Source organism: Streptomyces sp. NPDC054866 (assembly GCF_053610745.1).
In genome coordinates this window covers 54514-111169 of sequence record NZ_JBSGZA010000002.1, presented here as the reverse complement: position 1 = coordinate 111169, position 56656 = coordinate 54514, and the positions used below count along the sequence as shown (strand labels likewise).

At 71.6% G+C, this 56656-nt stretch carries 53 protein-coding genes and 1 riboswitch (2 of these 54 running past the window's edge); of the genes, 17 read left to right on the top strand and 36 right to left on the bottom strand.

Features of this window, described 5'->3' with window-relative positions:
- From ACWGI2_RS09190 to ACWGI2_RS09170, 5 genes are all read right to left on the bottom strand, one after another.
- On the bottom strand, positions 1–562 hold the 5' portion of the coding sequence (locus tag ACWGI2_RS09190) for a response regulator transcription factor (protein WP_453694765.1). Its footprint begins 107 nt before the window's first position; 562 of the gene's 669 nt are visible here — the first part of the coding sequence; the start codon lies at positions 560–562; its stop codon lies beyond the left edge, outside the window.
- A 31-nt stretch (positions 563–593) separates the two neighbouring features.
- The gene (locus tag ACWGI2_RS09185; protein ID WP_453694764.1) at positions 594–1883 is read right to left on the bottom strand and encodes a sensor histidine kinase; all 1290 of its coding nucleotides are present in this window, start codon (positions 1881–1883) and stop codon (positions 594–596) included.
- Positions 1880–2881, bottom strand: a complete 1002-nt coding sequence (locus ACWGI2_RS09180; RefSeq protein WP_453694763.1) for a hypothetical protein — start codon at positions 2879–2881, stop codon at positions 1880–1882. The genes ACWGI2_RS09185 and ACWGI2_RS09180 overlap by 4 nt, the downstream gene beginning before the upstream one ends.
- 79 nt (positions 2882–2960) lie before the next feature.
- On the bottom strand, positions 2961–3452 hold the full coding sequence (locus tag ACWGI2_RS09175; protein ID WP_453695694.1) for a GNAT family N-acetyltransferase: 492 nt from the start codon (positions 3450–3452) through the stop codon (positions 2961–2963).
- Positions 3453–3473: 21 nt separating this feature from the next.
- Positions 3474–4244, bottom strand: a complete 771-nt coding sequence (locus ACWGI2_RS09170) for an IclR family transcriptional regulator (protein WP_361188251.1) — start codon at positions 4242–4244, stop codon at positions 3474–3476.
- 148 nt (positions 4245–4392) lie between these two features.
- Here ACWGI2_RS09170 and ACWGI2_RS09165 point away from each other — a divergent pair, with 148 nt between their 5' ends.
- The gene (locus ACWGI2_RS09165) at positions 4393–5922 is read left to right on the top strand and encodes an aldehyde dehydrogenase (NADP(+)) (protein WP_453694762.1); all 1530 of its coding nucleotides are present in this window, start codon (positions 4393–4395) and stop codon (positions 5920–5922) included.
- Between the two features lie 5 nt (positions 5923–5927).
- Positions 5928–6536 carry a DUF1349 domain-containing protein gene (locus tag ACWGI2_RS09160; protein ID WP_453401260.1) on the top strand — a complete coding sequence of 203 codons (609 nt, stop codon included), beginning with the start codon at positions 5928–5930 and terminating at the stop codon, positions 6534–6536.
- On the opposite strand, the gene ACWGI2_RS09155 is transcribed toward ACWGI2_RS09160, so the two are convergent.
- The 7 genes from ACWGI2_RS09155 to ACWGI2_RS09125 all read right to left on the bottom strand — a co-directional run bounded on the left by ACWGI2_RS09155 (position 6533) and on the right by ACWGI2_RS09125 (position 13997).
- A complete protein-coding gene (locus ACWGI2_RS09155) occupies positions 6533–7165 on the bottom strand; it encodes a hypothetical protein (RefSeq protein WP_453694761.1) in 633 nt (210 codons plus the stop codon). The genes ACWGI2_RS09160 and ACWGI2_RS09155 overlap by 4 nt on opposite strands.
- Positions 7162–7698 (bottom strand): hypothetical protein, encoded by a 537-nt coding sequence (locus ACWGI2_RS09150; protein WP_453694760.1) that lies wholly within the window; start codon positions 7696–7698, stop codon positions 7162–7164. The genes ACWGI2_RS09155 and ACWGI2_RS09150 overlap by 4 nt, the downstream gene beginning before the upstream one ends.
- 3 nt (positions 7699–7701) lie before the next feature.
- Entirely contained in the window at positions 7702–10125 is a 2424-nt protein-coding gene (locus tag ACWGI2_RS09145) for a glycoside hydrolase domain-containing protein (protein ID WP_453694759.1), read from the bottom strand.
- 12 nt (positions 10126–10137) lie between these two features.
- Positions 10138–11232, bottom strand: coding sequence for a hypothetical protein (locus tag ACWGI2_RS09140; protein WP_453694758.1), 1095 nt, complete (start codon positions 11230–11232; stop codon positions 10138–10140).
- Positions 11233–11240: 8 nt separating this feature from the next.
- A complete protein-coding gene (locus ACWGI2_RS09135; RefSeq protein WP_453694757.1) occupies positions 11241–11906 on the bottom strand; it encodes a peptidase inhibitor family I36 protein in 666 nt (221 codons plus the stop codon).
- Positions 11903–12313: a hypothetical protein gene (locus tag ACWGI2_RS09130; RefSeq protein ID WP_453694756.1), complete on the bottom strand. Its 411-nt coding sequence runs from the start codon at positions 12311–12313 to the stop codon at positions 11903–11905. The genes ACWGI2_RS09135 and ACWGI2_RS09130 overlap by 4 nt, the downstream gene beginning before the upstream one ends.
- Before the next feature lie 280 nt (positions 12314–12593).
- The gene (locus ACWGI2_RS09125; RefSeq protein WP_453694755.1) at positions 12594–13997 is read right to left on the bottom strand and encodes an MFS transporter; all 1404 of its coding nucleotides are present in this window, start codon (positions 13995–13997) and stop codon (positions 12594–12596) included.
- Between the two features lie 71 nt (positions 13998–14068).
- Here ACWGI2_RS09125 and ACWGI2_RS09120 point away from each other — a divergent pair, with 71 nt between their 5' ends.
- The 6 genes from ACWGI2_RS09120 to ACWGI2_RS09095 all read left to right on the top strand — a co-directional run bounded on the left by ACWGI2_RS09120 (position 14069) and on the right by ACWGI2_RS09095 (position 19255).
- Positions 14069–15082, top strand: a complete 1014-nt coding sequence (locus ACWGI2_RS09120; RefSeq protein WP_453694754.1) for a GlxA family transcriptional regulator — start codon at positions 14069–14071, stop codon at positions 15080–15082.
- 35 nt (positions 15083–15117) lie between these two features.
- The gene (locus tag ACWGI2_RS09115; protein WP_453695693.1) at positions 15118–15606 is read left to right on the top strand and encodes an N-acetyltransferase family protein; all 489 of its coding nucleotides are present in this window, start codon (positions 15118–15120) and stop codon (positions 15604–15606) included.
- A 77-nt stretch (positions 15607–15683) separates the two neighbouring features.
- Entirely contained in the window at positions 15684–16397 is a 714-nt protein-coding gene (locus ACWGI2_RS09110) for a DsbA family oxidoreductase (protein ID WP_453694753.1), read from the top strand.
- Between the two features lie 111 nt (positions 16398–16508).
- Complete coding sequence (locus ACWGI2_RS09105) at positions 16509–17555, top strand: aminotransferase class V-fold PLP-dependent enzyme (protein ID WP_453694752.1); 1047 nt, start codon at positions 16509–16511, stop codon at positions 17553–17555.
- 69 nt (positions 17556–17624) lie between these two features.
- Entirely contained in the window at positions 17625–18236 is a 612-nt protein-coding gene (locus tag ACWGI2_RS09100; RefSeq protein ID WP_453401248.1) for a sigma-70 family RNA polymerase sigma factor, read from the top strand.
- Positions 18236–19255 carry a maleylpyruvate isomerase family mycothiol-dependent enzyme gene (locus ACWGI2_RS09095; protein ID WP_453694751.1) on the top strand — a complete coding sequence of 340 codons (1020 nt, stop codon included), beginning with the start codon at positions 18236–18238 and terminating at the stop codon, positions 19253–19255. The genes ACWGI2_RS09100 and ACWGI2_RS09095 overlap by 1 nt, the downstream gene beginning before the upstream one ends.
- Before the next feature lie 245 nt (positions 19256–19500).
- Here the strand turns inward: ACWGI2_RS09095 and ACWGI2_RS09090 are convergent, their stop codons facing one another.
- Positions 19501–20013: a MarR family winged helix-turn-helix transcriptional regulator gene (locus tag ACWGI2_RS09090; protein ID WP_453694750.1), complete on the bottom strand. Its 513-nt coding sequence runs from the start codon at positions 20011–20013 to the stop codon at positions 19501–19503.
- Between the two features lie 124 nt (positions 20014–20137).
- Here ACWGI2_RS09090 and ACWGI2_RS09085 point away from each other — a divergent pair, with 124 nt between their 5' ends.
- Complete coding sequence (locus ACWGI2_RS09085) at positions 20138–21205, top strand: alkene reductase (protein WP_453694749.1); 1068 nt, start codon at positions 20138–20140, stop codon at positions 21203–21205.
- A gap of 92 nt (positions 21206–21297) precedes the next feature.
- On the opposite strand, the gene thpD is transcribed toward ACWGI2_RS09085, so the two are convergent.
- The 6 genes from thpD to ACWGI2_RS09055 form a co-directional block, all read right to left on the bottom strand.
- The gene (thpD, locus tag ACWGI2_RS09080) at positions 21298–22197 is read right to left on the bottom strand and encodes an ectoine hydroxylase (RefSeq protein ID WP_453694748.1); all 900 of its coding nucleotides are present in this window, start codon (positions 22195–22197) and stop codon (positions 21298–21300) included.
- A gap of 101 nt (positions 22198–22298) precedes the next feature.
- Complete coding sequence (locus tag ACWGI2_RS09075) at positions 22299–22703, bottom strand: ectoine synthase (RefSeq protein WP_160504296.1); 405 nt, start codon at positions 22701–22703, stop codon at positions 22299–22301.
- Between the two features lie 84 nt (positions 22704–22787).
- Positions 22788–24059, bottom strand: a complete 1272-nt coding sequence (ectB, locus tag ACWGI2_RS09070) for a diaminobutyrate--2-oxoglutarate transaminase (RefSeq protein ID WP_453401243.1) — start codon at positions 24057–24059, stop codon at positions 22788–22790.
- A 77-nt stretch (positions 24060–24136) separates the two neighbouring features.
- Positions 24137–24730: a diaminobutyrate acetyltransferase gene (gene ectA / locus ACWGI2_RS09065; protein WP_363312988.1), complete on the bottom strand. Its 594-nt coding sequence runs from the start codon at positions 24728–24730 to the stop codon at positions 24137–24139.
- A gap of 332 nt (positions 24731–25062) precedes the next feature.
- Positions 25063–25587, bottom strand: coding sequence for a DinB family protein (locus ACWGI2_RS09060; protein ID WP_453401242.1), 525 nt, complete (start codon positions 25585–25587; stop codon positions 25063–25065).
- Between the two features lie 104 nt (positions 25588–25691).
- Positions 25692–26795, bottom strand: coding sequence for a pyridoxal-phosphate-dependent aminotransferase family protein (locus ACWGI2_RS09055; RefSeq protein WP_453694747.1), 1104 nt, complete (start codon positions 26793–26795; stop codon positions 25692–25694).
- Positions 26796–26895: 100 nt separating this feature from the next.
- On the opposite strand from ACWGI2_RS09055, the gene ACWGI2_RS09050 reads away from it, so the two are divergent.
- On the top strand, positions 26896–27987 hold the full coding sequence (locus tag ACWGI2_RS09050) for an amidohydrolase family protein (protein WP_453694746.1): 1092 nt from the start codon (positions 26896–26898) through the stop codon (positions 27985–27987).
- 104 nt (positions 27988–28091) lie between these two features.
- On the opposite strand, the gene ACWGI2_RS09045 is transcribed toward ACWGI2_RS09050, so the two are convergent.
- Complete coding sequence (locus tag ACWGI2_RS09045) at positions 28092–28919, bottom strand: 2-phosphosulfolactate phosphatase (RefSeq protein WP_453694745.1); 828 nt, start codon at positions 28917–28919, stop codon at positions 28092–28094.
- 319 nt (positions 28920–29238) lie between these two features.
- Between ACWGI2_RS09045 and ACWGI2_RS09040 the strand changes: the two genes are divergently transcribed.
- Entirely contained in the window at positions 29239–30159 is a 921-nt protein-coding gene (locus tag ACWGI2_RS09040; protein ID WP_453694744.1) for an SCO1860 family LAETG-anchored protein, read from the top strand.
- A gap of 252 nt (positions 30160–30411) precedes the next feature.
- On the opposite strand, the gene cobC is transcribed toward ACWGI2_RS09040, so the two are convergent.
- Genes cobC through cobM form a run of 6 tightly spaced genes read right to left on the bottom strand, consistent with a single transcriptional unit; the run spans position 30412 to position 36870 of the window.
- Positions 30412–31494 (bottom strand): Rv2231c family pyridoxal phosphate-dependent protein CobC, encoded by a 1083-nt coding sequence (gene cobC / locus ACWGI2_RS09035; RefSeq protein WP_453694743.1) that lies wholly within the window; start codon positions 31492–31494, stop codon positions 30412–30414.
- Positions 31478–32428 (bottom strand): sirohydrochlorin chelatase, encoded by a 951-nt coding sequence (locus ACWGI2_RS09030; protein ID WP_453694742.1) that lies wholly within the window; start codon positions 32426–32428, stop codon positions 31478–31480. Before ACWGI2_RS09030 ends, cobC begins: the two co-directional genes overlap by 17 nt.
- Entirely contained in the window at positions 32425–33051 is a 627-nt protein-coding gene (locus ACWGI2_RS09025) for a precorrin-8X methylmutase (RefSeq protein WP_453401235.1), read from the bottom strand. The genes ACWGI2_RS09030 and ACWGI2_RS09025 overlap by 4 nt, the downstream gene beginning before the upstream one ends.
- The gene (gene cobJ, locus ACWGI2_RS09020) at positions 33048–34781 is read right to left on the bottom strand and encodes a precorrin-3B C(17)-methyltransferase (RefSeq protein WP_453694741.1); all 1734 of its coding nucleotides are present in this window, start codon (positions 34779–34781) and stop codon (positions 33048–33050) included. The genes ACWGI2_RS09025 and cobJ overlap by 4 nt, the downstream gene beginning before the upstream one ends.
- Complete coding sequence (gene cbiE, locus ACWGI2_RS09015; RefSeq protein ID WP_453694740.1) at positions 34778–36049, bottom strand: precorrin-6y C5,15-methyltransferase (decarboxylating) subunit CbiE; 1272 nt, start codon at positions 36047–36049, stop codon at positions 34778–34780. Before cbiE ends, cobJ begins: the two co-directional genes overlap by 4 nt.
- Complete coding sequence (gene cobM, locus ACWGI2_RS09010; RefSeq protein ID WP_453401232.1) at positions 36046–36870, bottom strand: precorrin-4 C(11)-methyltransferase; 825 nt, start codon at positions 36868–36870, stop codon at positions 36046–36048. The genes cbiE and cobM overlap by 4 nt, the downstream gene beginning before the upstream one ends.
- A 92-nt stretch (positions 36871–36962) precedes the next feature.
- Here cobM and ACWGI2_RS09005 point away from each other — a divergent pair, with 92 nt between their 5' ends.
- Positions 36963–37694: a ZIP family metal transporter gene (locus ACWGI2_RS09005; RefSeq protein ID WP_453694739.1), complete on the top strand. Its 732-nt coding sequence runs from the start codon at positions 36963–36965 to the stop codon at positions 37692–37694.
- 17 nt (positions 37695–37711) lie between these two features.
- Here ACWGI2_RS09005 and cobI read toward each other — a convergent pair whose 3' ends face one another.
- The 9 genes from cobI to ACWGI2_RS08960 all read right to left on the bottom strand — a co-directional run bounded on the left by cobI (position 37712) and on the right by ACWGI2_RS08960 (position 50577).
- Entirely contained in the window at positions 37712–38461 is a 750-nt protein-coding gene (cobI, locus tag ACWGI2_RS09000; protein WP_160504285.1) for a precorrin-2 C(20)-methyltransferase, read from the bottom strand.
- Positions 38458–39897 carry a cobyrinate a,c-diamide synthase gene (locus tag ACWGI2_RS08995; RefSeq protein ID WP_453694738.1) on the bottom strand — a complete coding sequence of 480 codons (1440 nt, stop codon included), beginning with the start codon at positions 39895–39897 and terminating at the stop codon, positions 38458–38460. The genes cobI and ACWGI2_RS08995 overlap by 4 nt, the downstream gene beginning before the upstream one ends.
- On the bottom strand, positions 39891–40499 hold the full coding sequence (cobO, locus tag ACWGI2_RS08990; RefSeq protein ID WP_160504283.1) for a cob(I)yrinic acid a,c-diamide adenosyltransferase: 609 nt from the start codon (positions 40497–40499) through the stop codon (positions 39891–39893). The genes ACWGI2_RS08995 and cobO overlap by 7 nt, the downstream gene beginning before the upstream one ends.
- Positions 40499–42517, bottom strand: a complete 2019-nt coding sequence (locus ACWGI2_RS08985) for a putative cobaltochelatase (protein ID WP_453694737.1) — start codon at positions 42515–42517, stop codon at positions 40499–40501. The genes cobO and ACWGI2_RS08985 overlap by 1 nt, the downstream gene beginning before the upstream one ends.
- Positions 42518–42563: 46 nt before the next feature.
- On the bottom strand, positions 42564–46238 hold the full coding sequence (gene cobN / locus ACWGI2_RS08980; RefSeq protein ID WP_453694736.1) for a cobaltochelatase subunit CobN: 3675 nt from the start codon (positions 46236–46238) through the stop codon (positions 42564–42566).
- On the bottom strand, positions 46235–47743 hold the full coding sequence (locus ACWGI2_RS08975) for a cobyric acid synthase (RefSeq protein ID WP_453694735.1): 1509 nt from the start codon (positions 47741–47743) through the stop codon (positions 46235–46237). The genes cobN and ACWGI2_RS08975 overlap by 4 nt, the downstream gene beginning before the upstream one ends.
- Entirely contained in the window at positions 47740–48681 is a 942-nt protein-coding gene (locus ACWGI2_RS08970) for a cobalamin biosynthesis protein (RefSeq protein WP_453694734.1), read from the bottom strand. The genes ACWGI2_RS08975 and ACWGI2_RS08970 overlap by 4 nt, the downstream gene beginning before the upstream one ends.
- Before the next feature lie 107 nt (positions 48682–48788).
- A riboswitch (cobalamin riboswitch) is annotated at positions 48789–48934 on the bottom strand.
- 104 nt (positions 48935–49038) lie between these two features.
- Positions 49039–49290 (bottom strand): hypothetical protein, encoded by a 252-nt coding sequence (locus ACWGI2_RS08965; protein ID WP_453401225.1) that lies wholly within the window; start codon positions 49288–49290, stop codon positions 49039–49041.
- Between the two features lie 12 nt (positions 49291–49302).
- The gene (locus ACWGI2_RS08960) at positions 49303–50577 is read right to left on the bottom strand and encodes an anion permease (protein WP_453401224.1); all 1275 of its coding nucleotides are present in this window, start codon (positions 50575–50577) and stop codon (positions 49303–49305) included.
- Positions 50578–50891: 314 nt separating this feature from the next.
- Between ACWGI2_RS08960 and ACWGI2_RS08955 the strand changes: the two genes are divergently transcribed.
- From ACWGI2_RS08955 to ACWGI2_RS08945, 3 genes are all read left to right on the top strand, one after another.
- Positions 50892–51566 (top strand): class II aldolase/adducin family protein, encoded by a 675-nt coding sequence (locus ACWGI2_RS08955; RefSeq protein WP_453401223.1) that lies wholly within the window; start codon positions 50892–50894, stop codon positions 51564–51566.
- 104 nt (positions 51567–51670) lie between these two features.
- Positions 51671–52807 (top strand): alpha/beta hydrolase, encoded by a 1137-nt coding sequence (locus ACWGI2_RS08950; RefSeq protein ID WP_453401222.1) that lies wholly within the window; start codon positions 51671–51673, stop codon positions 52805–52807.
- An 88-nt stretch (positions 52808–52895) separates the two neighbouring features.
- Complete coding sequence (locus ACWGI2_RS08945; RefSeq protein WP_453694733.1) at positions 52896–54368, top strand: hypothetical protein; 1473 nt, start codon at positions 52896–52898, stop codon at positions 54366–54368.
- A 7-nt stretch (positions 54369–54375) separates the two neighbouring features.
- Here ACWGI2_RS08945 and ypfJ read toward each other — a convergent pair whose 3' ends face one another.
- Positions 54376–55266 (bottom strand): KPN_02809 family neutral zinc metallopeptidase, encoded by an 891-nt coding sequence (gene ypfJ, locus ACWGI2_RS08940; RefSeq protein ID WP_453694732.1) that lies wholly within the window; start codon positions 55264–55266, stop codon positions 54376–54378.
- Between the two features lie 345 nt (positions 55267–55611).
- On the opposite strand from ypfJ, the gene ACWGI2_RS08935 reads away from it, so the two are divergent.
- Together ACWGI2_RS08935 and ACWGI2_RS08930 are read left to right on the top strand one after the other, a co-directional pair.
- Complete coding sequence (locus ACWGI2_RS08935; protein ID WP_453694731.1) at positions 55612–56352, top strand: hypothetical protein; 741 nt, start codon at positions 55612–55614, stop codon at positions 56350–56352.
- A 95-nt stretch (positions 56353–56447) separates the two neighbouring features.
- Positions 56448–56656, top strand: the start of a protein-coding gene (locus ACWGI2_RS08930) for an ABC-F family ATP-binding cassette domain-containing protein (RefSeq protein ID WP_453694730.1). The gene runs 1390 nt beyond the window's last position; 209 of the gene's 1599 nt are visible here — the first part of the coding sequence; its start codon is at positions 56448–56450; its stop codon lies beyond the right edge, outside the window.

Below are 56656 nucleotides of genomic sequence, written 5' to 3'. Positions count from 1 at the left end.
CCGGGCCCACGCCCATCCGGCCCGCGATCTCCGCGTTGGTCAGGCCCGCCGCCATCAGCCGCAGCACCTCGCTCTCGCGCCCCGTCAGCCTCGCCACCCAGGCCGGCGGCGCGGGCTTCGCGCGCGCGTGCTCGGCGGCCAGGGCGCGCACCGCCGCGGGGAAGAGCAGCGAGTCGCTGCGCGCCACGAGCCGCACCGCCTGCACGAGCGAGTCCGCGTCGGCCCGCTTGAGCAGGAACCCGGAGGCCCCGGCGCGCAGCGCCTCGTACACGTAGGAGTCGTTCTCGAAGGTCGTCACGACCACGATGCGCGGCGGGTCGGCCTGCGTCCGCAGGATCTGCTCCGTGGCCCTGATGCCGTCGATCTCCGGCATGCGTACGTCCATGAGCACGACGTCGGGCTTCGTCTCGCGCACGACGGACACCGCCTCCGCGCCGCTCGCCGCCTCGCCGACGACATCCAGGTCGGGCTCGGCGGAGAGGATCACGCGCAGGGCGGTGCGCACCATGCGCTCGTCGTCGGCGAGCACGATGCGGATGGGGGCCTCGGCTGTCCCGGTCATGTGTGCGGGGGTCCCTTCGGGAGGTCGGTCGTCATGCGGGTCCCCCCAGGGGGAGTCTTACGTCCACGCGCCACACCCCGTCGGCGGGACCCGCCCGCACGGTGCCGCCGAGGAGCCTGGCCCGGTCGGTGATGCCGCGCAGGCCGTGGCCGCCGCCGGGGCGGGACGCGGGGGTGCCGTGGGGCAGCGGGTTCTCCGCGATGATCTCCAGGTCGGTGTCGGCCAGGGCGATCCTCAAGGTCACCGGGGCGTTGGGGCCCGCGTGCCGCAGCGCGTTGCTCAGGCTCTCCTGGACGATGCGGTAGGCCTCGCGGGACACCATCGGGGGCAGGGCGTCCGGGCCCTCGGGGCCGAGCTCGACCGTGGCCCGCACCCGCAGACCGCCCGCGCGGGTGCGCTTGAGGAGCCCGTCGAGATCGGCGGCGAGGGTGGGGGCGGGAGCGGTCGGACCTGCCTGGTCGCCGCCGCCCTCCCGCAACACCCCGAGGACCGCGTCGAGTTCACCCACCGTGCGCCGGGTCGTCTCCTCGATGGCGGCAAGGGCGTCGCGGACGAACTCCGGGTCGCGGTCCAGAACCCTGCGGGCTGCGCTCGCCTGGAGCGTGACCGCGCTCAACGCGTGGCCCACCGAGTCGTGCAGCTCCCGCGCGAGCCGGTTGCGTACGGCGAGGTCCGCGGCGCGCTGCTCGGCCGCCGCGAGCCGGTCGGCGGGCGACGGCCCGAGGAGTTCGGGCGCCCAGCGGGCGAGCAGGCCCCCGGCCGCCGCCGCGCACGCCGCGAGCGCGACGAGGGAGAGGATCCCGATGACCGGGGAGAGCGCCAGCATCCAGCTCTCGCCGAAGACTTCGGGCATCCCCATCCGGCTGTCCCACAGCACTGCCGCGAACGGCACCGCGACAAGCACCGCGGCGAACGGCGGCAGCGCGAGGGACATCCCGCTGATGATCCCGCCGAACCCGAGGTGCAGCGTGAACCACCCGACGGTGCGCCCGCGCGCCTGCCGGGACCGCGCGGGCCCGTCGGCGAGCGCGTCCCCCGGCACGTCGCACAGCGCGCGCACGGCGGCCACCGACATGGGCCGCGTGAGCGGGAACAGCGCGGTGATCGCGGCGAGCGGCAACCCCACGACGAACGCGCCGAGTTGAGCGGTCAGCGAGCCGAGGAGGATGTCGTCGCCGAGCAGCGGCCCGACGATGACCGAGCCCACGAAGACGTACGGCATGGCGAGGGCGCCGCCGAGGATCAGATGGATCCACCGGCGCCGCGCCCGCCGCCCGAACAGGACCGACAGAGCCGTCAGGACTGCCGCGGAAGCCTTCACGCGGAGACCCGCGGTTCCGAAGTGGCCGCGCCCGCACGCTCCTTGAAGAACCGCACGCCGAGAATGACCACAAGGGCCCCGATGATCATCCGCACAGCGTAAGTCAGGATCATGGGCGCCGTCGGCTGCTCGGCGATGTCGTCGACGCCGCCGAGCGAGGCGAGCAGCAGCCAGCCGCCCCAGCAGGTGACCGCACCGGAGCCGAGCCAGGCGAGGGCGAGCGGCACCTTGACGGGCAGCTTGAGGGGGAGCTTGACGGGCAGCGCGGACCCTGGTCGGAACGCGAGGAGGAGGCCGCCGCCCACGGCGGCACAGAGGTAGAGGAGGTCGAGACCCTCCAGGACGTAGAAGTCGGTCGTACGCTCGTCGATCCGCGCCTCGTTGAGGGCGAAGGTGGAGCCGGTGGCCCAGAGGATGCCGAGGGTGGCGGGGGCGAGGGCCAGGAGGGCGGCGGCGAGGGCGAGGCGGCGGGTGCCGTTCGGGACGGTGCGGGGGAGATCCTGGAGACGGCCCTGCCACACATGGCCCCAGCGGTCCCGTGCGTAGAGGACGAACAGGGCGCCGAGGGTGAGGCCTTGGAGGATGAAGCCGCCGTAGACGACGCCGAAGACCCACTCGTGGAGGTACGCGTTCTCGCCGCCGCCGTCACTCGATTCGCTGTTGACGCTGCCGCCGAGCGCCTTGACCAGGAGCTGGAGCGGGAACCCGGCCATGATCGGCGTCAGGAGCCCGGTGGCCGCCCACATGGGGAACGCGAGCAGCCAGGCGGGGGTTCGCAGGCCCCAGGGGCGGGTCAGGAGGAGGGCGAGGACGATGACGCTCGCGTCCATCAGCAGGGTGAGGGTGTTGGCGAAGATCATGGCGGTGCGGTGGTCGAGGAGGCTGCTGTCCTCGGGGATGCCGATGTGGCTTCCGGCGATCCAGGCGATCTTGAGGGTGAGGTAGGGGAGGGCGGCGAGGATGGCGGCGGTGCGGAGGGCACGGCGGGTCTGGCTCATGCCCTCTACGCTTCCGGCGCGGGGCGCGGGGCACGTCCTGCGCGGCGATGATCCGGGTCCGCCGTGCGGGGGAGGGGCCTCAAACGCCGGCCGGGCTGGAATCTCCCAGCACCAGCACGTCCTCCGCTATCTCCTCGCCGCGCGCATGCGCGAAACCGCTGGCCCGGGCGGTCACCCGGAACCCGCACTTCTCAAGCACCCGCAGGGACCCCGCATTGTCCGCCGCCGCCCGGGCGTAGAGCGGCCGTTCCGGTACCTCCACCAGCAGCGCCCGCAAGGCAGCCGTGGCAAGGCCCCGGCCCCAGTAATAGCGGTCGATCCAGTACGTGACCTCCCGCTCGCCCGGCTCCCCGTACACCGCCGCGCTGCCCACCACGTCGCCGTCCGCGAGGACCGTGCGCGCGACGACGTCGGCCGACTCCCGGAGCCCCTTCCAATGGGCTTCAAAGAGCGCCCAGTCCGCGGTCTTCGGTGAAGTGAACGCGGCGAGGTGGTTCGACTCGGGATCGTTCATCTGCCGGTAGAAGACCGGGAGATCGCTGTCATGCACCGGGCGCAGACTGACATCCATGTTCTCTGTGCTCACCATGGATCACAGCCTACGAGTCGCCAGTGTCAGTCGGTCCCGCGCGTCGAACAACGCGTCCTTCACCATCTGTTCGTGCGCGGGCGTCAGTCGCGCCACCGGTACGGAGCAGCTGATCGCGTCCCGCGCGGGCGTGCGGTACGGGATCGCGACGCCGAAGCAGCGCAGCCCGAGCGTGTTCTCCTCGCGGTCCACGGCGAAGCCCTGCTCGCGGACCGTGCGCAGCTCATCGATCAGCTTCTCGCGGTCGGTGATCGTGTGCTCGGTCAGCGCGGGCAGCGTCTCCGGGAGCATCTTGCGGACCTGCTCGTCGGTGTGGGTGGCGAGCAGCGCCTTGCCCAGGGACGTCGAGTGCGCCGGGAGGCGGCGGCCCACTCGCGTGAAGGGCCGCAGGTAGTGCTGCGACTGGCGCGTGGCCAGGTACACGACGTTCGTGCCGTCGAGGCGCGCCAGGTGGATCGTCTCCGTGGTGTCGTCCGAGAGGCGGTCGAGCGTCGGGCGGGCCGCCGCGACCACCTCGTCACCGTCGATGTACGAGGTGCCGACCAGCAGGGCCCGCACCCCGATCCCGTACCGCGTGCCCGTCGCGTCCGTCTCGACCCAGCCCAGCTCCACCAGCGTACGAAGGAGCATGTAGAGGCTGGACTTGGGATACCCGACGGCTTCCTGGACGGCGGCCAAAGAGTGCATTCCGGGACGTCCCGCGAAATATTCGAGCAACTCCACCGTCCGCACAGCGGACTTGACCTGTGCCCCGCCAGTCTCGCCAGCCGACATCGCCCTTGACCCCTTAGTTCGACGAGAAATAGTCTCCGAAGCCTCCGCTATTCATCATCGGAGACAGTGTTCAGCATATCGAACAGCCCAGGTGGGTGGCAGCACATCTGTGAGCACATCTGTGGCATCACCTCTGGAGGAGCCCGCGGTGGCAGCAGCACCAGTCTGGAGTGTCGACCCCCGAACCGGGAAGCAGCGCGAACAGGTTGCGGTCGAAGCCACAGCCCAGGAGGTGGATCAGGCGGTACGCGCCGCGCTGGCCGCCAAGGACGCCCTGGCCGACCGCGCCGTACGCGCCGCCTTCCTGCGCTCCGCGGCCGAACTGCTCGACGCGGCCAAGGATCACCTGGTGGAGGCCGCGGACGCGGAGACCGCGCTCGGTCCCGTCCGGCTCACCGGTGAACTCGCCCGCACCTGCTTCCAGTTGCGGGCCTTCGCCGACGTCGTCGACGAGGGCGGCTTCCTCGGCGTCGTCATCGACCACCCCGACAGCAGCGCTACGCCCCCCATCCCGGACCTGCGGCGCTACAAGATCCCGCTGGGCGTCGTGGCCGTCTACTCCGCGTCCAACTTCCCCTTCGCCTTCTCCGTCCCCGGCGGCGACACCGCGAGCGCGCTCGCCGCGGGCTGCCCCGTGGTCGTCAAGGCGCACCCGGATCACCCGGCCACCTCCGAGCTGGTGGCCGCGACGCTGCGGCGGGCCGCGGCCAGGCACGACATCCCCGAGGGCGTCGTCGGCCTCGTGCACGGCTTCGACGCGGGAGTCGAGCTCGTCAAGCACCCGCTCGTGTCCGGCGCGGGCTTCACGGGTTCGATCCGCGGCGGCCGCGCCCTCTTCGACGCGGCGGCGGCCCGCCCTGTGCCGATCCCCTTCCACGGCGAGCTCGGCTCCCTCAACCCGGTGGTCGTGACCGAGGCCGCGGCGGTCGAGCGTGCGGAGGAGATCGGTGCGGGCCTCGCGGGCTCGATGACGCTCGGCGTCGGCCAGTTCTGCGTCAAGCCCGGCCTGGTCTTCGCGCCCGCCGGCGCGGGCGGCGACCGGCTCCTCAAGTCCCTGACGGAGGCGGTCAGCGACACCGAGGCCGGGGTGCTCCTCGACCACCGGATGCGGGACAACTTCGTGGCGGGCGTGCGCGAGCGCGGCGAACTGCCGGACGTGGACGCGCCGGTGACGCCGGGCGCGGGCGGCGAGCACACGGTGAGCGCGGGCTTCTTGACCGTCCCCGCGGCGAAGCTCGCCACCGAGGGGGAGCACGATCTGCTCCTGGAGGAGTGCTTCGGCCCCGTGACGGTCGTCGCGCGCTACGAGGACGAGGCGGAGATCACCTCCGTGCTCACCCGGCTTCCCGGCAACCTCACGGCGACGGTGCAGCTGTCCGCCGACGAGGCCGCGGGCGAGGGGCGCGGCGCGGCGCTGGTCGCCGAACTGACGCCGCTGGCCGGCCGTGTGCTGGTCAACGGCTGGCCGACCGGGGTCGCGGTGGCGCCCGCGCAGCACCACGGCGGGCCGTACCCCGCGACGACGTCCACCTCAACCTCCGTCGGCGGTACGGCGATCGAGCGCTGGCTGCGCCCTGTCGCGTACCAGAACACGCCCGCCGCGCTGCTCCCGCCCGAGCTGCGGGACGAGAACCCGCTGGGGCTCCCGCGTCGCTACGACGGGCGCCTGGAACACTGACGTCCATGGACGTCAGCATCCCCGAACTGCCCTTCTCCCTGCGCTCGTACGGCCCCGACGGCAACTGGTCGTACGAGGACGGGGTGCTCACCGGCTGGGCGGGCTCCCGGCAGGACCGCTTCGTGCCGCCGACGGGGGAGGCGCTCGACCCCGCGTCGGACGCGCCTCGCCTCCTCGGCGCGCCCGAGGGCGACTTCCAGCTGATCGCCCGGGTGACGGTCGGTTTCGCGGCGGCGTTCGACGCGGGCGTGCTGTACCTGCACGTGGGCGACCGGGAGTGGGCCAAGCTCTGCCTGGAGCGGTCGCCGGACGAGGCGACGGTCTGCACGGTCGTCACCCGCGGCCGCTCCGACGACGCGAACGCGTTCGTGGTGGACGGCAGCAGCGTCTGGCTCCGGATCAGCCGCACGGGCTCGGCGTTCGCCTTCCACGCCTCGCTGGACGGGAAGCGGTGGACGTTCGTCCGGATCTTCTCGCTGGGCGATGAGAAGACGGCGGGGGCGGCGCTGGTGGGCTTCATGGCGCAGTCCCCGGTGGGGGAGGGCTGCGTGGTGACGTACGAGTCCGTCGAGTTCCGCCCGAACTGGCCCCGGGGCCTGAGGGACGGGTCCTAACTGCGCCCGGGAGTGAAAGCGTCTGTCGCGCCCGCGCCTTCGTTGCCCGGACCGGCGTTCCACCGGCGGATCTTGCGGGCCACGCCCTTCAGCTTCGGATGGCCGGGCGTCACCGCGACCTCGAAGTGGGACTCCTTGGGCGTCTTGAAGTCACCGCCCCAGGCCACCGCGCCGTCCAACTCGGCGAGGATGTCTCTGACGACGACCAGTTCGTTCGGGTAGAGGTTGCCCCTGGATCCGGCCGGGTAGCACAGCGGGCGCACGGCGAGGGCGCTGCCGGAGAGGTAGTTCGACTCGTAGGCCTGGGTCACGGCGTGGTCCTTGGTCCAGCCATGGACGTCGCCGTCACGCAGAGAGTCGATCTCGTAGTGGAACCGGCGCGCGACATGCGTCAGGACGGCTGCCGCGTCTCCGTCGGCGAGCAGGACCTTCTGGTCACTGCCCTCGATGTCGAAGGAGTGCGCTGTGCCCAGTACCGGCCAGCCGTTCTTGGAGTGCTTGCCCGACCATTCGTCCGCCTCGGCGGCCGCTGCCGCCGGCCGGGTTGTTCCTGCGACGTCAAGCGTGACGACGCCGGTGGCGGCGGCCGAGACGGTCATGAAGCGACGCCGCGAGAAGCCGCGAGTCATGTGTTTCTCCTCGTTCTGGTCGTTCTGGTCGTTATGAGACGTGCCACCGTGGCGACGGCGACCGTGCCGATGCCGGCCACCAGGAGCACGGCGAAGATCACGACGGCGGGGTTCACCCAGCCGGGGACGAGATCGAAGCCGGCGTTGCACTTGTTGTGCAGCGGGAACCAGCGATCTGTTTCCTCCGCGTGCTGTGCCCGGTAGACGGTGTCGTAGGGCTCCTGATGGAGCCGGCAGGACTTGTCCACGCGCAAGGCGCCGGCGAAGGCACCGACGCAGTAGGAGATGAGCAGGCCAAGGAAGGACACCGGCGCCGTGGCCAGGGCAACCATCGGCCATGCTCCGCGTCCTGCGCGCAGGGCCCGAAAGCCCCGCCGTGCGGCGATGACGACGAGGAGCCCAGCGGTCAGGAGCAGGGCCGTGACGACGGCGAACAGCCGGCCGAACGCCAGGAGGCTGAACAGCCCCATCAGGGCGATGCCGCCAAAGTAGAGCAGCTTCTCCGGTTGCTGCGCGGGCTTGCGGAATGGCATGGGTCAGTCCTTGATCCTTGCCGACCTGAGAAACCTCTCGTGGCTGCTCCGGTAGGCGGGCGCTCTGCTCTTCTCCATGCCCATGCGGGCCAGCAGCGTGTCGACGAAGCCCTGTTCGAAGGACATCAGCTTCTCGTGACCTCCCGGGGCGTTCTGCAGGACGGCGGGAAGCACCGCGCCCTCGAGCGAGATGAGCTGCTTCCGGCCGATGCCGAGCGTGCCGTCGCTGGCGGTGAGGGCGTTGTGCGCGGCCTGTTTGCAGGTCTCGGCGTTGCCCCAGCGTTTCTGGAAGAAGTCGTTGAACCGCGTCAGGCCGCCACCGTCCGCGCCGTACCGTTCCTTGACCGCCTGGACGATGTCCTTGCCGCCCCGGACGGCCTGGGCGATGAGGTAGCCGTCGGCGTCCTCGACGAGGTCGTTGAATCCGAATGAGGAGGCCACTTCCGGCTTGGCCAGCTTGGCCTCACAGAACGCCCTGCCGGACGCGTACTTCTCTTCAGAGTTCCTCCAGTCCGCGTAGAAGGTCATCAGGTCGCCGGCCCAACCGCCGACGTCACCGCCGTTGGCGCTCTTCTTGTTGGATGGCTGTGCCTTGAGGAAATGGGCGTTGGCCGTGGCCATCATGTGTTCGGCGCCCAGGTCGTATCCGGTGAAGGGGTCCTTGAACCGCTCCTTTACGGACATGCCCTTGGAGTTGGCGTACGCGACGAAGTTCTCGTCGTAGGAGCCGATGAGGAACCACCAGCCGAGCTTGTTCTTCCAGTCCTTGCCGCCGTACTCGTGATGCCGGACGTATTCCATGACGAGCTGGCTGGGATCGCCCTTGCCGTAGGACTTGGCGACGCCGTAAAGCTTCTCGACGTACTGGATGAAGGCGTCGGCGGGGCCAGAGCTGTCGTTGACGGAGGAGACACCCCGGTCGGCGCCGGAGACGACGTCGCGGTCCAGGTCGAAGGAGTCGGATCCGTTGCGGACCTTGAATTCCTTGATCTGGTTGAAGGACCAGTTCCGGGGCAGCGGGAAACCGAGATTTCCGGAGAAGCCCCACGACATGCCGGAGACGAAGGAATAGCGGGAGAACGTCTTGTCGGTGACGTTCCGGCACACGTTCCGGGAGCCGTAGACGCCGTGGTGGTACTTCTTGCCCTGGCTGGCCAGGGCGGCCTGGACGCCGTGGAAGTAGGTGATGATGCCCTGCGACGGCCCGTCGATGGCTTCCTGGGTGGCGTCGTAATCCACGGCGAAGTAGATGGTGGTACCCGGGTTGAAGCCGTAGCCGGAGGCCAGCTTGTGGGCGTTCAGGCCGTGCTGATGGCCGTTGCCGTAGGTGAAGTCGGCGAGTTTGCGGGCGTTGTCCTGGTAGATCGGGAAGACCTTCAGGCCGTGGCTGAAGATCGTGTCCAGTTCACCGGGTTTTATTTCCTTGTCCAGGGTGGATCCGGGCGGGTCGTAGAGGTAACGACCGACGATCTCGTAGCCGTTGGACTTCAGCCACTTCGCTCGGGACGGGGTGATCTCGTAGCGGGTGTCGGAACCGGTGGCCCCGCGGTCGGGGTCACCCATGGACACCAGGAGCTGGGCCCACGTCTCGTAATTGCCCTGGCCGTTGACGCCCAGCCTGGAGAACCCCTGGAAGACCCGGACCCATTCGGCGAGCTTGCCGTCGAAGCTCGACCGGCGGGTGGTGCGGACCTCCTCCGACTCGCGGTTGTAGGTGGGTGAGTTGAAGACGCAGGCGGCGGAGAACAACTCGACGAAGATGCCGGAGTCCCCCTGCTTGACCGTGCGGGACTTCAGGCCGGTCTGGGTGCCCGGGCCGAAGTTTCCGTTCGGTGCCGATATGCCGAGCTCGTACTGGAGCGCGATCAGGAGGGATCGCTGGACGTCCCGGGAGTAAATGCCGTCCGCCGGGCCGATGTTGAAGGCGCTCTTTCGCCAATAACGTCCGTTGAGCCACCGCTGGATGTCGCGGATCTCATCGGTTCCGCCGGCCACGACCACATACGCGTCCATGTTGAGGATGGCCTTGACCAGTTTGGCGTTGACGGTCCCGTCGCCTTCGGGAAGACCTATGTTCCCGCGCAGCTTCTTGACCGCGTCGCGGGTGACACCGGTGAACCATCCTTCGCTGCCGGGCTCGACGGCCCAGTAGCCCTTGCACCACAGGCCGTATTGAAGGATGGCGACCACGTTGCGGTTCTTGTCCCAGTTGAATCCGATCTCGCCGAGGGCGGCGACCTTGGACTCGGTTCCGGGGCCGTAGTTCGCCACGACCGGGGAGATGCCCAGCTCTTTCTGCAGCCCCATCATCAGGGAATACACGGTGCCCCAGCCGGTGCGTCCGTTCTCCGGGCAGCGCTGGTATCCGGCGACGCCGCCGTAAGTCTTGTTGACCCATTTCTGGGCTCTGAGGATCTGTTCGTCCATGGTGGACGCCTTTCAGTCGTCGTAGGTCGGGCAGGGCGATGGCCTGCCGGTCGGTGGGGCCGACGGGGACCTGATGGTGGTGACGCCGATCACGGATGCCGCCACGCGAGCCGTGGCCAGGGCCTGGTCGGCGGCGTCGGCGTGGGCGAACACGAAGCCGACCGAAGCGGAGTCGTCGAGGCGGCCCCCGACGTGGTCGCCAAGTTCGGCGTGCATTTTGATCTCTACGCCGTGTGCGACGGCCTCGCGCAGGCCGCCGATGCCGATGAACCGGCCGGGCTCGTCGGGGAAGAGCGCCACGGTGGCACATGCCTGGCGGGCCCCGTCACCGGGCAGGCCCGGGGACGGGGTGAGGCCGAGCGCGAGGAGCTTGGCATCGAGGTACGGATCGGTGCCGCAGACGTCGGCGACCATGGTGGAGACCATGTGAGCCGCAGGGCGCGGTGTGATCCCCACGATCCGGGGGCCGCTCTCGCTGATCAGCACCTCGGTGTGGGCGGGGCCCTGCCGGTAGCCGATCCCGCGCAGGGCGCGGTCGACGCAGTCCTTGACCTCGGCCCACATGATGGAGTCGAGGAACAGGGGGAAGGAGTGCGCTTCTTCGAGGAGCGTGTCCTGGTGCAGCTGCTTCGATGTGACGCCGTAGAAGTGCGTCTCACCGGCCACGGTGATCGACTCGACACCGACCGCGACGCCCGCAGGCTCCCCGTCCGGGACGCGGCGCGGCAGGTGCGTGTGGTTCGCCGTCCGCACAGCCTCCGGGCCCTGCGAGGGCAGAGCGAGATGAGAGGCTGCCAGGGCCGTTGCTTCGGTGTGGCGGTCGGAGAACGACGTCACACCGTCCACCAGCGGTCGGCCTTGCGCGTCGGTGAGCGTGTCGACGATCGTCGTCCAGTCGTGGGTGTCGACCCGCAGGACCTTGTCGGCCTGTCCGAGTGGAGGCTCGGAGAAGGGGCGTCCGCCGGTGTACCAGTCCTCGGCCTGGACGAGCAGCCAGATCTCACAGCCGAATTCGCGTGCCGCGAGGATGGCTTCCTGGAAGGCCTCGTGCGGCAATGATTCGACGACGGCCAGACGCTTGCCGGCGAACCGGGCGTAGCCGTTCACGCGCTCGCCTAGGCCCGGCGCACCTGGAACACGTCCACCTTGTCGTTCCAGTTGCCGCCACCGGGATAGGCGAGGTTCCTGAAGTTGGAGTACTTGGCCGGTGCGCCGAGCCGCCGCTCGCGGTCGTGCAGAAGCCCGGACCGAAGGTCGATGACTTTGGCGTCCCCGTAGTTGGTGGACCAGCCGCCGACCCAGTAGTAGACGGAACTGAGCTTGTCCCTGAAGCCCCATTCCTTGAGATCTTTCTTGCCGCTGCTGGACAGCCTGAGCAACTTGCCCTTGTAGTTGGCGTCCGCGTACAGGCACCAGTAGTCGGCGAAGCACTTGCTGGGCGGAGCCGCGGCCGCGCGCGCCACCGGGGCCGAGGCGGCCTTCAGGGTCTCCGTGCGGGTGGGAGTGGGCAGTTCGGGGTCGGCGATGGCTTCTTCGTCCGAGTCGTAGCAGTGCACTTCTCCGCCGGGGAGTTCGGTGCAGCTGTCCGCCCCTTCCCAGGACTCGGCGAGGTTGATCTTCCGCCCGTCGTACTCTGCGATCACTGGGTTCACCGGCTCTTCCTGCGCCGGAGCGGCCGTGGCCGAAGGCTCGTCGGCCTGCGCCGCCGTACCGCTGGTGAACACCAGAGCGGTGGCCGCGGAGGCGGCAAGAAGGCATGAGGTGAACGGTCTGCGTATCACTGGTTGTTCTCCGTCGTGGTGCTGTAGTTGTGCAGCCGGACTCCGTCAGGGCCGTACACGTTGAGTACGTAGCCAGCTTCGGAACGGATTCCTTCTCCGGCCAGGAAGGCCGCCAGGTCGGTGGCGAAGTCGTCGAACTGCTCGTAGCCGTTCTTCTTGTGGGTCCGCACGGTCAGTTCAAGGACGTCGTCCTTGGTCTTCACGTGGCTGATTCCGTACACCCCCCGGTCCCCTCCCGCTTGGTGATACCTGGCGGCCAGTTCGGCCGCGGACCTGGACACGGGGGCGGTGGCTGTCGGAGGGCCGCTGTCCTGCGGATCCCTCGTCCACGGTGCGTCGCCCTCGGCGCTGCATCCCGACAACAGGACGGCAGCGGCGAGACCGAGTGCGGACAGGGTCCGTTTCATGAAGGGTTCCTCCGGTCGCGCCGACGCGGGGCGCAAGGCACAGGTGGACATGGGGAGCTGAAGGGTCATCAGCGGCCGGGTGCGGGGATCACCATAGACACACCAGAAAGGGCATATGCAACATGAGATGACGCTATTTCAGCTTCATAACGACTTCACATGATTGATGACGTAGAACGCCGAAAAACCGTCCGCATCGGGCGTCCCGCAGCGAACGCCGGAGGCGCTGAACCCGTAGCGTCCCCGGCGTCGGAGGAACGGGGCGAGACGCCCCGGAGGGTCAACGCCCCCGTCGCAGCCCCAGCGTCGCCACCCCCGAAACCGCCAGCAGCCCCGCCGCGATCAGCAGACTCGCCCGCATCCCGGAGACGAAGTCCCCGGCCACCAGCCCCCCGAAGGCCGCGATCCCCAGGCCACCGGACACCTGCCGGGCCGAGTTGAGCACCCCCGCGGCAAGACCGGCCCGGTCAGCGGGCACTGCCTCCATCATCGCCGCGGTGAGCGGCGGGATCGTCAGGGCGCAGCCCAGGGCCAGCGGCACCATCAGGAACGCCAGGCCGAGCGCGGGCGTCGACGCGTCGGCGAACAGGAGCGCCAGCAGGCCCAGTACGGCGACCGCCTGCCCCGCCAGCATCGGCGTCCGCGGCCCCACCCGCGCCGCCAGCTTCCCCGCCACGACGTTCGTGACCGCGATGAGCCCGGTCATCGGCAGGAACATCAGCCCGGCCCACAGCGCCGAACGCCCCTGCACCTCCTGGAAGAAGAGGCTGAAGACGAAGACGAGACCGTAGAAGGCGACGCTGCACGCGGCCCCTGCCGCGACGGTGATCGCGACCGTCCGGTCACGGAACAGGCCGAGCGGCACCACCGGGTGCGCCTGCCGCGCCTCCGTCCGCAGGAACACCGCACCCGCCACCACCGCGACGACCAGGGCGAACAGACCCGTCGTACCGCCCTCGATGACGGCGAACGTCAGGGCCGTCAGCGTCAGGACCGCGAGCAGCTGGCCCGGCACGTCCAGTGGCGCGGGCCGCCGCTCCGAGCGCGGGGCCCGCAGCAGCAGGACCAGGGCCACCGCGCCCAGCGGTACGTTGATGAAGAAGATGCCGCTCCAGTCCCACGCCGTGGTCAGCGCACCGCCCGCGACCGGGCCGAGGGCCACCGCCACCGAACCGCCCGCCGCCCACAGGGCCACCGCGCGGGCCCGCTTGGCCGCGTCGGAGTAGGCCTGGCGCACGAGGGAGAGCGAGGCGGGCAGCACCACCGCGGCCGCCACGCCCTGCACCACCCGCGCGCCGATCAGGACGGGCAGCGACGGTGCGAGCCCGCACGCCACCGAGGCGGCCGTGAACACCGTGATGCCGATCGCGTACGCCCGGGTCGCGCCGATCCGGTCGGAGAGCGCGCCGGTGGAGAGCATCAGGGCGGCGAAGGCGAGGGTGTAGGCGTCCACGACCCACTGCAGCCCGGACATGCCGCCGCCCAGCGAGTCGCCGATCGCGGGCAGCGCGACGTTCACCACGGAGGCGTCGAGCGTGATCAGGGCGAAGCCGAGCATGGCGGCCGTGAGCGTGAGGCCGGGGGACGTCCGGCGCTTGTCGTCGCGGCCGGGCACGGGGTGGGGTGCCTGCCGCGTCAATCGCCCTGCGGGGCGGGGGCCTTGGGTGAGGTCGTTCGTTGCCATGTCCATGAGTCTGCGGACGGCGGCGTGACTACAGTAGTGGCCTGAATGCCATACCTCCGGAGGTTCTGGCCATGCGCCGCCCGAAGCCCGCTCACCGGCCCCTTCATCCCCACCGCGTCGCCGTCATCGCGCCCTCGCCCGTATCGATGTTCAACCTCGCGATCCCCGAGATGCTCTTCGGGAAGGTCGAGGTGGACGGCGGACCCGGATACGAGGTGGTCGTCTGCACGCCGCAGCCCGGCACCATCGCCACCACCGGTGGGCTCAGCCTCCAGGTGGAGCACGGGCTCGACGCCGTGCGCGACGCCGACACCCTCCTCGTCGCGGGTACCGGACACCGCTACGAGCCCGACCCGCGGACCGTCGCCGCCGTCCGCGAGGCCGCCGAAGCGGGCCGGCGCATCGCCTCCATCTGCAGCGGCGCCTTCGTGCTCGCCGAGGCGGGACTGCTCGACGGGCGCAGCGCCACCACGTACTGGCAGCTCGCCGAGGAACTGCGCAGCCGCTATCCGGCGCTCGACCTCAAGGGAGATGTCCTCTACGTGGAGGACGGGCAGGTCATGACGTCCTCCGGGTACGCCGCGGGGATCGACCTGTGCCTGCACATCATCCGCACCGACTACGGGGCTGCCGTCGCCAACCAGGTGGCAAGGGCCGCGCTCGTCGCCCCCGTACGGCCCGGCGGCCAGACCCAGTTCACCCAGACCCCGCTCCCTCCCGAGCGCGGCAACGCCTGCGCCGACACCCGGGGCTGGGCCATGCGCCACCTCGACGAGCCGCTCACGCTCACCGACCTCGCCCGGCAGGCGGGCGTCAGCGTGCGCACCCTCACCCGGCGCTTCCACGCGGAGAGCGGTGTGAGCCCGCTGCAATGGCTGCTCCACCAGCGCGTCGAGCGGGCCAAGGAGCTCCTGGAGACGACCTCGCTCCCCATGGACCAGGTGGCGCGGGCCTGCGGGCTCGGCACCGCCGACTCGCTCCGCGGCCACCTGGTGCGCCGCACCGGGCTCACGCCGAGCGCCTACCGCGCCCAGTTCAGCCGCCTCGGAACTCAAAGCGGCCGGAACACGTCTATCGCAGCGTGATCCACTCAGCACTTCCCACGACGATGCGGACCGTGATGCCGACCGTCATACGCAGCGCCGTCACCGCCGACGCCCCGGCCCTCGCGGCCCTGCACGCCCGGGCCCGGGCCACGTACTACCCCGAGGGGCTGCCGGACGAAGCCGTCGACGCGACGGCGATGTGGCAGGCGGGCATCGAGCGCCGCGGCGGGCATGTGCTGTGCGCGGTCCGTCAGGGCCTGATCGTGGGCCTCGCGTCGTTCCGTACGCCGGAGGGCGAGGCCGGGGACACGGTGGTGCTGTTCCAGTTCCACGTCGATCCTGACCACTGGAGGGCGGGCGTCGGCTCGGACCTGCACGCCGCGTGCGTGGAGGAGTGGCGGGCCGACGGCATCCGGGAGGCCTCCCTGGACGTCCACCGCGAGAACCGCCGGGCCCAGGCCTTCTACGTACGCCACGGCTGGCGGCCCGAGGAGCCGGGCGAGGGCGCGAGCACTCACCTGCGGATGCGGCTGCGCCTGACGGACCCGCCCGCCAGGGAATGAGCGGGGCAGGTCGTACGTTGTTCAACTGACCGGAGGGACCCTCCGTACTACCGTTCGACCTGAAGAGAGCTAGTCACATGCGCGTCGAGATCTGGAGCGACATCGCCTGCCCCTGGTGCTACGTGGGCAAGGCCCGCTTCGAGAAGGCACTCGCCGCCTTCCCGCACCGCGACGACGTCGAGGTGGTGCACCGCTCCTTCGAGCTCGACCCCTCGCGCGCCAAGGGCGACAGCGGGCTCGTGATCCCGATGCTCGCCAAGAAGTACGGCATGAGCGAGGAGCAGGCCCAGGAGGCCGAGCGGAACCTCGGCGTGAACGCCTCCTCCGAAGGCCTCGACTACCTCACCGAGGGCCGCGACCACGGCAGCACCTTCGACATGCACCGCCTCCTGCACTTCGCCAAGGAGCAGGGCAGGCAGGACGAGCTGCTCGGTCTCCTCTACCGGGCCAACTTCGCCGAGGAGCGCTCCGTCTTCGACGACGACGAGCGCCTCGTGGAGCTCGCCGTCGCGGCCGGTCTCGACGCGGAAGCGTCCCGCGCGGTCCTCGCCGACCCGTCCCGGTACGCCGACGACGTACGCACAGACGAGCGCGAGGCCGCCGAGCTCGGCGCGAACGGCGTGCCGTTCTTCGTCCTCGACCGCAAGTTCGGCGTCTCCGGCGCCCAGCCCGCCGACGTCTTCGCGCAGGCTCTGGAGCAGGCGTGGGACAGCCGCTCACCGCTCACCACGCTCGCGGACGGCGACGGCGACGCCTGCGGCCCGGACGGCTGCGCCGTCCCGCAGGCCTGAAGCGACGACGCGTAAGCAGTGCGCGTGAGCAGTACGCGTAAGCAGTGCTAACCGGTCGCCTTCACACACCGGTGATGGACGTGGGTGCGGACGGGCGCGAGAGTTGGTCCCATGGGGATCACGCACGGCGCCGAGTTCGCGCCCACGTCGACGTATCTGAACACGGCGAGCTGCGGTCTGCTGCCCGCAAGGGCAGTCGAGGCGATCCAGCGCCTCGCGGCCGAGAACGGCGCGGGCAGATGGGGCGGCGCGGGCGACTTCGAGATCGTGCAGGCCGCCCGTGAGTCGTTCGCGCGGCTCGTCGGCGTGCCGCACGCGCGCGTGGCCACCGGCGGATCGGTCGCCGTCCACGCCGGACTGATCGCCGCGTCACAGCGGCCAGGATCCGAAGTCCTCTTCCCCGAGGGCGACTTCAGCTCGATCATCAACCCCTTCGTGATCCGCGGCGACCTCAAGCTCCGCTACGCGCCCCTTGAGGACCTCGCCGACGCGATCCGCCCCACCACTGCCCTCGTCGTGTACTCCGGCGTGCAGTCGGCCGACGGCCGTCTCGCCGACGACACGGCGGTGCGCGAGGCCGCCGCAGCCCACGGGGCCCGCACCCTCAACGACGCGACGCAGGCAGCGGGTTGGCTGCCCTTCGACGCGAGTCTGTACGACTACACCGTCACCGGCGCCTTCAAGTGGCTGCTCTGCCCGCGCGGCACGTCGTTCCTGACGGTGAGCGAGGAGGCGCAGGAGTCCCTCGTCCCGCTGCACGGCGGCTGGCTCGCGGCGGCGGACACCTGGAACTCCACATACGGCCCGCTGTCGCAACTGGCCCCCGACGCACACCGTTTCGACGAACCTCCCGCCTTCCTCGCGTACCACGGAGCGGCGGCGGCCCTCGCGTACGTGGAGGAGACCGGCGTCGAAGCGGTGCACGCCCACGACACCGCGCTGGCGGCCCGCTACCGCGCAGGGCTCGCGGAGCTCGGCCACGAGCCGGTTCCCGGCGCGTCCTCCATCGTCTCCGTCCCCGGACTCGCAGGCAGGGAGCCCGAGTTGAGCCGGGCCGGGATCATCACGGCCGCGCGGGCGGGGCACCTGCGAGCCTCGTTCCACCTGTACAACACAGAGGCGGACGTGGACCGGATCCTCGACGTGCTCTCCGGCTGAACCCTGGCGCGCCGGGCGGCGGGGCGCTAGGAAGGCATGACGGGGTGGCCTCACGAGGCGGTGGTGTCAGTGGCTCAGCAGCCCCATCCGGACGCCGACCTGCATCAGCGCCTGGTGTACGGCGACGAGACGGCGCTCGCCGAGGCCTACGACGCGTACGGCGCCCTCGTCCACCGCGTCGCGGGACGCGTCACCCGCAGCCCTGTCGCGGCGGAGGACGTCGCCCAGGAGGTCTTCGCCCATCTCTGGTCGAGGCCGTACGCGTTCGACGCGCGGCGGGGCAGTCTGCGCACCTGGCTGTGCATGCTGGCGCATCGGAGGGCGGTGGACTGGGTACGCGGCGAGGAGCGCCACCGCAAGGCGGCCCACGCCGACGACTCGACCCTGCACACCATTCCCGCCCCGGATCCGCCCCCGGAAGACGTGGTCATGGCACGAGAACGCTCCCTGCTCCTCCACTCCGCTCTGGCGCGACTTCCGCTCCCGCAGCGCCAGGTGGTGCACCTCGCGTACTTCGCGGGCCGCACGTACCGCCAGGCGGCGGTCGAACTCGGCATACCGGAGGGCACGGCGAAGACCCGCTTACGGGCGGCCCTGCGCAGACTGGCCGAGGCCCTGGCCGACCCACCGGACCCATCCGGCTCGGCACTTGCCGACGCTCCAGGCGAAAGAGGCGCGTGATGACCACGGATCACGAAGCCGTACGTGAACTTCTCGGGGCCTGGGCCTTCGGCGCGCTCATGCCGGGCGATGAGCGGACGGTCGCCCCGCATCTGGCCGACTGCGAGCCGTGCGCGGCGGAGGCTACGCGGCTGCGGGCGACGGTGCGGGACCTGGACGGTCCACCCCTGGCCGACAGCGGGCCCGCCCCCGCGGACCGGGGCCTGGCCCTCGCTCTGCGCACCCGCCCTGCGGCGCCCCGTACGGCTCCGCACGCCGCTCCGTACGCTGCCGCCGTGGCCGGACTCCAGGCGCTCCTTGGGGAGTTGGAGGAGAGCGGCGCCTGGGGAACCCCTGTCGTGCACGACTGGAACGTCCACGACACCATGGCGCATCTGCTGGCCGCGGACGAGCCGTTGGCCGTGCGGCTCGGTCTGCGCGGGCCCGGGCCGTGCGACGGGGTGGACGGGACGCCGTGGCGTGTGGCGTGGGCCGCGCGTACGGAGGCGGTCCTGGCCCGGGAGCGGGTCCGCACTCCCTCGCAGACGGTGGCGTCCTGGGAGAGTCAGGCCGCCGCGCTGCTCTCCTCTCCCGAGGCGTACGACCCCGAACTGGCGGGGCGGGCCACGATGTTGATGGGGGCGCGGCTGCCGGTGGCGGACCACTTCCTTGTCCGGGCTTTCGAGGCGTGGGTGCACTCGGACGACATCGGCAGGGCTCTGGACATACCGGTCCCGGCGCCCCGCACTCCCCATCTCTGGCAGCTGGTGCGTCTGGCCGTACGGATCCTGGAGCTGGCCCTGGGCTCCAAGGCGCCGGCCGTCGCGCTGACCCTTGCCGGGGAGGGGGGCGAGGTTTCCTGGGTCCTGGGCGGTGGTGGGGCGGAGCCGGTGCGTGCGGAGGTGGTGCTTGACCCGGTGGACTTCTGCCTGCTCATGGGCGGCCGCGTCTCCCCTGTGGGGGTGGCGAAGGGAATCTCCGGCAGCGAGGCCGCCGCGGACCAGATCCTGACCCGGGCGGCATCCCTGGCCTGGCTCTGACCCCGCAGCCTCCCCTGGACGAACAAGCTTTCCCGCCCACCCAGCCGATTGCCCCGCAGCGACCAGCGATTACCCGCAGTCGGCGACGCTCGCGAGGGGACGTGTCGGTATGTCTGCCCGGAGCACGGTTCGCGGCGCTCCGGTGCCGAAGTAGCCCCACGGCCACCGGACGATAGCGAGGACGGACATACCGGCGCGGCCCCGCACCCACAGACGGACCGGGACCGCCGCCCCACGCCGGAGGCCTAGGCCCCGCCCCCCGCGGTCCTCGCCTCCAGGGGGCAGTCCGCCGTTTGCGTGCACAGGTTTGCTTCCACTCGGCCCAGGAGCCTTGCCAGTTCCGTCCGTTCGGACTCGTTCAGGCCCTCCAGCGTGTGCGTCTCCAGTTCGCCCCACGCCCGCTCCACCTCCGCCAGGAGCCCGCAGCTCGCGTCCGTGGCCTCGACCAGTACCGCGCGGCGGTCGGCCGGGTCGGGGCGGCGGCGTACGTGTCCTGCCTGTTCCAGGCGTTGCAGCATCTTCGTGACCGTCGACGGGTCCAGGTCCACCGCCTTGATCAGCTCCGACTGCCGCACAGGCCCCGCGTCCCAGAGGCACATCATCACGAACTCCTGGCCGGGATAGAGCCCGAGCCCCTTCAGCGCCTTGCCCGCCGCGATCCGGTGCAGCCGGGCCACCCGGCTCACGGTGTGGCTGACAGGCCCCCGCCGCGCCGCGGTGGGGAGCTCGGTACAGGCAGGGTCGGCCGAAGCCTTCATCGGGGCTCCTGAGAGGGAGAGGAGGTGTGCTTCTCCCAGATTAGCTTGGTCGGCCAAGGAATGCGTTACAGTGACATCCGGTTCAATTACTTGGCCGACCAATAACTTTCCCTGGGGGCACCAGATGACCACCGCGTTCGACTCCCTCGACCTCGCGGGCACCCCGCTCGCCAACCGCATCGCCATGGCTCCGATGACCCGAAGCCGTGCGGGCCAGGGCGCCACCGCCACGGAACTGACCGCCGAGTACTACGCCCAGCGCGCCTCGGCGGGCCTGATCATCACGGAGGGCATCCAGCCCTCCGCCATCGGCCAGGGCTACCCGGACACCCCGGGCCTGCACTCCGCGGAGCAGGTCGAGTCCTGGCGCAAGGTCACGTCCGCCGTGCACGCCGCGGGCGGCAAGATCTTCGCCCAGATCATGCACACCGGCCGCATCGGCCACCCCGTACTGCTCCCCGACGGCCTGGTGAACGTGGCACCCTCGGCCGTCGCGGCCGAGGGGCAGGTCTACACGGCGGAGGGTCCCAAGGACTTCGTCACGCCCCGCGAGCTGACCGGTGACGAGATCCGCGCCACCATCGCCGACTTCGTGACCGCGGCCCGCAACGCCATCGACGCGGGCTTCGACGGAGTCGAACTGCACGGCGCCAACGGCTACTTGATCCACCAGTTCCTGGCACCGGGCTCCAACCGGCGCACCGACGAATGGGGCGGCACCCCGGAGAACCGCATCCGCTTCGCGGTCGAGACCGCGAGGGCGGTCGCCGCCGAGATCGGCGCCGCCCGCACCGGCATCCGTCTGTCTCCCGGCAACCCGTTCAACGACATCTCCGAGCCCGCGGCCGAGCTTGAGGCCACGTACACCTCCCTGGTCAAGGAGCTCAGCGCCCTGGACCTGGCGTACCTGCACGTCATGGAGGTGGGGCCGATCCGCGACCTGGTGACCACCCTGCGCGGGAGCTTCAACGGGCCGTTCATCCTGAACCCCGCGACCGAGGGCCCCACAGGGCGCGACGCGCTCGCCCTGGTCGAGGACGGCACCGCGGACGTCGTCGCGTTCGGTGCGCTGTTCCTCGCCAACCCCGACCTGCCGGCCCGCCTCAAGGCCGAAGGCCCGTACAACACGCCTGACCCGGCGACGTTCTACGGCGGCACGGAGAAGGGCTACACGGACTACCCCGCGCTGTAACCCCGTACCAAGTGTGGCCCGGCACCCCCAGGTGCCGGGCCAACTCGCGTACGAGACTGCCTACTTCAGAGAATTCTTACTTCAGAGACTGCCTACTTCACCGGAGTGAAGTCCCGGGCCCCAATGTATTCCGGCCGCCGGACCGGTGCCGCGAACGGCTCCACCGCCGTGTTCTCCACGCTGTTGAACACGATGAAGACGTTGCTGCGCGGGAACGGCGTGATGTTGTCCCCCGAACCATGCATGGCATTGCAGTCGAACCAGGTCGCCGAGCCCGCCTCACCGGTGAAGAGCCGGATGCCGTAGTCCGACGCGAGGCTGGTCAGCGTCTCGTTCGAGGGAATGCCCGCGTCCTGCATCTGCAGGGACCGCTTGTAGTTGTCCTTCGGCGTCGCCCCTTCACAGCCGAGGAACGTCTTGTGCGACCCCGGCATGATCATGAGGCCGCCGTTGGTGTCGTGATTCTTCGTGAGCGCGATGGAGACGGAGACGGTCCGCATGTTCGCGAGGCCGTCCTCGGCGTGCCAGGTCTCGAAGTCCGAGTGCCAGTAGAACCCGGAGGCTCCGAAGCCGGGCTTCACGTTGATCCGGGACTGGTGGACATACACGTCGGAGCCCAGGATCTGCCGGGCCCGACCCACCACTCGCGGGTCGGCTGCGAGCTTCTTGAACAGCTCGCTGATCTTGTGCACCTCAAAGATGGTGCGGATCTCCTGGGAACGCGGCTCCACGATGGAGCGCTCGTCCGCCCGCATCGTGGGGTCACCGATCAACCGCTCGAGCTCTGCGTGGTACACGCTCACCTCGTCCGGGGTGATGAGCTGGTCGATCGCCAGGAAACCGTCCCGTTCGAACCCCGCCAGATCATTGGCCGCGATCGGCCCCGGCGTACCCGGCTCGGACCACACGACGGGGTCCTTGCGCTCGATGAGGACCTCTTCGGTGCCTCGGGTCGGGTACAGGTCGGCGGTGCGTTCGGGTGCGGTGGTCATGGTGTTGCCTGCCTCTCCTCTCGTACGGCCCTTTCCGGGATGTACACCCCCGCCGCCCAGAGGAAGAGGGCGGCGAGGGAGATTCAGGGGGCGTGCTCCGGCTAGGCCGGCTCCGGCTCCGTGAGCAGCGGGTACACGCCGTTCTCGTCGTGGTCCTCACGACCCGTGACGGGCGGGTTGAAGACACAGATGCAGTGGAAGTCCTCCTTGATCCGCATCGTGTGCTTCTCGTGCCCGTCGAGCAGGTACATCGTGCCCGGCGTGATCGTGTACTTCTCGCCGGTCGTGTCGTCGGTCAGCTCGGCCTCACCCTTGGTGCACACGACGGCCTCGATGTGGTTGGCGTACCACATCGACGTCTCCGTACCCGCGTACAGGATGGTCTCGTGGACCGAGAAGCCCACCCGCTCCTTGGCGAGGACGATGCGCTTGCTCTCCCAGGTGCCCGAAGCGGCCTTCACATGCCGGTCGGTGCCTTCAATGTCCTTGAACGAACGGACGATCACGGTGAGTTGGTTCCTTTTCTCTTACGGGGGTGAGGAGGCGGGCGGCCGGGCCGCCGCCGATGCGGCGGCGGCCCGGCGCACCGCTCAGGCGGTCTCGCGCACCGCGCGGGCGAGCGTGCGAAGTCCCTCGTCCAGCTCGTCGGCGGTGATCGTCAGCGCCGGAAGGAGCTTGACGACCTCGCTCTCGGGTCCCGAGGTCTCGATGAGCAGGCCGAGTTCGAAGGCGCGCTTGGCGATGGCGCCCGCGCGTGCCTTGTCGATGAACTCCATGCCCCAGACGAGACCGCGGCCGCGGTACTCCTTGATGGCGCCGGGGTTCTCTTCGACGATCGCGGCGAAGGCCTCCTCGACCTGCTCGCCGCGGGCACGGGTCTGCTTCTCCATGGCCGGGCCGTCGGACCAGTAGGTCTCCAGGGCGGCGGCGGCCGTGACGAAGGCCGGGTTGTTGCCGCGGAAGGTGCCGTTGTGCTCGCCCGGCTCCCAGACGTCCAGCTCGGGCTTGAACAGCGTCAGGGCCATCGGCATGCCGTAGCCGCTGATGGACTTGGACACCGTCACGATGTCCGGCGTGATGCCCGCCTCCTCGAAGGAGAAGAACGCGCCGGTGCGGCCGCAGCCCATCTGGATGTCGTCGACGATGAGCAGCATGTCCCAGCGCTTGCACACGTCGGCGAGCTTGCGGAGCCACTCGGCGCGGGCGACGTTGATGCCGCCCTCGCCCTGCACCGTCTCGACGATCACGGCGGCGGGCTGGTTCAGGCCGGAGCCCTGGTCCTCCAGCAAACGCTCGAACCAGATGAAGTCGGGGGTCTTGCCGTCGAAGTAGTGGTCGAACGGCATCGGCGTGCCGTGCACCAGCGGGATGCCGGCGCCGGCGCGCTTGAAGGCGTTGCCGGTCACCGCGAGCGAACCGAGCGACATGCCGTGGAAGGCGTTCGTGAACGACACGATCGACTCGCGGCCCTTGACCTTGCGGGCCAGCTTCAGCGCGGACTCGACGGCGTTGGTGCCCGTCGGGCCCGGGAACATGACCTTGTACGGCAGGTCACGCGGGCGCAGGATGATGTTCTGGAACGACTCGAGGAACGCCCGCTTGGCGACCGTGGACATGTCCAGGCCGTGGACGACGCTGTCGCGCTCCAGGTAGTCGATCAGGGCGCGTTTGAGGACCGGGTTGTTGTGGCCGTAGTTGAGCGAGCCGGCCCCGGCGAAGAAGTCGAGGTACGAGTGGCCGTCCTCGTCGAACATGCGGCTGCCCTGCGCACGGTCGAAGACAGTGGGCCAACCGCGGCAGTAGCTGCGCACCTCCGACTCCAGGGTCTCGAAGACGCTCAGGTCGGGCTGGGTGATGGTCACAGCAGATCTCCTGGGAGATGGAAAGACGTGGGAGGTGGGGGGGTGACAGGTGGTTCATGGGGGGAAAGGGGCGGAACTCAGCCGACTGGCTCGACCGGTTCGATCTGCGCGACTTTCCCGGTCTGTGCGATCGGCTCGATCAGGAACAGGACCTCGGGCTCGTGCCCCTCGTCGGGGAAGAGCCCGGCGTCGAAGAGCACCGTGCGCTCGACAGACGCTCCGTGGCGCTGTGCGTACGAGGTGAAGAGCCGCTGGGACGGTGCGTTGTCCGGCGTGATGGTCGTCTCGACCGAGACCAGCTCCCGGTCGGCGGCGACCTTGGCGGTGAGGCCGTCGAGCAGCGCACCGGCAAGGCCGCGGCCGCGGTGCGCCTGGTCGACGGCCACCTGCCAGACCACCAGGGTGCGCGGCCGCTCGGGCCGGATGTAGCCGGTGATGAACCCGGCGGGCTCACCGTTCGAGTCCCTGGCCACCACGGAGGTCGCCGCGAAGTCGCGGCACCACAGCAGGTAGCTGTACGAGGAGTTGAGGTCCAACACCTTCGAGTCGCGTGCGATGCGCCAGATCGCGGCGCCGTCGGCGACGTCGGGGGTGTCGAGTCGCAACCCCTCGGGCATTTCCAGGGAATTCGCTAGCAGGTCGGTCGGTAGATCGGCTTGTGCAGCGGTCATGCGGATTGAATTTACCGAGCAATTTCTATAATTGCATCGCCGGGAGGGGTTACGTCAGAGCGCTCGATGTGTTATCACGCGGGGGTGCGCGCCCGCAGGAATCCCCGGCGGTTTGGCCTGATTTGATGGGGTCATACGGCACATACCGGGCGCGTTGTGGAGTACGTCACAGAACCGTAACTCCCTCGAAGCATGTCCGAATTGTGAGACTTGACCCTGTCGAAACCTTAGTGTTTAGGTCTCCGGAAAGCGGGCAGAAGAATACGGGAAGCTGTGCTCATAAAGTGGATAAAGAAGCGGTGAGAATTCGTCCGTGAATTTACGTAGAGTATTTACGGCCCCGTCACCCCGTCGATGCCCTCCCTGAGAAGATCGACGTGGCCGTTGTGCCGCGCGTACTCCTCGATGAGGTGGACCAGGATCCAGCGCAGGCTGACCTCGGCGCTGCCCGTCACGGCCGCTTCCCGCTGGCTGAGCCGCCCGACGTCGTCCAGCGAGCGTCCCTCGCAGAGCTCCCGGCTCACCGCCACCTCGCGTCGCCACACGGCCAGGGCCTGCACGCACGACCGCCCCGGGTCAAGGGCGAAGCCCCCCGCACCGTCCCCGTACACCGACGGCACGTCCCGCCCGCCGAGCACCCGCTGAAACCAGTTCCGCTCCACCTCGGCCAGATGCTGCACGAGACCGAGCAGGGTCAACGACGAGGACGGGACCGAAGCGACACGGGTCTGTGCGTCATCGAGCCCGGAGCACTTCACCGCGAGGGTCCCGCGATGGAAATCGAGCCAGCCGGCCAGCATCGCGGCCTCGTCGGCGGTCGGATCGGGAACAGGTCGGCCGTCCGGGAGCGTGGGCATGGCGGTCACGCTGCCACGTGGGCCGCTCGGGACGGCCGATGTTCGCTGTGAGCTTGCGGCTGCCGGGGGCTGCTGCCGGGCGGGCGGGTGGGCGTCGGCCGCGCCTACTGCCAGGCAGCCGTCACCGCGCGGCGTGTCGCCTCCAGGTCGACCGTGAGGCCCGTTTCGCCCATCGCGGCTCCCAGGGCGGCGAGCGAGGCGTGTACGACGCCTCGGGTCGCGTCCGGGCCGTAGTGGTTCACCCGGATCATCTCCGTGGCGAGGGCGCCGCCGCCGGCGACCAGCGGAAGCACCGGGTCCGCGGCGAGGGCCTTGGCGACGAGCTCCGAGGCGTCGACCCCGTCCGGGGCCCGCAGCGTCGTGGCGACCGGAGCGGCGTCCCGCGCCTCGTGGACGTACGGCGTGAGGCCGCCGCCCAGAGCGATCGCACCCGCACGCGTCGCCGCGGCGGCGGTGGCGTGCCGTGCCATCAGCGCGTCGAGCCCCTCCGCCTCGATGCGCTCCACGCACGCTTCGAGCGCGAGCATCTCCAGCTGGGCCGGGGCGTGCAGCAGCGCCTTGCGCCCGCCGTCGATCCAGCGCTCCTTCCAGTCCAGGAGGGAGAGGTAGGAGCGGCGCGGCGCCCGCGGGTTGGCGGCGAGGCGCGTCCAGGCCCGCTCGCTCACGGAGACGGCCGAGACGCCTGCCGGGCCGCCCATCGCCTTCTGCGCGCCGATCACGCACAGGTCCACGCCCCACGCGTCCGGAAGCAGCGGCTCCGCGGCCACCGAGGCGACGGCGTCGAGCATGAAGAGGGCACCGTGCTCGCGTACGACCTCACCGATCTCGGCGACGGGATTGGTGTTGCCGGTCGCGGCCTCGGCATGGACGAGCGAGACGAAGTCGATCTCGGGATGCTCGGCGAGGGCCTCGCGCACCTGCTCGGCGGTGACGGCCGTGTGGAAGGGGACGGCGAGGTCGACGACCGTCGCCCCGCAGTCCCGCAGCCAGTTTCCGAAGGTCTGCCCGTAAGGACCGGTGATGACGTTCAGCGCGGTCGTGCCCGGCTGCGCCGCGCCCCGGATACAGCCCTCCAGAGGGAGCAGCGCCTCGCCCTGCATGATCACGACGTCCTGCGAGGTGGAGAGCAGCCCGGTGACGCGCTCCTCGATGGAGGCGAAGTGCTGGGCGCTCAGAGGGGCCAGGTCAAGGAATGGATGCGTCGTCACGTGTGTCGTCACCGTGCTGCTCACTTCGCTGCTCACTTCGCTCACGAGTTCGTTCGGGCTGCCGGACCGAGCGTACCGACAGGCTCCTAAGCTGCTGTACATGAGCGATCACACGGTGCTGCACGTGAAGGGGCGGGTGCTCGTCGGCCCGGACGAGGTCCGGGACGAATTGTGGGTGGTCGGGGGCAGGGTCACGTACGACCGCCCGGCGCGTGCGGCGGACGTCACGACGATCGAGGGCTGGACGCTCCCGGGCCTGGTCGACGCGCACTGCCACGTGGGCCTGGACGCGCACGGCCCGGTGGACGCGGCCACGGCCGAGAAGCAGGCGCTGACCGACCGCGAGATCGGCGCGCTCCTCATCCGCGACGCGGGCTCCCCGTCCGACACCCGCTGGATCGACGACCGCGAGGACCTCCCCAAAATCATCCGGGCGGGCCGCCACATCGCGCGTACGCGCCGCTACATCCGCAACTACGCCCACGAGATCGAGCCCTCCGACCTCGTCGCGTACGTCGCCCAGGAGGCGCGGCGCGGCGACGGCTGGGTCAAGCTGGTCGGCGACTGGATCGACCGCGACGCCGGAGACCTGACGGCGTGCTGGCCCCGGGCCGAGGTGGAGGCGGCGATCGCCGAGGCGCACCGCCTGGGCGCGCGCGTGACGGCGCACTGCTTCGCCGAGGACTCCCTGCGGGACCTGGTGGAGGCGGGCATCGACTGCATCGAGCATGCCACCGGCCTGACCGAGGAGACCATCCCGCTCTTCGCCGAGCGGGGCGTCGCGATCGTGCCGACGCTGGTGAACATCGCGACGTTCCCGCAGCTGGCCGACGGCGGCGAGTCGAAGTTCCCCAAGTGGTCGCGGCACATGCGGCGGCTGTACGAGCGCCGCTACGACACGGTGCGGGCCGCGTACGACGCGGGAGTGCCGGTGTACGCGGGCACGGACGCGGGCGGCTCGCTGGCCCACGGCCTGGTCGCCGCCGAGGTGGCCGAGCTGCGGCTCGCCGGAATCCCGGCAGTGGACGCCCTGTCGGCGACGACATGGGGAGCGAGGTCCTGGCTGGGACGCCCCGGCCTGGTGGAGGGAGCACCGGCGGACCTGGTGGTGTACGGGGCCGATCCCCGGGAGGACGTGGGGGTGCTGGCGGCGCCGCGGAGGATCGTGCTGAACGGGAGGGTGGTGGGGTAGGTGGATTCAGCCCGTCGGGCGTTTGAGGGTGAACGCGGTGAACGCGGCGAACGCGGTGAACGTAGCGAAGGCGGCGAACGCGGCGAACGCGGCGAAGCCGGTGATCAGCGGTCAGCATCGGTCCCGGCGGAGCCGGGTTCTCGGGAAGGGGCGGGATCGGGGAAGGAAAAGGCCCCGTCCATCAGCACCGGCACCCCCTGCGAAGCCCCGGACTCCACCGCCACCGCCACATCCTCCGCGAAGCCGTAAGCCCGCAGCTCCCGCCCCGACGCGCAGTCGGCGACGGCCGAGGCGACGTCTCCGCACGACGTGTAGGCGGCGGCCGTCACCGAGGCCTCCGGTGAGAGCTCGGCCCCGTGGATCGCGGAGACGATCGCCCCCGCCCCCAGCAGATCCTCCAGGGCGGGGCGCAGACTCCCGTCGGCCCAGCGCTCACCGGCGGCGACGACGGCGACCGGCAGGTCACGTGTCCCGTACCCCCGCCTCGCGAGCCAACTCCCCACCGCCGCCGCGTTCCTGAGGCACCCCGCGACGACCGCACCGGACGTACCCGCCGCCGCGGCGATCGCCGATCCGTTGGGCGAGGGCAGCACCAGGCAGGGCGTGAAGGGTGCCCGGCGCAGTGCGGCGGGGGAGAGGGACCACGGTGACCCGGCGGTCACCCCGCGCCGCCCGACCGCCAGTGCCGCGTCCCGCTCGCGGGCGAAGACGACAGCGCTCTCGTCCCGCCACGCGTACGGGAAGACCTTCGTCCCCGCGTCCACCGCGACCGACACCGCCGTCGTGAACGACAGCACATCGACGACGACCAGGCACGCCACATCGCCACCCGCCGTGAGCCGCCGGGCTCCCTCGGGCCCCCATTCGAACCTGACCCCGTACGCGCCCTGCTCGCACCACTCCTCGCCACTTCTGCGCCGCGTCTGCCCCATGTGACTCATATTGACGGAGCGTTACGCAATCGGGCCTCGGTTCGTTGCACATCATTCGGCCACGGCGTCGGCGTCAACCGACGTGTTCGAGCCAGGGAGTTGCTCGGGTGGTTCGTGGGAACGCCCGTGCCTGAAGATTCGAAAGCAAGGGCGGAAACCTCCCTTTGGAGTGAACTCACGCTCGGTCGCTGGCTATTCACTCTCAGTGCGTAAAGATTCCCCCTGTCGATGTTGCCGGTGTCGCGCTCAAGCGATGTCCCCATCCAGCGAAGCGCGAGGCTTCCGGCGACTCCGTATCTCCTGTGGGGGTTCCACCACCTTGAACAGCAACACCTTCCGCATGCCCGCACGCCGCATCGGCGTGATCGCCACCGCCACGGTTCTCGCCGCGGGCCCCGCGGCGCTCGCCACCGCGGGACCCGCGTCGGCGACGGGCGGCGACAAGGGCCGCGCGAACGCCGTCGTGCTGCGTACCGGGCTCGACGTGTCCCTGCTCAACAAGACCTTGAACGTCCCGCTCAAGGTCTCGCTCAACGAAGTACAGGCACCGGCCAGCGCCGGGAAGACCGCGCTCACCGCTGAGCTCGACGGGGTCAACGGCGGGCAGCCGTTCAGCGTGCTGCGGGCGGACGTCGCCACCGCGAAGGCGACCGTCGAGGACGGGAAGGCGGAGGGCTACAGCAACATCGCGCGGGCGAAGGTGCATGTGCCGGGCCTGCCGCTGCTGTCCCTGATCGAGGTCGAGCAGGTGACGTCCAAGGCGGTCTGCGCTGCGGGCAAGCGGCCTGTCGCCGAGGCGAATCTCCTTGGCGGCGTCACGGTGCTCGGCAAGAAGGTCACGCTGTCGGCGGGGGGAACGACGCAGGTGAAGGTGCCGGGGGTCGGTGAGGTGCGGCTCGACCTGTCGAAGACGCGTACGACGTCGCGTACGGCTGCGGCGTCCGCGCTGGAGCTGAAGGTGTCCGTGAATCCCCTGAAGCTGAATGTCGCGGAGGTGGAGGGGACGGTGACGCTGGCCGGTGCCTCCTGCGAGGCCCCCGCCGCCGCGGCCAAGCCTTCGGCTCCGGTGAAGCCGCAGGGGGGTGCGGAGGAGAGGCCGCCAGCGACGAAGCCGCAGGAGGCGAACCTCGCCGAGACAGGGGGGAACTCGGCCACTCCGTACCTGGTGGGGGGTGCGGTTGTGCTGCTCGCTGCGGGGGGTGGGGCGGTGGCGATGACTCGCCGGGGGCGTAGGGGCTGAGGGGGGGGGTCCCTGCGGGGCTCTCCCCAATCCCGCCCCTTCCCGAAACTGGGGGCTCCGCCCCCAGGCCCCCGCTCCTCAAACGCCGGAGGGGCTATTTTTCCCGCCCACCCACCCGATTGCCCCGCAGCTGAATTTTTTAGCCCGTCCGGCGTTTGAGGACGAACTCGGCGGAGCCGGTGACGACGGTCACCAAGGCCCCCGCGCTGAGCGGGTTTTCGGGAAGGGGTGGGGTTGGGGAAGGAAAAGGCATCACCCCCCCAGCGCCACCCTCAACGCCCCCAGAAGCCGATCCGTCGTCCCCCGGTCACGCACCGCGACCCGCAGCCACTCCGGGCCAAGCCCCGGGAACGTATCGCCGCGCCGCAAGGCAAAGCCTCGCTCTCGCAGGCCTTCGCGGAGGGTCGTGGCCTTGGGGGCCCGGAGCAGGATGAAGGGGCCTTCGGCGGCCTCCATGGCGCGCACCCCGGCAGGGGTGAACTCCCTGAGCCCGGCCAGGAGATAGGCCCGGTCATCAGCCACCCGCAGCGCCGCCACAGACGCCTCAGCCAGCGCCGCAGGCGCCACACACGCCTCCGCCGCCGCGAGGGCAGGTGAGGAAACCGGCCACAAGGGCTGCGCCCGCGACAAGCGGGCGATCGTCTCCGGGTCGGACAGGACGTAACCGATCCGCAGCCCCGCGAGCCCCCACGTTTTGGTGAGGCTCCGCAAAACCACAAGCCCAGGCACGTCCGTGCGACCAGCCAACGCCTCCCGCTCACCCGGCACCGCGTCCATGAACGCCTCGTCCACCACCAACACCCGCCCCGGACGGGCGAGTTCGGCAATCGAGGCGGCCGGATGGAGAACCGACGTCGGGTTCGTCGGGTTGCCGATCACGACCAGGTCGGCGTCCTCGGGAACCTTCGCCCCCGAGAGACGGAAGCCGTCCTCCTCCCGGAGCAGCACCCGCCCCACCGCATGCCCCGCGTCCCGCAGCGCCGCCTCCGGCTCGGTGAACTGCGGGTGTACCACCATGGGCTGACGCACCTTCAGGGCTCGGGCGAGCAGCACGAACGCCTCCGCCGCGCCCGACGTGAGCAGCACCCGGTCCGGCGTCACACCGTGCCGCTCCGCCACCGCCGCCCGCGCCGCCCGGCCGTCCGGATAGGCGGCGAGGCCGTCGAGCGAGGCGGCGATGTGGCGCTTCAGCCAGGCGGGCGGGGTGTCCGCGCGGACGTTCACCGCGAGGTCGGTGAGGTCGGCGGCGCCCCGGACCTCGGCATCCCCGTGATGCCGCAGGTCCGGTTCGCCGCCGACCTCAGCCCCAGCCTCGCTCTCAGTGGGAGTGCGCATGCGAACCGTGGTGATGGCCGTGCCCATGGCCATGTCCGTGCCCATGGCCGTGCGCGTGGTCCCCATCGTCGTCCGGATGGAAGTGCGGCTGCTGCGGAAGCCCCACCTTGTCCTCGAAGCCGGGCAGCGCGATGCGGTACACGCAGGAGTCGCAGTTCATCCGGATGTCGCCCTTGACGGCCTCGCGGTAGCGCTCCATGACCAGGTCGAGCAGCTCCTCCTCGGGGCCGATCACGTCCGCCGAGCGCACCTCGATGTCGGGGTGCGCCGCCGCCCAGCCGTCCGTCTGCTGGCGGACCCGGTCCGGCAGGATGCCCGTGAACAGGAAGTAGGGCAGGACCACGATCCGCTTCGCGCCGAGGCGTACGCAGCGGTCCAGGCCCGACGGCACGTCCGGCGCCGCGAGCGATACGAACGCCGTCTCCACGCCCGCGTAACCGCGCCCCTCCCACAGCAGCCGCGCCGCCTTGTGCACCTCGGCGTTGGCGTCCGGGTCGGTCGAACCGCGGCCCACGAGCAGCACCGTGACGTCCGCGCGGTCCTCGGGTGTGCGGGCCGAGCCGCCGAGCGCCTCGTCCAGGCGGCGCTCCAGGACCTTCAGGAGCGAGGGGTGCGGGCCGAGCGGGCGGCCGTAGGTGTACGAGATGCCGGGGTGGCGCTCCTTCTCGCGGGTGAGCGCCGCGGGGATGTCACCCTTGGCGTGCCCGGCGGACACCAGCATCAGCGGGACCGCCGCGAAACGTTTCACGCCCCGGTCCACGAGGTCGGTGACCGCGTCGCCAAGCGGCGGCGGCGACAGTTCGATGAAGCCGCCGGCGACCGGGAGTTCGGGGTTGCGGCGGGCGAGCTCCTGCACGAAGTCCCGGAAGGCGGCCGCCCCGGCGTCGTCACGGGTGCCGTGTCCGGCGATGAGCAGTGCGGGCGGGGTGGTCACTGGGACTCCTTGAGTGTTTCGGTTGTTTCATTCGTACGGGGCGACGGCTGCCCTGGAGCGGGGTGGTACAGGAGTGCGTTCAGCGCCGCCGCCGCCACCGCCGAACCGCCCTTCTCCGACACGTTGCTGACGGCGGGAAGCCCGCTCTCGCGCAGTGCCGCCTTGGACTCCGCGGCCCCCACGAAGCCGACCGGCAGGCCGATCACCAGCGCGGGCGCCGCGTCGAGTACGAGCAGTTCCTCCAGGGCGGTCGGCGCGCAGCCGATCACCCAGAGCGCGCCGGGGCCCACTTCCTCGTACGCGAGACGGATCGCGTGGGCCGAACGGGTGAGCCCCGCATGCGACGTGGCGTCCTTGAGGCGGCAGACCGTCTCGCGCTTGGTGATGCCCGCGGCGACCATCTCCACGTCGGCGACCACGGGCGCACCCGCGTGCAGTGCCGCGTGGGCGGCCACCAGGGCGTCCTCGTCGGTGACGAGGTCCGTCGCGTACTCCAGGTCGGCGGCGGAGTGGATGACGCGCTCCACGACCGCGCGGGTCAGCGGCGCGAAGTGCGACGTGTCCAGGCGGGCACGCAGCCGCCGGAACGACTCCTGCTCGATGGGGTGGACGACACGGGTCACTTGGTCACCTCCGAAGGGGCCGCCGCGTCTGAAGGGGTGGCCGCGTGCTGCCAGCGGTAGCCGCGCGGGGTCACCATGCGGCCCGCGATCTCGCGGGTCGCGGTGTTGCCGACGGTCACGACCGTCATCATGTCGACGACTCCCGGGTCGAGTTCGCCGATCGTGCTCAGACGCGCCGACTCGTCCGGACGCGAGGCGTTGCGCACGACACCCACGGGGGTCGTGGGCTCGCGGTGCTCGGCGAGGATCGACAGGGCCTTCGGCAGCTGCCAGTCGCGGCCCCGGCTGCGCGGGTTGTAGAAGGTGACGATGATGTCCGCCTCCGCCGCCGCGCGCACCCGGCGCTCGATGACCTCCCACGGAGTGTGCAGGTCGGACAGGCTGATCGACACGTGGTCGTGGCCGAGCGGCGCGCCCAGGATCGCGGCGGCGGCGAGCGCGGCCGTCACGCCGGGCACACCGATGACGTCGATGTCGTCGCTCGCCTCCGCGAGCGCGGGCGAAGCCATGGCGTACACACCCGCGTCGCCGGAGCCGATCAGCGCGACCGCCTGGCCCTTCTGGGCCTCGGCGACAGCGGTACGGGCGCGCTCCTCCTCGGCGCCCAGACCGGACTCGATGACCTTCGTACCGGGCCTGAGCAGGTCACGGATCTGGTCGACGTACTGGTCGAGGCCGACGAGGACCGATGCCCCGCGCAGCTCGTCACGGGCGCGCGGCGTCAGCAGATCACGCGCGCCGGGGCCGAGCCCGACCACGGCGAGCCGGCCGCGCGGCGCGCGGCGCACCACCGCGCAGGTCGCCATGGGCGCACGGCCGTCGGGCGCCGACTTCCGCTTCGGTACGAGGAGTTCACCGCCGCCGCGCAGTGCGGCGGCCTCCGCCACGGAGGGCGTACCGACGGCGGCGAGCGGCGCGTCGGAGGGGTTCGGCACGTCGACACCGGCCAGTTCGTCGGCCGCGTACGTCACCACCGGTACCCCGAGCCGTGCGGCCGCCTCGACGACGCCGGGCTCCTCGGCCTTCGCGTCGACGGTCGCGAGCGCGGTGATGGAGGCGGGGGAGAGGCCCGCGTCCCGGAGGGTGTCCTGGATGAGCCCGAGGACTTCCTCGGTGGGCGCGCCCTTGCTGGCGCCCACGCCCACGGTGAGTGAGCCGGGCCTCAACACGACCTCACCGGGCCCGAGTTCGAGCACCCGGTCCGTCACCCACACGGCCGACCGCCCCTGGCCCGGCGTGACGTTGGGCGGCAGTGCGGGCAGCGGGTAGGCCAACTCCGCGTGCAGGGCGACCGGTTCGCCGTCCAGGATCGCGCGGGTGACCCCGGCGACGTCCCCCTCCACCGGAAGGCCGAGCGTGTCGAGCCCCGGCACGTCCACGGAGTCGGTCGCCGTCGTCACGACAGGCGTGGCCCCCAGGAGATCTCCCACCTCCTGAGCCAGGGCGTTGGCGCCCCCCTCGTGGCCGCCCAGCAGAGCGACCGCGAAACGTCCGGCCTCGTCGACGCACACGACCCCCGGGTCGACGTCCTTGCCCCGCAGGAGCGGCGCGGCAAGGCGCACCACCGCGCCGGTGGCGAGGAAGCACACCACCTGCTCGCACTCGGTGAAGGCCCGCTCCAAGGCCTCCCGCACGGGACCCTCGTACACCCGCGTCCGCGAGGGCCATGACGCGGCGACGCGGTCGCGTGCCGCGCCGCCCGCCGCCGTGGCGGAGATCAGGCCGATCACTCAACTACTCCTTCAGGCAAGGAAGATGAGGGGCGGGTGCCCCACACCAGAAAGACCGGATTGGCCGCGGCGAGCCGCGACACCTCACCGGGCAGCGGCGCAAGACGCGACGACTGCAGCAGTACGCCGTCGCAGTCGTACCCGGCACCGCTCAGCGCGGCCCGGACCGCGGGCACCCGGTCGATCGCCGCCATGGCGACCACCACGGTCCGCCGTGCACGCCGTGCGCACGCCGTCACGATGGCGGGCAGCTCACGGCCGCCGCCGCCGATGAACACGGCGTCCGGGTCCGAGAGATCGGAGAGCACGGTGGGCGCCGCCCCGTGCACGGCGCGTACGTCGACGCCGTGCGCGGCGGCGTTGGCACGGATGCGCTCGACGCCGTCGGCGGTCTTCTCCACGGCCACGACGGCCGCCCCGAACCGCGCGCACTCCACGGCGACCGATCCCGACCCCGCGCCGATGTCCCACACGAGGTCGCCCGTGCGCGGACCGAGCCGGGCCAGGGCGAGCGCCCGCACCTCGAACTTGGTGATCATCGAGTCGCGGTGCGTGAACTCGGCCTCGTCCAGGGCCCATTGGTCGGGGGAGAGGCGTGGTCCGGCGACGGTGCGCACGGGCGCGAGGGCCCGCTCGTCGTCAAGGCACAGGACGACGCTCACGCCGGCACCCCAGTCGCGGCCCGCGGCCTCGGCCGGTGTGACCCGCTCGACGCGCTCGTGCTCCGGGTCTCCCAGGGCGGACGCGACGACGAGGATGCGGGTGTCGGTGCGGCGCATCAGCTCGCCGCCGAGCTCGGCGGGCCCGCTGCCGGGGCCGGTCAGGACGGCCACCTTGGGGTGCGTGCGGCAGACGTTCACGGCGGTGCGCAGATCGCGGCCGTGCGCGCTCACCACCACCGCGTCGTCCCACGGCAGCCCGACCCGCGCGAAGGCGGTGGCGACGGACGAGACGCCGGGCCGGACGTCCAGCGCCGCGGGCCCGAACCGCTCGGCGAGCGCCCGCACGATGCCGAAGAACCCGGGATCCCCGGAGGCCAGCACGACGACACCGCCGCCGTCCTGCACGCCGTCCGCCTTGACCAACTGCTCCTCGATGGCGTCGAGCGCGGGAGCGAGCGGCCCCATCACCACGCGGGCCGTCCCCGGCGGCAGCTGGGCGGCGTCGATGTGCCGCCGGGCCCCCACCACGAGCCCCGCGCCGCGCACGGCTTCGAGGGCGGCCGCGTCGAGCGGCGCCCCCGTCCCCGTACCGACGACGGTGATCATGAGGTGGCCTTCTCGGCGCGTAGCGCGGCCCGCGCCTGCGGGTCGGCCTTGCGGAAGCCGTGGAAGTGGCCCGGGTGGTACAGGTGCGAGCGGGTGCCGTGCGCGGAGAGGGCGGGACCGACCAGGAAGAGGGTGTGCTTCCAGAGCTTGTGCTCCTTGACCGTCTCTTCGAGCGTCTCGATGGTGCAGTGCAGGACGAGTTCCTCGGGCCACGTCACCTGGTACGCGATGACGACGGGCGTGGTCGTCGGGTAGCCGCCCTCCAGGAGCTCCCGCACCAGCTGCCCGCTGCGCGCGGTCGAGAGGAACAGCGCCATCGTCGTGCCGTGCCGCGCGAACTCCCGCACCTCCTCGCCGGGCGGCATCGGCGTCTTGCCGCCGCCGAGCCGGGTGAGGATCACGGACTGCGCGACCTCGGGGATCGTCAGCTCGCGCTGCGCGATCGCCGCGACCGCCGAGAACGACGAGACGCCGGGCACGATCTCCGTCTCCACGCCGATGTCGGCGCAACGGTCGACCTGCTCCTGCGTGCCGCCCCACAGGGCGGGGTCGCCGGAGTGGATCCGGGCCACTTTCAGGCCTTCGGCGGCGGCCCGCTCGTAGACGGCTACCACCTCTTCGAGGGACATCGTCGCCGAGTCGAGGATCTCTGCGCCTTCACGCGCGTGTTCGAGGACTTCCGCCTGTACGAGGCTGGCCGCCCAGATGACGACATCGGCGTCGGCGATCGCTCGCGCGGCACGGAAGGTGAGCAGGTCGGCGGCGCCGGGCCCTGCCCCGACAAAGGTCACCTTGCCGGTGGTGGCTTCGGCGTCGGCCATGGGTGGGTTCCTCTCGTACGAAACAGAAAAACAGTGGGTGTCGCCCCGCGCCGGATGTGCGGCGCGGGGGGTCAATCGGCTAGCAAGGGCGCATGGCGGTGTTCGTGGCGCTCGGCGCCTTTGTGATGACCCTGGTGGGCGGCTGGACGGCGCAGCGGGTCACTGACCGGCGCCACCTCGTCCTGGGGCTCGCGGGCGGTCTGATGCTCGGCGTGGTCGGCCTCGACCTGCTGCCGGAGGCGCTGGAAGCCGCCGGCACCCCGGTCTTCGGCGTACCGGCGGCGCTGCTCCTGTTCGTCGCGGGCTTCCTCGCCGCGCACCTCGTGGAGCATCTCCTGGCGGGCCGTCACGCCGGGCACGGCGCGGACGAGAAGACGAACGGCCGTGTCCCTCAGGTGGGTCTGACGGCGGCCGGCGCGATGGTCGGCCACAGCGCCATGGACGGCATCGCGATCGGCGCCGCCTTCCAGGTGGGCGGCGGCATGGGCCTGGCGGTGGCCGTCGCGGTCATCGCCCACGACTTCGCGGACGGCTTCAACACGTACACGCTCACCAGCCTGTACGGGAACGCGCGCCGCAAGGCCATCGCGATGCTGTTCGCGGACGCGGTGGCCCCGGTGGTGGGCGCCGCCTCGACGCTCCTGTTCACCATTCCGGAGCAACTGCTCGGCGGCTATCTCGGCTTCTTCGGCGGAGCGCTGCTCTACCTGGCCGCCGCGGAGATCCTGCCGGAGGCCCACCACGAGCACCCGGCCCGCTCGACGCTGCTGTGCACGGTGGCGGGAGCGGCGTTCATCTGGCTGGTGGTGGGCATCGCGGAGTGAGGCGGCGGCGGGGGGCGTCACAGTTTTCCGCCCCGGCCGCCCTCGCGCCGCGCGGGAGCGATGAGGGTGGACAGATAGGGCAGCGGGGCGTCGCCGAGATCGGCTGCACCCTGGATGGACTCCTCGGGCAGCCCGAGCGCGGAGCCCCACACCGCGTCGTCGGTCCGCCCGGTCTCGCGCAGCGCGGCGGCCACCTCATGGGCGAGCCGCCCGAACTTGTACGCGACGACCGTGCCGGGCCCGGCGAGGGCGTCCTTGAGCGCGGCGGCGCCCGCGGTCACCGGCACCAGCGTCAGCGGCTCGGTGCCCTCGGTGAGAACGGCGCCGCTGCGCGCGGCGAGATCCTGCATGGCGGTGATCCCGGGCACGGTCTCCACCACGACGCCGGGCACGAGCTCCGAGATGGTCTGCGCGAGGTAGGTGAACGTGGAGTACACATTGGGGTCGCCGATGGTCGCGAAGGCCACCGAGCCCTGCTCGCGCAGCAGTTGGGCGACCCGCTCACCGGCGGCGTCCCACGCGGCCTCGCGGCGCTGCCGGTCACTGCGCTCGTTGAGCGCGAACACGACGCGTACGACCTTGTCCTCGGGGACGTAGTGCAGCACGGTCGCTTCGGCGCGCCCGCGCTCGCCGCCGTCCGTCCCGTCGGCCGCGGCCATCACGGGTACGACGACGACGGCGGCGGCACGCAGCGCGTTGACGCCCTTGACGGTGACGAGCTCGGGATCTCCGGGCCCGACGCCAACCCCGACCAGCTTGCTGCTCATGCTCTGCACCTCTCTACGAACCGACGGGCGATACCGGGTTCGGCGGCCCAATGCGTGTGCAGGTAACTCGCGTGCACACCCTGTTGTACGAAGCCTTCGACGCGCCGTTCAGGGGCGTGCAGACCCCAGGCGGGAGCCGCCCCGGCGCCCGGTTCGACGACGGTGCGGTGGAACTCGTGCCCGCGCATCCGCGTGCCGACCGCCGCGAGCGGGCTGTCGGACACGGCGACGGCCTCGCGGTAGCCGAGCGTGAGCCGCTCGGACATCCGCGCGTGCGCGTCCAGCACGCCGCACATCGGCTTGCCGTCCAACTCCCGGGTCAGATAAAGCAGTCCGGCACATTCGGCGGCGACGGGCGCGCCGCTCAGCGCGAGCTCGGCGACGGCTTTGCGCAGCGGCTCGTTGGCGGAGAGCTCGGGCGCGTACACCTCGGGGAACCCGCCCCCGATGACCAACCCGGAGGTGCCCGGCGGCAGTTCCTCGTCGTGCAGCGGATCGAAGGTGACGACCTCGGCTCCTGCGGCGGTGAGCAGCTCGGCGTGCTCGGCGTAGGAGAAGGAGAAGGCGGGCCCACCGGCGACGGCGACGACGGGTCTGCTCGGCCCGCTTCGGGGACTTTTCAGCCCCTCCGGCGTTTGAGGAGCGGGGTCCGGGGCGGAGCCCCGGTTTCGGGAAGGGGCGGGATTGGGGAAAGAGGCGCCGCAGGCACCCACCGCAACCGGATCCCACGCGTCACCCGCCAACACAGGCGCACTCCGCGCCAGCGCGAGAACGGCCTCAAGGTCGCACCCTTCCCGCACCCGCGAGGCCAACGCCGCAACGGACTCCACGGCCTCGGCCCGCCGCTCGGCAACAGGAACAAGCCCCAGGTGCCGCGAGGGAGCCTGGACCTGCGACGCGCGCCCCAACGCCCCCAGCACCGGCACCCCGGACTCATCAAGAGCCTCCCGCAGCAACGCCTCGTGCCGCGCGGACCCCACCTTGTTCAGGATCACGCCCCCGATCCGCACCTCCGGATCCCACGAGGCAAACCCGTGCACCAGCGCGGCAACGGACCGCGACTGCGACGACGCGTCGACGACAAGCACCACAGGCGCCCGCAACAGCTTCGACACCTGCGCGGTGGAAGCGAGTTCACCCTGCCCCGACGCCCCGTCGTACAGACCCATGACGCCCTCGACCACGGCCAGATCGCACCCACGCGCCCCGTGCGCGAACAAGGGCGCGACCAACTCCGGCCCGCACAGATACGAGTCGAGGTTCCGCCCAGGCCGCCCCGTGGCCAGCGCGTGATACCCGGGATCGATGTAGTCGGGCCCCACCTTGTGCGGGGACACGGCGAGCCCGGCCGCGGCGAACGCGGCCATCAACCCGGTGGCGACGGTCGTCTTCCCGCTTCCGGAAGACGGCGCCGCGACGACGAGCCGAGCTACCACTCGATGCCCCTCTGGCCCTTCTGCCCCGCGTCCATCGGATGCTTGACCTTGGACATGTCGGTGACGAGATCGGCGAACTCGACCAGCTCAGCAGGCGCGTTGCGCCCCGTGATGACGACATGCTGATTTCCCGGCCGCCCCCGGAGCGTCTCGATCACCTCGTCCGTGTCGATCCACCCCCAGTGCATGGGGTAGGCGAACTCGTCGAGGACGTACAGCTGGTACGTCTCTGCGGCGAGGTCGCGCTTGACCTGCTCCCAGCCCTCGCGGGCCTTCTCCTCGTTGCTCTGCTCGCCGTCGGCGGGCGCGCGCTGGATCCACGACCAGCCCTCGCCCATCTTGTGCCAGTCGACGGAGCCGCCCTCGCCGGAAGCCCCGAGCACCTTCAGGGCGTTCTCCTCGCCGACCTTCCACTTCGCCGACTTCACGAACTGGAAGACCCCGATGGGCCACCCCTGATTCCAGGCCCGCAGCGCGAGCCCGAAAGCGGCGGTCGACTTCCCCTTGCCGATCCCGGTGTGCACGACGACCAGCGGACGGTTGCGCCGCTGACGCGTGGTGAGCCCGTCGTCCGGCACCACACTCGGCTGCCCCTGCGGCATCAGGCCACGCTCCTCATACGAGTTCCCTGTACGTCCTTGACGAGCCCGGCGATGGACTCCGCCCGCAGTTCGTCGAGCGTCACGGCGGTCCCGCCGAGCTCACCCGCGAGCTGCCCCGCCAGCCCGAGCCGCACGGGCCCCGACTCGCAGTCGACGACCACCGAAGCGATCCCCGCAGCCCCGAAGAGCCGTGCCGCGCGCCCCGCCTGGGCCACCGGCTCCACGCCACCCGTGGCCCTGCCGTCCGTCACGACCACCACCAGCGGCCGTCGCGCCGGATCCCGCAGCCGCTCCACCCGCAGCACCTCGTGCGCCTTGAGCAGCCCGGCCGCGACGGGGGTACGCCCGCCCGTGGGCAGCGATTCGAGTCGCGCGGCGGCGGCGTCCACGGAGGACGTGGGCGGCAGCGCCACCTCGGCATCGGACCCCCGGAAGGTGACGAGCCCGACCTTGTCCCGCCGCTGGTAGGCGTCAAGCAGCAGCGAGAGGACCGCTCCCTTCACGGCACTCATCCGCTGCCGCGCCGCCATGGACCCGGAGGCGTCCACGACGAAGAGCACGAGGTTGCCCTCACGCCCCTCCCGCGTCGCCTGCCGCAGATCGTCACGCCGTACGACGAGCCCCCGCCCCGAGCGCCCGCGCGCCCGCTGATGCGGGGCCGCGGCCTGCACCGTGGCCGCCAAGTGCAGCTTGGTGAGCGCCCCTTGGGGCCGCCGGGCCCCGGTGGTACGTCCGTGCTCGGTGCGCGCCCGGGAGCGCCGCCCCGCGGCACCCTCGCCCAGGCCGGGCACGCTCAGCATCTTGGTGCGGAACGGCTCCGCGGCCCGTACGGGCTGCTGCTCACCGCCGCCGGCGGCCGGGGCCTGGGAGGGCGACGCCTCGTCCTCCTGGCCCGCGTCGCTCTGCGACTCCGGCGAGCCGGGCGTGTCGGGCCCGCTCTCCGGGGGCTTGCCACCGCCGCCACCGCCGGGGCCGTCGGGGTCCGGGTCGTCGTCGCCCTGGTCGCCGTCGGAGGCCTGCTCCAGGGTGTCGTCGAGCTTGTCCTCGTCGAGCCCCGGCGCGTCGAAGGGGTTGCGCCGGCGCCGGTGCGGAAGCGCGAGGAGGGCGGCCTGCCGCACATCCTCCGCGAGCACGTCCTCGCGTCCGGCCCAGGCGGCCAGCGCCGTCGCCGTACGCGCCATCACGATGTCGGCCCGCATCCCGTCGACCTCGAAGGCCGCGCAGGTGGCGGCGATCTGCCGCAACGCCGCGTCGCCGAGCCGTACTTGGGGGAGCAGCGCGCGGGCGGCGACGATCCGGGCCCGCACCGCGGACTCCTCGTTGTGCCACCGCGCGGCGAAGCCTTCCGCGTCGTCGTCGTACGCGAGCCGCCGCCGTACGACCTCGACGCGCTGATCGGTCTCGCGGGACGCCGCGACCTCGACGGTGAGCCCGAAGCGGTCGAGCAACTGCGGGCGCAGTTCTCCCTCTTCGGGGTTCATGGTGCCCACGAGCAGGAACCGCGCGGCATGCCGCACGGAGACGCCCTCACGCTCGACGTACGAGGCGCCCATGGCGGCGGCGTCCAGCAGCAGGTCGACCAAGTGGTCGTGCAGCAGGTTCACTTCGTCGACGTAGAGGATGCCGCGATGGGCGTCGGCGAGCAGCCCCGGCTCGAAGGCCTTGACGCCCTCGGCGAGTGCCCGCTCGATGTCGAGCGCCCCGACGAGACGGTCCTCGGAGGCGCCGACGGGCAGCTCGACCATCCGCGCGTCCCGCACGGAGGCCCCACCGGCGTCGTGCGGACCGTCCGGGCAGGCGGGGTCGGGCGCTGCCGGATCACAGGAGAACCGGCAGCCCGCGACGACGGGCACCTGCGGAAGGAGCGCCGAAAGGGCCCGCACGGCGGTGGACTTGGCGGTGCCCTTCTCGCCGCGGACGAGCACGCCGCCGACGGCGGGTGACACGGCGTTGAGCAGCAGGGCGAGCCGCAGGTCGTCCTGACCGACGAGGGCGGTGAACGGATAGGGGGTGGTCACAAGGCCTCCATTGCGTGATCCAGGGCGGGGCAGGGGACGGCGGGCCTCACCCGTCCCCCTCCAGCTCGCCCTCAAGCTCCAGGTAGGTGGCCCGAAGCCGCTCCAGCGTCCCCGCGTCCGGCTCGGCCCACAGGCCACGCTCGGCCGCTTCGAGCAGCCGCTCCGAAATCCCGCGCAGCGCCCAGGGGTTGGACTTCTGCATGAACTCCCGGTTCTCCGGGTCGAAGACGTACTCGGCGGAGAGCTTCTCGTACATCCAGTCGTCGACCACGCCCGCGGTCGCGTCGTACCCGAAGAGATAGTCCACGGTGGCGGCCATCTCGAAGGCCCCCTTGTAGCCGTGGCGCCGCATGGCCGCCATCCAGCGGGGGTTGACCACACGGGCCCGGAAGACGCGGTGGGTCTCCTCGCCCAGGGTGCGCGTCTTGACCTGGTCGGGGGTTGCCGAGTCGCCGACGTACGCCTCGGGGGACTCGCCCGTCAGATGGCGCACCATGGCGACCATGCCGCCGTGGTACTGGAAGTAGTCGTCGGCGTCGACCAGGTCGTGCTCCCTGGTGTCCACGTTCTTCGCCGCGACGTTGATCCGCCGGAACGCGGTCTCCATGTCCCCGCGCGCGGCCTTCCCGTCGAGCCCGCGCCCGTACGCGTAGCCGCCCCACACCGCGTACACCTCGGCGAGGTCGGCGTCGCTGCGCCAGTTGCGCGCGTCGATCAGCGGGAGGAGGCCCGCGCCGTAGGCCCCGGGCTTGGAGCCGAAGATCCGGGAGGTGGCCCGGCGCCGGTCGCCGTGCTCGGCGGTGTCCTCGTCGGAGTGCGCCCGTACGTAGTTGGACTCCGGGGCCTCGTCCAGTTCCGCCACGGCTCGCACCGCGTCGTCGATCAGGCCGATGACATGCGGGAAGGCGTCACGGAAGAAGCCGGAGATCCGCACCGTCACGTCGATGCGCGGCCGTCCGAGCTCCTCCACCGGCACGATCTCGAACCCGGTCACGCGCCGCGACGCGTCGTCCCACACGGGACGGCAGCCGAGGAGCGCCAGGATCTCCGCGATGTCGTCGCCCTGCGTGCGCATGGCCGACGTGCCCCAGACGGTCAGGCCGACCGACTTCGGGTACTCGCCCGTGTCCGTCAGGTACCGCGCGATCAGCGAGTCGGCGAGCGACTGGCCGACCTCCCAGGAGAGGCGCGAGGGGATCGCCTTGGGGTCGACGGAGTAGAAGTTGCGGCCGGTCGGCAGCACGTTCACCAGCCCGCGCGTGGGCGACCCGGAGGGCCCGGCGGGGACGTAACCGCCGTCGAGCGCCCGCAGGATGTGCCCGATCTCGTCGGTCGTCCGCGCGAGCCGCGGTACGACCTCCTCGCAGGCGAAGCCCAACACGGCCACGGCGGGCGGCAGTTCGACGCCGACGACATCCCGTACGAGCTCCCGCACGGCGGAGAGCTCCCAGCCGCGCTCCTCCATGCCCTCGGCGAGGCGGCGGCACAGCTGCTCCAGGAGGTCGAGCGCGTCGGCGCCGGTCCGCGCGGGCCCGTCGACCAGCGACGTGAGACCGTCCGCGACCTTCACCGCCGCGCCCGGCTCGGCGAGCAGCTCCTTCTCGCTGAGCCCGAAGTGCTCGGCGAGGCAGGCCCGCAGACCGGGCAGGGCGTTCGCCTGACCGCCCCACACCTGCGAGGCCCGCAGCACGGCGAGCACCAGATTGACGCGCGCCTCGCCCTCGGGGCCGCCGCCGAGGATGTGCAGACCGTCGCGGATCTGCACGTCCTTGATCTCGCACAGATAGCCGTCGATGTGCATGACGAACTCGTCGAACTCGCCGTCGTCGGGCATCTCGTCGACATGCAGGTCGTGGTGGAGCTCGGCGGCCTTCACCAGCGTCCAGATCTGCGCGCGGACGGCAGGGGCCTTCGTCGGATCCAGGTCGCTGACCAGCGCGTACTCGTCGAGGAGCTGCTCCAGCTTCGCCAGGTCCCCGTACGTGTCCGCGCGCGCCATCGGCGGCACCAGGTGGTCGACCACCGTGGCGTGCCCGCGCCGCTTGGCCTGGGTGCCCTCGCCGGGGTCGTTCACGATGAACGGGTAGATCAGCGGCAGCTCACCGAGCACCGCGTCCGGGGCGCAACTCCCGCTCAGGCCGAGGCCCTTGCCCGGCAGCCACTCCATCGTGCCGTGCTTGCCCATGTGGACGATCGCGTCGGCGCCGAAGGACAGCTCGAGCCAGCGGTAGGCCGCCATGTAGTGGTGCGAGGGCGGCATGTCGGGGTCGTGGTAGATCGCGATCGGGTTCTCGCCGAAGCCGCGCGGCGGCTGGATCATCACGACGACGTTCCCGAACTGCAGGGAGGCGAGGACGATGTCGTCGCCGTCCACGTAGAGGTTGCCGGGCGGCTCGCCCCACGCCTCCAGCATGCCGTCGCGCAGCTCCGGGTCCAGCTTGTCGAACCACGCCCGGTAGTCGGCGAGCGGCACGCGCGCGGGAGCGGCGGCCAGCTGCTCCTCGGTGAGCCACTCGACGTCGTGGCCACCGGCGTTGATGAGGCGGTGGATCAGCTCGTCACCGTTGTCGGGATGGCCCTCGACGACGTACCCCGCGTCCCGCAGGGAGTCGAGCACACGCACCGCCGAGGCGGGAGTGTCCAGGCCGACCGCGTTGCCGACGCGCGAGTGCTTCGTGGGGTACGCGGTGAAGACGAGCGCGAGCTTCTTCTCCGCGTTCGGCTTGTGCTTCAACTGGGCGTGCCGCAGGGCGATTCCGGCCACCCGGGCGGCGCGCTCGGGGTCGGCGACGTACACCGGTACGTCGTCGGGGCCCTGCTCCTTGAAGGAGAACGGCACGGTGATGACGCGGCCGTCGAACTCGGGGATCGCGACCTGCATGGCCGCGTCCATCGGGGAGAGCGCGGCGTCGGACGCGTCCCACGTGGCGCGCGACGAGGTGAGGCAAAGCCCTTGCAGGACAGGGATGTTGAGGTCGGCAAGGGCGCCGATGTCCCACGCCTCCTCGTCGCCGCCCGCGCTCGCGCCCGAGGCGTGCGTGCCGCCCGCCGCGAGGACGGTGGCCACCAACGCGTCCGCCCGCCCCAGGATCTCGTACAGGCCCGCGTCGGCGCCGCGCAGCGAACCGCAGTACACGGCAAGGGCGTTGGCGCCCCGCGCCTCGATCGCGTCGCACAGCGTGTCGACGAAGCCGGTGTTCCCGGAGAGCTGGTGGGCCCGGTAGAAGAGCACCCCCACGGTCGGCCGGCCCTCGACGTAGGCGCGCGAGCCGTGCACCCCGTACTCGGGCATCTTCCGCGGCTCGGCGCTCTGCCGCTCGTGCGCGTCGCCCGAGCGCGCGTGTCCCGCCGCGAGCACGTCCTCCTTGAGGAAGCGCGCAAGCTCGCGCAGATTCTCCGTGCCGCCCTCGACGAGATACCGCAGCGCCTCCGCCACGGACCCCGCGTGCACGGTCGACTCGGCCATCAGCTCCGCGTCCGGCACGGCCTCGCCACCGAGCAGCACCGTCGGGATTCCGGCGGCCTTCAGCGCCGCGAGCCCGTCCTCCCACGCCCGCTTGCCGCCGAGGAGGCGTACGACGGCGATGTCCGCGCCCTCGATCAGCGCGGGCAGCTCGGCCTGCGCGTCGACCCGGGTCGGGTTGCCGATGCGGTAGGGGGCGCCGGAGGCACGGGCGGCAAGGAGGTCCGTGTCGGCGGTGGACAGAAGCAGGACGGTCATGAGGGTGCCCCCGGTGCGATGAAGGGGAGACCGGCGGGTGCGCCGGTCTCGATCAGGCTGAGCAGCGCGTCCGTGTCCGCGTGTTCTTCGATCAGGTCGCCGAGCAGGTCGAGCTGCTCCTCGCGCAGTGCGCCGAAGCTGGTGTCGGGCGCGGGTACGAAGCGGCGCCCGGCGGCGCGGGCGACCTCGGTGAGGAAGCGGCGCCGGAACGCGTCGGACTCCAGGGAGCCGTGCCAGTGCGTGCCCCAGACCTCGCCGACGCGGCAGCCGTCCAGGAAGGGCTCTCCGCCCAGGACTTGAGCGACGCCGTGGTGGATCTCGTACCCCTCGACGGGTTCACCGAGCGCCTCGCCGACCGGCCGCGCAAGTGTCTTCTCGCGCGCGAACCGCACCCGCACGGGCAGCAGCCCGAGTCCGTCCACGGCACCGGCCCGCGACTCGACGTCGTCCTCGATGTGCTCGCCGAGCACCTGGAAACCGCCGCAGATCCCCAGCACCGGACGGCCCTCGGCGGCGCGCCGCGCGATGGCGTCGGCGAGGCCGCGCTCGCGCAGCCACTCCAGGGCGCGGACCGTGCCGCGCGTCCCCGGCACGATCACGAGATCGGCGTCGACGAGTTCTTCGGCCCGGTCCACGAACCGCACGACGACGCCGGGTTCGGCGGCCAGCGCGTCCACGTCGGTGAAGTTCGACATCAGCGGTACGGCGCAGACGGCGACGCGCAGCACGTCCTCGCCGACCGGGGGAGCGACGACGGACTCCCGCACGGCGCCCCGCAGGGACACCCGGAGCCCGTCCTCCTCGTCGATGCCGAGGCCGTGCTGGAACGGCAGCACACCGAACGTGCGCCGCCCGGTGAGCTGTTGGAGCATGTCGAGCCCGGGTTCGAGCAGCGAGACGTCGCCCCGGAACTTGTTGACGAGATACCCGGCGACCAGCTCCTGGTCCCCGGCGCTCAGCAGCGCGGTGGTCCCGAAGAAGGAGGCGAAGACGCCTCCGCGGTCGATGTCTCCCACCACGACCACGGGGAAGCGGGCGGCCCGCGCGATCCCCATGTTCACGATGTCCGTACGTCGCAGATTGATCTCGGCGGGACTGCCCGCACCTTCGCAGATCACGGCGTCATAGCTGCCCCGAAGTTCCTCAAGGCATCCCACGACGGTGGAGAGCAGCGCCTCTTGCCGCCCCCCGTGGTAGCCGCGCGCGCTCATCTCGCCCACCGGCTTGCCCATGAGGACGACCTGGCTGCTGCGGTCGCTGCCCGGCTTGAGCAGCACGGGGTTCATCAGCGCGGTCGGCTCGACCATGGCGGCCTGCGCCTGCATGGCCTGGGCCCGCCCGATCTCGGCGCCTTCGCGCGTGACGAAGGAGTTGAGGGACATGTTCTGCGCCTTGAAGGGCGCGACGGAGCCCCCTTTGCGGGCCAGCCACCGGCAGATCCCGGCGGTGACGACGCTCTTCCCCGCGTCGGAGGTGGTTCCGGCGACGAGCAGTCCACCACTCATGAGGCCCTGCCTTTCCGTAGAGCGCTCACGGCCGCCGCGACGCCCAGGGCAAGGAGACCCACCCGTCGCGACAGCTTCACGGCCTGTTCGATGTCGGGGACTTCGACGCCCCGCCCGTCCCCGTTCAGGACGGGCCGGTGCTCGACACGCCCCGCGTACGAGAGAGTCCCCCCGAGCCGTACGCCCAACGCCCCGGCGAAGGCGGCCTCGACGGGCCCGGCGTTGGGGCTCGGGTGCTTGGCGGCATCGTCACGCCAGGCGCGCACCGCGCCACGTGGCGAGTCCCCGGCAACGGCCGCGAGTACGGCGGTGAGCCGGGCGCCCGGCCACCCCAGTACGTCGTCGAGCCGCGCGGAAGCCCACCCGTAGCGGCGGTACTTCACGGACTTGTGCCCGACCATGGCGTCGAGCGTGTTCACGGCCCGGAAGGCGACCAGCCCGGGCACTCCGCCCAGAGCACCCCACACCAACGCCCCCACCACGGCGTCGGACGTGTTCTCGGCGACGGACTCGACCACGGCCCGCGCGATGCCGTCGGCGTCGAGGGCCTGCGGATCCCGCCCGCACAGATGCGGCAGCCGCTCCCGTGCCACCTCGACGTCCCCGGCGGCGAGCGCCCCGCCGATGGCCCGCGCCTCACGCCCCAGCGAGGTGCCGCCGACCACGGCCCAGGTGGTGGCGGCGGTCAGCGCGACGGACGCGGCGCGCGAATCACGTACAAGAGAAGAGGCCAGGGCGGCGGCACCGGCCGCGCCTCCGGCGCACACCACGGCATGCAGGGCGCCCCACCCGCGGTGGTCACGCCACAGCACACGCTCGACGGCACCCGCGGCCCGGCCGAACGCGGCGACCGGATGCCCGCGGCGGGGATCGCCGAGGAACAGGTCACCGAGGAGGCCGGCGGCGGCGCCGTACGCGAAGTCGCGATCGGCACGCATGGCTTCAGCCGGTCGCTGTGCCGAGAAGAGAGCTCACGCTCGGGAACTGGTCCGGCAACGGGCGGCCGCGCATGGCGATATGTCCTCACTCAGGGTGTCCGCGCCCTGGTTCGACGTGATCGGCGGCGAGAGTTCCTGGCTTCCGAGGAGTCAGCTCCTCGATGACAGTGGCGGGACCGCGCCGGATTCGCACCGGCTTCCTCTCCTGCTGCCGTATTGGCTCCGGCAGTCCACCACGGCCCGCGAAGGCCCGTCAACTCGCTGTTGACCTGCGACGGGAGAGTGTGCGGAGGCCCACATACGAAGGTGGGGCGCGAGACGCCGAAGCGTCCCGCACCCCACCCGAAACTCCGGTCGTCAGGCGACGATCAGATAGATCCCGTACGCCACGGCCGCCGCGCAGAGCGCGAAGCACACGTACGCGCCCGTGCGGGCCGCGGAGGCGGTGCCGCCACCCGCGGTGGAGGCACCCGCGGAGGAGGCGCCGGACGTGGCCGCCTCGTGCTTGGAGAGGCCGACGATGCCGAGGGTGAACAGGCCCACCAGGGCCACTGTCACCGCGAGGCTGACTCCGAAGACGGAGCCGAGAGCTGCCCAGTCGATGTCCATGCTGACTTTTCCTTACACCGTGGCGGTCCGGGCGGGGTCCGCCGCGGTGCCGGTCGGGGCCGGGATGGTGGCCTTGACGAAATCGACGTCCGCGCTGGCCACGGCCGACCCGGTGGGCGGCGGTGTGACGGCGGCCATCGCGGTGGTCACGACGCCGGCGGGCTCGGCGGCGGAAGAGCCGCCGATCTCGTCGTCGGCGACGTTCGTGTGGTCGACGGCGTTGCGGCGGGACAGCACCCAGATGACGGCCGAGCCGCCGACCAGGAGCGCGGCGGTGACCGCGATGCCCCAGGGGCCCTGCTTGGTGAGGAACTCGGCCCCCGCGCCGACCAGACCGGCGGCCGGGAGGGTCAGACCCCAGGCGATGAACATGCGGGTCGCCGTGGACCAGCGGACCACACCGCCCTTGCGGCCGAGGCCCGCGCCCATCACGGCGCCGGAGCAGGACTGCGTGGTGGAGAGCGAGAAGCCGATGTGCGAGGAGGCCAGGATGACCGTCGCGGCGCTGGTCTGGGCGGCGAAGCCCTGCTGCGGCTGGAGGTCGGTGAGGCCCTTGCCCATGGTGCGGATGATGCGCCAGCCGCCGAGGTAGGTGCCGAGCGCGATGGCGACACCGGCCGAGACGATGACCCACATCGGGGGGTTGGCGCCCGGGTTCAGGACGCCGCCGGTGACCAGGGCGAGCGTGATGATGCCCATGGTCTTCTGCGCGTCGTTCGTGCCGTGGGCCAGCGAGACGAGGCCCGCGGAGGCGATCTGTCCGGCGCGGTAACCCTTGGCCGTGGCCTTGGTGTCGGTGTTGCGGCCGATCCGGTACGTCAGACGCGTGGCCGCCATCGCGGCGAGACCCGCCACGAGAGGCGCGGCCAGGGCCGGGATCAGGATCTTGGTGACGACGGTGCCGCCGTCGATCGACGACCAGCCCATCGACATGACAGCGGCGCCGATGAGGCCGCCGAAGAGTGCGTGGGAGGAACTGGAGGGCAGGCCCACCAGCCAGGTCAGCAGATTCCAGAGGATCGCGCCGACCAGGGCCGCGAAGATCACCTCTGTCTTCAGTCCGTCCTCGTTGACGATGCCGCCAGAGATCGTCTTGGCGACTTCGACGGAGAGGAAAGCTCCGACGAGATTCAGCACGGCGGACATGGCCACCGCCGTCTTGGGCTTGAGAGCGCCAGTCGAGATGGTGGTAGCCATCGCGTTGGCTGTGTCGTGGAAACCGTTCGTGAAGTCGAACACGAGAGCGGTAACGATCACGATCCCGAGGAGAAGCGTGATGTGTTCCATTTACCCAGGCTTCTGTTGGACGTCAGTGGCAAGTGGAACGTAGGCAACCTGAGTGAACGGAAAGTGAACTGGGACGGGCCGTGCGGTGACCCAATGCGGGGCGCCGCCACTCCGCTTCCGCCGGGACCCTGCCGGTGATCGGCCGGAGGGGCGGCGGGAGGCCATGGGGGACCCGGAATCCCGGCTTCCCAGGGTGCCCGACCACCCCCGGGCGAAGCTCTTCAACTGGCCCGATGAGCCGTGGAAGAGATTCTGATCACCCGGCAGTCCGGAGGCCGGGCCCACGTCCCCGCCTGCCCTGGCAAGATCACGGCATGACGGAGCAGCGGGACGAAGACCGGGGCCGGCAGGACGCGATCGAGCGGGCGTGGGGCGAGCTGGTGGCGGCGGCCCGCAGAACGGTGGCGGACGGCCTGGTGGTCGGCACGTCGGGCAATGTGTCGGTGCGCGTCGGCGGCACGATCCTGGTCACCCCGAGCGGGGTGCCGTACGACCGTCTGGGGCCGCGGGACGCGGTCGGTGTCGACGCGGACGGCAACCAGCTCTTCGGCGACCTCGCTCCGACCAGCGAACTGCCCATGCACCTTGCGGTCTACCGCACCACGTACGCCGGAGCCGTGGTCCACACCCACGCGGTGCACGCCACCGCCGTCTCCACCCTGGTCCCGGAGCTCCCGCCCATCCACTACATGGCGGCCGCCCTCGGCGGTCCGGTCCGGGTGGCCCGGTACGCGCCGTACGGCTCGGAGGAGTTGGCCGAGAACATGCTCCGGGCCCTCAGGGACCGCACAGGCTGCCTGCTGCAGAACCACGGAACCATCACCTACGGAGACACTCTGGACCAGGCCTACGACCGCACGGCACAGCTGGAGTGGATGTCCCGCCTCTGGCTGACGGCCAGCTCGGTCCCGGGCCACGCCCCGACCCTCCTGTCCGCGGGACAGCTGAGGGAAGCGGAGGACAGACTGAGGGGCTACGGCCAACACTGAGGGGCTACGGCCAACAGTGAAGCCGGCGGACCGCGGGCGAAGTGGCATCACCCCGGGGGCCCCGCCCACTGGCCCAGGACCGGCCAGGGCCCGACACTGGGCAGGTGCGCCCAGCCAAAGCGACGGCAACGGCCGTCACCGCCGTCACCACCGCCCTCCTGGGCGGCGCAGCCGCCGTCGCCGCGGGCCGGTTCGCCAGTAACGCGGCCCTGAAGGCGCCGGCGGGCCGCCCGCTGCCGACCGAGCCCCGTCTCACGGTCCACTCCACGGCCGCGGGCCAGATCTCCCTGACCCGCGCCCTCGCGAGCATGCGCCCCGGGACGTACGGCCTCAGCGGCCACGGAAGCCATGCCGTGATCGGCCCCGTCCTGGACGCCGCGCCGCACGCCGCGGACACCGTCGTACGCCGCCTGGAGCGCGTCACGCACGGCTCGCTGGAACCCGGCGCGAAGGTCTGGCTCACCCCGCAGGTCCACATCGGCGACCCGCACGCCGCCCTGGGCATCGACCACGCGGACGTCGACATCCCCGGCGAACTCGGCGGTCTGCCCGCCTGGTTCGTGCCGGGCGTCCGCGACACCTGGGTGATCACCGTGCACGGCCTCGGCACCACCCGCGAGCACCCCATGGTCGTCATGGACTTCCTGCACCACCAGCAGCTCCCGGTGCTCGACCTCGCCTACCGCGGCGACCTCGGCGCGCCCCGCTCCCCGGACGGCCTCGGCCACCTCGGCGAGACCGAGTGGCGCGACCTGGACGCGGCCATCCGCTACGCCGTGCGCTACGGCGCTCAGAACGTGATCCTGCACGGCTGGTCCACCGGCGCCGCCATGGCCCTGCACGCCGCCGCGTACTCGGCCCTGCGCGAGAGGATCAGCGGACTCGTCCTGGACTCCCCGGTGCTCAACTGGGAGACGACCCTGCGCGCGCTCGCCGCGGCCCGCCGCACACCGGGCCCCCTCCTGCCGCTCGCCGTGCGCGCCGCCCAGGGGCGCACGGGCCTGCGCGGCGACCGCATCCTGGAGGCCGCCGACCCCGAGGTGCTCAAGGTCCCGACGCTCCTCTTCCACGGCCCCGACGACGTCATCGCCCCCTGGGCCCTTTCCCGTCAACTGGCCGAACAGCGCCCGGAACTGGTCACTCTCCACACCGTTCCGGATGCGCCCCACGGCGCCATGTGGAACGCCGACCCCGCGGGCTACGAAGAGGCGCTGCGGCGCTTCCTCACGCCCCTCATGTAGCGCGCGAAAGCCCCCTGACAGAGCGCTGCGGAGCCTTGCGCAGGCATTCCGTTTGGGTTTTCGGACCGTCAACAGGAAGACTGCTCCCGTGACGTCCCGTATCCCGCGCGACTCAAGGCTCCGACTCGTCCGCGCTCAGTCCCCCAGGGCCGAGAGGCGAGCGGGGGCGGAGCGCGGCACAGCGCGACCCCTGACCGCCCCCGGCGCAGTGACGCAGCAGCGTGCGCGCCGTCCCGCGCCCCGGCCGCCCGAGGGCACACCCGCCCCCGGAGAGCTGGCCCGGATGGCGCGGGGGCGCCTCGCCGACGCCGTTCGGGTCGCGCGCTGGGCCGACGCGTCCCTGCGCCCGGGACGCGGCCGCGCGGGAGCACCCGACGCCGCAGCGGGGGCACCCGAAGCCAAAGGGGGCAGAGGCACCCTCTCCGCCGCCACCGCCGAACGGGCCGCCGCGGAACTCGCGCTGACCCCGGATCAGGTCCGCGCCGACTGGGACACCGCACGGCTCGCGGGCCTCATCGAGGTGCACGGCGACAGCGCGCGCCCCGGCTGGCGGCTGCGTGCCTGGGACCGTGACGACGCCGCCGTACTGCGCGGCTGGGTCGCTCTCTTCGACGCCTGGTCGCTCGCGCACCCCGCGTCGCGCGAACTGCCGCCCGCCACCGTGGCCGAGACCGTCGAGGCCATGCCCCAGCTCCTCACCCTGCTGCAGCTCTCCGCGGGCCCCGTCCCCGTGCCGCAGCTTCTGGACCTCCTCGACCAGCGCGTCACGGAACTGCGCACGGAACGCTGCGAGATCCCCTACGGACCGCAGCCCGAGCCGGTGGACCCGGCCGAAACCCCGTCCCTCGCCACCCTCCTGGACTGGGCGCTGCGCGGCCTCGCAGCCGTCGGCGCGCTGACGTACGCCGAAGGACAGGCCACCCTCACGCCGCTCGGCAGCTGGGCGGTCTGGGTCAAGCTGGAGCAGATCTGCGTGGCCGCGCAGAGCCCGGCGGGCAACATCGAGCAGTCCGCGGAGGACATGCTCCGAGGCTGCGCACGGCTGCGCCCGAACGCGGCCCGCTCCGAGTACCGCGCCTGGCTCGCGGCCCGCCCCGTCGGCAGCGCCGTCACCGAGCTCCTGGACGCGGCCCGCGGCGAGGACGCCCTGCTGCGCGGCCTCGCCTTCGAAGCCCTGCGGGTGGTCGGCGCCCCGGCCGAGGCGGAGGTGCGGGCCGTCGTGGACGAGACCCCGCTGCGGCCCTACGCCCTCATCTGGCTCGCCGAGCAGGAGGGCGCCGACCCCGAGGACGTCCACCTCGTCCTGACGCGAGACGAGTCGACGTGGCTGTGGGTCGACACCGCCGCGGCCGTCGCCGACCACGGGGAGACCCACCTCCTCATCCGCCACCTGGAGTCCGCCGTGCAGCCCACGGTGCCCGCGCTCCTGGACGAGGTCCGCCGCATCGGCCACCCCCGCACGGTCCAGGTCCTCGTCGCCCTCGCCGCGGCCCACCCCGACCCGGCGCTCGCCAAGGCCGTGCGCCGCGCGGCCTTCCAGGTGCACACCGGCGGGGTGTAGCAGCTCCTCACCGGAAGGTGTTGCACTGCGCCATGTCGCCGGTGCGGTAGCCCTGGTAGAACCACTGCTGGCGCTGCTCGGCCGAGCCGTGGGTCCAGGACTCCGGGGTGACCCGGCCCTGGAACTTCTCCTGGATGCGGTCGTCGCCCACGGCGGCCGCCGCGTCCAGGCCCTCGCGGATGTCCGCGTCGGTGAGGCTGGTGATCAGCGGCTTGCCCGTCCGGTCGTCGGGGGTACGGGTCGCGTGCCGCGCCCAGACGCCCGCGTAGCAGTCGGCCTGCAGCTCGACCTTCACGGCGTTGCTGTTCTGCCCCGTACGCCCGTCCTGGGAGCGCTGCAGCGTGCCCATCAGGTTCTGCACGTGGTGCCCGTACTCGTGCGCCACGACGTACGCCTGCGCGAAGGGGCCGCCGCTGGAGCCGAACTTGGTCCGCAGCTCGTCGAAGAAGCCGAGGTCCAGATAGACCTTCCGGTCACCGGGGCAGTAGAAGGGGCCGACCGCCGACGACGCGGCGCCGCAGGCCGTGCCCACCCGGCTGGTGTACAGGACGGTCGGAGCGGGGGAGTAGGTCCCCCTCCTGCGCTGGAATTCCGGGCGCCAGTAGTCCTGGACGCTGTTGACCACGGCGACCATGCGGCAGTCGTCCTTGGTGTTCGCGTCCTCCCCGGTACGGCAGCTCTGCTGGACCTGAGCGAGGGACGAGGACGTGGCGGCGGGCTCCTCGTCGCCGGACGAGAGACCGAGCTGGTCGGGGCCGACCCCGAAGAACAGCCCCAGGAGCAGCGCGATCAGGCCCGCGATGCCGCCGCCGACCGTCGCCCTGCCGCCGGGGATCCGGCTGCCCCGCACATCCTGTACCTCGGACGTGTCCAGATCGGCGTCGTCGTCGAACTGCATGGGCGCACCACCCTCTGCCTCGCATCCGGGACGGCGTCGCACCGCCCTGTGCCGAGATGTCGGCGCCTTCATCCTGATATGCCCCACTCCGTGCGGCGTCGGACGGGGGTCCGAACGGGGGACCCTCGCCGATCGGAGCGCCGTGTCGCGGCCGCCGCCCGGGGCCGTACGCGGGCGCCGCCGCTACGCTCTGCGCCTGTTCCGTGGGCAGAGGTACCGGCACAGGTACCGGCAGGGGTACCGGCCGAGGTGCCGCAAGAGGGGGGCGTCGTGTCCGTTGTGCCGTTCGAGGTGACCGGATCCGGACCCGCGAGACCTGCGAGACCCGCGAGACCCACGGGCCCTGTGCCCGCCCGCCGCGGCTCCCGGCTCGCCCTCCCGGTGGTCCTCGGCCTGCTCGCCCTGCCGCTGATCACCGCGGCCCACCACTCGCGACCCGCCCCCTACGGAGACCACGTCACCGTCCACGCGCGCGTGGCCGACGGCACAGCCGCCCCCGAGCTCCGCACCAAGGGCCGCGTGGTCGAGGCGTACGACCCGGCGACCGGGCGCGCCCGCTGGACGTACAGCCGCGAGGGAGCCCGCCCGCTCGCGCTGCTGCCCGTCCCCGGGCACGCCGTCGCGCTCTGGAGCGACGGTCTGGTCACCGACACCGCGCCACGCGCCGACGGCAGCGCGGTCCGCTGGCACCGCGCCATCCCCGGCAGCGCCCCCTGGCTGGGCTCTCCCGCCGCCCGCGGCGCCGCCGGAGTCCTCCAGCCGCTCGACCCCCGCGGCCGCATGCTCGCCGTCGTCACCCCGCAGCGCATCGCCGCCTACCGCAGCGCCGACGGCGACCTGCGCTGGGTGCTGCCCGCCCGGCGCGGCTGCGCCTTCGAGCCCGCACGCTCCGTGCGGCACAGGGAGGCCCTGATGGTCGCCCAGCCCTGCGGTGACGCCGCGACGCCGTGGACCTCTCAGCTGATCGCGGTGGACGACCTCGGCCGGATCGTGCCCCGCCGCTCGCCCCTGGGCAACGAGCTGCCGGGCGGCGCCCCCGACGACGTACGAACCCGGGCAGAAAAAGCGGTTGCACCGCCCCGTTAGAATTGGCCGCATGGCCATTCTCCTCGTGCATTAGACGGCGTGATCGCCTTCAGCCTTTCCGCCGTCCGAACCCACCCCTGCCCAGGAGTCTGTCCGTGATCACCGCTTCCGGCATCGAGCTGCGCGCCGGCGCCCGCATCCTCATCGAGAACGCTTCCTTCCGTATCGCCAAGGGCGACCGCATCGGCCTGGTGGGCCGCAATGGAGCGGGCAAGACCACGCTCACCAAGTGCCTCGCCGGTGAGGGCATCCCGGCAGGCGGCACGATCAGCCGCTCCGGAGAGGTCGGCTACCTCCCGCAGGA

Coding starts and splice junctions, on each gene's coding strand:
- ACWGI2_RS09180 (WP_453694763.1), bottom strand. CDS start 2,881: ATGAGCCAGACCCGCCGTGCCCTCCGCACCGCCGCCATCCTCGCCGCC.
- ACWGI2_RS09175 (WP_453695694.1), bottom strand. CDS start 3,452: ATGGATGTCAGTCTGCGCCCGGTGCATGACAGCGATCTCCCGGTCTTC.
- ACWGI2_RS09170 (WP_361188251.1), bottom strand. CDS start 4,244: ATGTCGGCTGGCGAGACTGGCGGGGCACAGGTCAAGTCCGCTGTGCGG.
- ACWGI2_RS09160 (WP_453401260.1), top strand. CDS start 5,928: ATGGACGTCAGCATCCCCGAACTGCCCTTCTCCCTGCGCTCGTACGGC.
- ACWGI2_RS09155 (WP_453694761.1), bottom strand. CDS start 7,165: ATGACTCGCGGCTTCTCGCGGCGTCGCTTCATGACCGTCTCGGCCGCC.
- ACWGI2_RS09150 (WP_453694760.1), bottom strand. CDS start 7,698: ATGCCATTCCGCAAGCCCGCGCAGCAACCGGAGAAGCTGCTCTACTTT.
- ACWGI2_RS09145 (WP_453694759.1), bottom strand. CDS start 10,125: ATGGACGAACAGATCCTCAGAGCCCAGAAATGGGTCAACAAGACTTAC.
- ACWGI2_RS09130 (WP_453694756.1), bottom strand. CDS start 12,313: ATGAAACGGACCCTGTCCGCACTCGGTCTCGCCGCTGCCGTCCTGTTG.
- ACWGI2_RS09125 (WP_453694755.1), bottom strand. CDS start 13,997: ATGGCAACGAACGACCTCACCCAAGGCCCCCGCCCCGCAGGGCGATTG.
- ACWGI2_RS09120 (WP_453694754.1), top strand. CDS start 14,069: ATGCGCCGCCCGAAGCCCGCTCACCGGCCCCTTCATCCCCACCGCGTC.
- ACWGI2_RS09115 (WP_453695693.1), top strand. CDS start 15,118: ATGCCGACCGTCATACGCAGCGCCGTCACCGCCGACGCCCCGGCCCTC.
- ACWGI2_RS09110 (WP_453694753.1), top strand. CDS start 15,684: ATGCGCGTCGAGATCTGGAGCGACATCGCCTGCCCCTGGTGCTACGTG.
- ACWGI2_RS09105 (WP_453694752.1), top strand. CDS start 16,509: ATGGGGATCACGCACGGCGCCGAGTTCGCGCCCACGTCGACGTATCTG.
- ACWGI2_RS09095 (WP_453694751.1), top strand. CDS start 18,236: ATGACCACGGATCACGAAGCCGTACGTGAACTTCTCGGGGCCTGGGCC.
- ACWGI2_RS09090 (WP_453694750.1), bottom strand. CDS start 20,013: ATGAAGGCTTCGGCCGACCCTGCCTGTACCGAGCTCCCCACCGCGGCG.
- ACWGI2_RS09085 (WP_453694749.1), top strand. CDS start 20,138: ATGACCACCGCGTTCGACTCCCTCGACCTCGCGGGCACCCCGCTCGCC.
- thpD (WP_453694748.1), bottom strand. CDS start 22,197: ATGACCACCGCACCCGAACGCACCGCCGACCTGTACCCGACCCGAGGC.
- ectA (WP_363312988.1), bottom strand. CDS start 24,730: ATGACCGCTGCACAAGCCGATCTACCGACCGACCTGCTAGCGAATTCC.
- ACWGI2_RS09060 (WP_453401242.1), bottom strand. CDS start 25,587: ATGCCCACGCTCCCGGACGGCCGACCTGTTCCCGATCCGACCGCCGAC.
- ACWGI2_RS09050 (WP_453694746.1), top strand. CDS start 26,896: ATGAGCGATCACACGGTGCTGCACGTGAAGGGGCGGGTGCTCGTCGGC.
- ACWGI2_RS09045 (WP_453694745.1), bottom strand. CDS start 28,919: ATGGGGCAGACGCGGCGCAGAAGTGGCGAGGAGTGGTGCGAGCAGGGC.
- cobC (WP_453694743.1), bottom strand. CDS start 31,494: ATGCGCACTCCCACTGAGAGCGAGGCTGGGGCTGAGGTCGGCGGCGAA.
- cbiE (WP_453694740.1), bottom strand. CDS start 36,049: ATGATCACCGTCGTCGGTACGGGGACGGGGGCGCCGCTCGACGCGGCC.
- cobM (WP_453401232.1), bottom strand. CDS start 36,870: ATGGCCGACGCCGAAGCCACCACCGGCAAGGTGACCTTTGTCGGGGCA.
- ACWGI2_RS09005 (WP_453694739.1), top strand. CDS start 36,963: ATGGCGGTGTTCGTGGCGCTCGGCGCCTTTGTGATGACCCTGGTGGGC.
- cobI (WP_160504285.1), bottom strand. CDS start 38,461: ATGAGCAGCAAGCTGGTCGGGGTTGGCGTCGGGCCCGGAGATCCCGAG.
- cobO (WP_160504283.1), bottom strand. CDS start 40,499: ATGCCGCAGGGGCAGCCGAGTGTGGTGCCGGACGACGGGCTCACCACG.
- cobN (WP_453694736.1), bottom strand. CDS start 46,238: ATGACCGTCCTGCTTCTGTCCACCGCCGACACGGACCTCCTTGCCGCC.
- ACWGI2_RS08975 (WP_453694735.1), bottom strand. CDS start 47,743: ATGAGTGGTGGACTGCTCGTCGCCGGAACCACCTCCGACGCGGGGAAG.
- ACWGI2_RS08970 (WP_453694734.1), bottom strand. CDS start 48,681: ATGCGTGCCGATCGCGACTTCGCGTACGGCGCCGCCGCCGGCCTCCTC.
- ACWGI2_RS08965 (WP_453401225.1), bottom strand. CDS start 49,290: ATGGACATCGACTGGGCAGCTCTCGGCTCCGTCTTCGGAGTCAGCCTC.
- ACWGI2_RS08960 (WP_453401224.1), bottom strand. CDS start 50,577: ATGGAACACATCACGCTTCTCCTCGGGATCGTGATCGTTACCGCTCTC.
- ACWGI2_RS08955 (WP_453401223.1), top strand. CDS start 50,892: ATGACGGAGCAGCGGGACGAAGACCGGGGCCGGCAGGACGCGATCGAG.
- ypfJ (WP_453694732.1), bottom strand. CDS start 55,266: ATGCAGTTCGACGACGACGCCGATCTGGACACGTCCGAGGTACAGGAT.